Origin of the sequence: Nonomuraea sediminis (assembly GCF_018531495.1) — a bacterium.
Taxonomy (GTDB): domain Bacteria; phylum Actinomycetota; class Actinomycetes; order Streptosporangiales; family Streptosporangiaceae; genus Nonomuraea; species Nonomuraea sediminis.
Map to the genome: position 1 here is coordinate 394,260 of NZ_JAHDTI010000012.1, position 55,108 is coordinate 449,367.

Below are 55,108 nucleotides of genomic sequence, written 5' to 3' on the forward strand. Positions count from 1 at the left end.
GCCGTACGGCTCGTAGGAGCCGGTCCCGGCGCCCACGTTGACCACCGTGCGGGCCGATCCCAGAGCGTGGTCGATCAGGCCGGCGATCCGCGGATCGGGGCGGCGGTGGTCGGCGTAGCCGAGGCCGATCCTCTGGTACGGGTTGGCGTTCACGTCACAGATGCTTCCTGAGGTCGGCCACGTCCAGCAGGGGCAGCCCCCAGCGCAGGGCGGCGACCTCCAGGTCGGCGGCGCCCGCCATGGTGCCGTCGGCGTTCATGACCTCGCAGCACACCCCGACGGGCGGCAGCCCCGCCGCCACACACAAGGCGACGGTCGCCTCGGTGTGGCCGGCGCGCTCGGGCAGCCCTCCCGGGCGGGCGGCCAGCGGGAACACGTGCCCGGGCCGCAGGAAGTCCTGCGGCCGGGCCTCCGGGTGGGCCAGGCGGCGCACGGTCGCGGCGCGTTCAGCGGCCGACACCCCGGTGCCGGTCGCGGCGGCCAGATCCACCGGGACGTGCGGGCGGGTGCCGTGCCGGTCGCCCGGGCCGGGGACGGGGCCGATCTCCAGCCGGTCCAGGACCTCCGGAGCGCACGGCACCGTCGGATGCCCGCACACCTGGGTGAGCAGGAAGGTGAACGCCTCAGGCCGCAGCCGCGCCCCCGCGAACACCACGTCGCCCTCGCCTTCCCGGTCGGGGTCCCAGATCACCACCGCTCCCCCGGCGGCCAGCTGCGTCAGCGCCTGCTGCACACCCCGCCCGCCCGAGCGCCGCCCCGACCAGGCGAGCGCCGCGACCACGCCGGCCACCTCCCGCTCCAGGCCCGGCGAGCGGCGCCGCACCAGACGGACCACCAGGTCGGGTTCCAGGTTCACCCGATCGCCGGCCGACAGCCGCGACAGCGTGGTGGCCTGCAGCGTCAGCGGGATCAATGTCACCGCGAACCGGTCGCGCGCCACCTCGGCGACGGTCAGGCTGACGCCGTCGACCGCGATCTGCCCCTTCGCCACGATCAGCGAGAGGAACCGCTCGGGCGGTTTGATCCACACCCGCCGCGCGGCCCCCTCGTCGTCGATCCGCACGACCTTCCCGACGGCGTCGACGTTTCCCTGGACCAGGTGACCGGCCAGCGGGTCACCCAGCGCCAGCGGCGCCTCCACGTTGACCCGCGCGCCCGGCCTGATCTGGTCGAGCGTCGACCTGCGCCGGGTCTCGGCCGACAGCGAGGCCTCCAGCGCCCGCGTCTCGTCCGCGGTCCGCAGGACCGTCAGGCCCACGCCGTTCAGGCAGATCGAACCCGGCGCGCCGGCGGCCGCCTCGGGCGCGCTGACCGCGATGCGCGCCTCGTCGACGGCCACCACCGTGCCGATTTCCCCGATGTTGCCGGTGAACATGCCACACCACCTCTCCACAGCAGGAAGACCAGGGGCCAGGCAGGCCCGAGAGGTGGCGGGGTGTCACCGCATGGCCCGGAATCACACCGAGTCGTCCCGCCGCAACCGGCGGAACCGGCGGGCTGTCACCGCCGCACCTTGGAATCGCACCGAACAACCTTCTATCACCCGGCGGCCCGAGCGCTCAAGCGGCGGCTTGATGCAGGCCGAGAGCGGCCACGGTGACGGCCCGCGCCCGGTCGGGATGGGTGAGCAGATCCACCGAGTCCGACACCTGGTCCGCGCACCCCACCAGCGGCAATGCCAGCACCGCAGGATCGTTCACCTCCGCCAGCAGCGCCCGCACGAACCGTTCCCCGCCGATCACCCGGAACGGCCGCTCGAAGAAGGGCCGCACCCGCACGTCCTGTTCGGCCGCCAGACCCATCCGGTTCTGCACTCTGGCCAGCCGCATGTACGCCGCCGACAACCCCTCCTCCCGCTCCCGCCACGAACGGGCCGTCACCGCCTGCCGCAACGACTCCGCCAGCTCCGCCGACCCCGGCACCCGGGCCAGCGCACTGCCCAGCCACTTGCCGTACGGCGGATACCGGCGCCGCAGCAGCAGCGCCAGCCGCATCACCTCCCGCGCCAGCCGCGCCCCCTCCACCGCCGAGCCGATCTCGTCGCCCACCTCGGCACACCGTCCGGGGAACGGCTCCTCCTGCGAGATGCGCTGCCACTGACAGGCCAGCACATACCGCCACACGTCACGCGGATACCAGCGCAGCGCCTGCCGCACCTCCTCCAGCTCGCCCAGCCCGTCGTGGAACACCTCGCCGCACGTCACCTCGGCCAGGCTCTGCCACGGCGGCGCCAGCCAGTCGACCAGCCCCATCCCGTGGCGCGGGTCGAACCCGAGCCGCTCCTGCAGCCAGGACTCCAGATCCGTCACCACCACGCCGGGCCCGACCACGCCGTGGTAGTCGAACACCGTCGGATAACCGCCGAAACGCTCAGGCAACCCCGCCACCACCCGAGCCCGCACCTCGGCCACATCCTCCGGCGCGACGAACACCAGCACGCGCGGCCCCCAGTCATGATCGGCCGAACGCTGCGTGTCGAAGGCCAGCACCTCCGAGCCGGGCCCGATCAACGCGGCACTGTGCGGCACCCCGGCCAGCCGCGGCGCCACCACTTCTCCATAAAACGCCCGGGAAAGCTCAATCCCCGGCACAAAATCGGACATCACCCCGTCAACTCTGCCTGACCCAAGGTTCCGGCACACCCGAATTATGTCCGCCCAGCTCAGAGCCCCCTCCGTGCAGCTCTGTGCGTGCTTGCGGATACCGCTCCTGTACGGCGATCTCTTCTGTACGGCGATGGATGTCTCTTCTGTACGGCAGGCCGCCGCCACGCCATCCGGAACCCCGCTCCTCGGCCCCGCTTCCCGCCACACCCGGCGCCGGACCTCTTCTCGCCAACTCGGCGCCTGAGAACGCCAGAATGTGTCCGGCGGCGCGGGCCCCGGCGTACTCGCCCCCTTGCCGCACGCCTGGCCAACCCGGCCTGCCTTAACGGGTGGCCAACCCGGCGTGCCTTAGCTCTCCACCCGGCCAGCCCCGGCCTGGCGATGCTTCCCGCCCGATAGCCCGGTCTGGCGGTCAAGACGTCAAGCTGGGGCCGCCCGGCGTCCAGCGGTTCCCACGATCTGGCGTCTGTCGGGTTACCCAAACTGGCCGGGCTGGTAGTCGCCGGCGGGCTGCTGGACTATGACGTTCATCCGGTTCCAGGTGTTGATGAGGGCGATGCCGGACACCAGAGCCGCGAGCTGGTCCTCGTCGTAGTGCTTGGCGGCATTCGCCCAGGCCTCGTCGGTGACGCCACCGGCGGCGTCGGCGAGGCGGGTGCCCTGCTCGGTCAGTTCCAGGGCGGCCCGCTCGGCGTCGGTGAAGACCGTGGCCTCCCGCCAGGCCGCGATCAGGTTCAGGCGCACTGAGGTTTCCCCGGCGTGCGCGGCGTCCTTGGTGTGCATGTCGACGCAGACGGCGCAGCCATTGATCTGGCTGGCCCGGATCTCCACCAGATGCCGCGTCGCGGCCGGCAACGTCGAGTCCGCCAGGACCTTGCCCGCCGACTGGAGGTACTTCATGTACTTGGCCACGACGGGGTTGCCGTAGTAGTTGAAACGGGCGTCCATAAGGATCTCCTATCCGTGTTCGCTGTTACACCCCACTGACGGATGAACTCGGCAAAGTGTGACCGCCGGACGAATGAGACGCCCCTCGGGGCCATAGGCCACTCCGTCGCGATGACGTCGCTGACGGCGGAGCGAGTTCGGTGCGTTCGATGGTGCGTCGAGTCTTGGCAGCCCGGTCAAGCCTTGGCAGCACCGCGGGACGGGGGCGGTGGGGTGGCCTGCCATACAGGAGCAGGTGAACAGCGCGTAAGGCCGGGCCCCTGGGGGGACGGACGGGCGCTAAAGTGGCGGGGATGCCGACGAGCAAGGAACGCCCCCCGACGGTCACCGTGGTGATCCCGACCTACAACGAGGCCGACAACCTGCCGCTTATCGCCGAGCAGCTGTTGGCGTTGCCGGTCGACGGGCTGCGGCTGCTCGTGGTTGACGACAACTCCCCCGACGGCACTGGCAAGATCGCCGACGAGCTGGCGGAAACGCACCCGGGCCGGGTCGAGGTCGTGCACCGGCCGGGACGGCAAGGCATCGGCCGCGCCTACGTCGAAGGGCTCAACACCGCCCTGGCCCACGGCGCCGACTACGTGGTCCAGATGGACGCCGACCTGTCACACCCGGTCGACGCCGTACCCCGGCTGCTGGGCACGGCCGAGGCCACCGAAGCGGCGTGCGTCATCGGCAGCCGCTACGTGCCCGGCGGGACGCTCGCGGCCGAATGGAGCTGGCACCGGAGGGCACTGTCGGCGTGGGCGGGCTTCTACGTACGGGCGATCCTGCGGATGCGGCTGCGCGACGTCACGGCCGGCTTCAAGATCTGGCGCGCCACCAGCCTGGCCGAACTCGACCTTGCCGACATCTCCTCCGGCGGCTACAGCTTCCAGGTCGAAATGCACTACCGCGCCACCAAGGCCGGAATGACGATCGTGGAGATCCCCATCCACTTCTCCGACCGCCACGCCGGGGCATCCAAGATGAGCCTGCGCGTACAACTCGAATCCGCCCTGATGCCCTGGCGCCTCCTCTTCAAACGCTGACCCCTCCCGAAGCCGAAGAACCTGTTCGCCGACACCGCGCCCGCCGTCCTGCAGGCCTGGCGATCCCGGGTGGCCGCCGGGGCGCCCAGCCACCTGCGCGTGTGCCTGCCGTACCTGTGACCGGCCAACGCAACGACCAGGTACGGCAGGCACACGCGCCGCGTCGACCGCAGCACCGTCCGGGCGGGCCGACAGCCGCTGCTTCCGGCCAGGCGAACCACCCATCAGGCAGTACAACCGGGTGATCTGCTCGTCCCGCCGAATCAGACGGTCAGAACGATCTTGCCGAAGGTGGCGCGGGACTCCAGCAGAGTGTGCGCGGCCGCGGCTTCGTCCAGCGGGAAGGTGCCGTGCACCACCGGCTTCAGGCGGCCTTCCCGCAAGTCGGCGAAGACGAGTGCGAAGGTCTCGGCGGCGGTCTTCGACGGTGCGCTGCTGAGACTGAGGGTCGAGATGGTCCAGGACTGCTGGAAGTTCACGAACAGTGCCATGCCGAAGTCGGGGGTGGGGGCACCTGCGCCTCACACCGCAACGCTCTCCCGCGTAGGTGGAGTGGCACCGGCGACCGCCCAAGCCGCCTCGATCATGCGGAAGATCTCGTCCACCGCGGTTTGCGGGTCGTCCGTTTCGCGGGCGACCGAGAAGGCGTCGACCACGAAGCGTGCGATCGCGCTGCAGGTCGGCGTGGTCTGCGGCAAGTCCAGGTCGGCGGCGATGGCCGTTGCCAGCGACCGGGCGTGGCGCTGCCTCATCGACTCCTCGTACTGCCGCAGCGCCGGTGATTCCTCGATCATGCGCCACAGCGGGGCGGCGCCGTCCGCCGTGCAGTGCTGCACCATGGCGTGGATCTCGCGGCGCAGGGCGGGGATGAGCGCCTCGTACGGCCGGCGGTCGGTGACCGCCAGTACGAGGCGCTGCTCGAAGTCCTCGTCCTGCTCGAAGACCAGGGCTTCCTTCGAGCTGAAGTGGGAGAAGAGCGTGGTCACGGCCACGTCGGCCTCGGCGGCCACCTCGCGGATGCCCACCGCGTCGTAGCCGCGCTCGGCGAACAGGCGCAGGGCGGTGCCGGCGATCTTCTGGCGGGTTGCGGCCTTCTTGCGCTCGCGGCGTCCGGGCTGCTCGGTCATGAGCTCACACTACCAGGTGCGAAAACACAACCGTTTCAAAAAGCTAACCGTTAGTGTTATGGTCTGCCGCATGAAGAAAGTGAACTTCACCGAGTTCGGCGGTCCGGACGTCCTGCACATCATTGAGGCCGAGGAACCCCACGCGGGCCCCGGCCAGGTACGCATAGCGGTGCGGGCAGCAGGCGTGAACCCCGTCGACTGGAGAATCCGTGAAGGCCAGATCCTGAAGGCCCATCCGATCCAGCTGCCCGCCGGAGTCGGACTGGACGCCTCAGGAGTGGTCGACGAGATCGGGGACGGCGTCGAAGGGTTCGAAATCGGCGACCGCGTGTTCGGCGAAGGCGCTGACACCTACGCCGAGTTCGCCGTGCTCTCGGCCTGGGCTCGGATGCCCGACGGCCTGTCCTTCGAAGAGGCGGCCGGGTATCCCTCCGTGGTCGAGACCGCGCTGCGCATCATCGGCCAGGTCGGCGTCCAACCCGGGCAGACGCTCCTTGTCAGTGGCGCCTCCGGCGGAGTCGGGTCCGCGGTGCTGCAGATCGCCCGCGACCGTGGCATCACGGTGATCGGCACGGCCGGGGCGGCCAACCAGGACTATCTGCGCAGCCTCGGTGCCCTCGCCACGACATACGGCCCCGGCTGGGTCGACAGAGTGCGCCGGCTCGGTCCCATCGACGCAGCCCTCGATCTCGCCGGCTCCGGCGTGATTCCCGAACTCCTGGAGCTGACCCGGGACCCGCAGAAGGTCGTCTCCATCGCCGACCTCAGCGCGCCGCAGTTCGGCGTCCGATTCTCCGGCGAGGCCGGAAGCGTGCCGGAAGCACTCGCCGAGGCCGCCGCGCTCATCGCGCGGGGGAAGCTCCACATCCCGGTCGACAAGACCTACACGCTGGCCGAAGCCGCAAAGGCGCACATCGACAGCCGCGCCGGCCACACACGCGGCCGCCGCGTCATCCTCGTCTAGTGCCGCCTTAGACGACGTTCGCCCTGGTGACGATCTGACGGAGGCAGACGTTGTCTGCATGCAGGTTCCGCCAGGTGATGGAGCGGCGGATCATGCTGCCCTGCCCTTACGGCGGCGGGCACCTCCAGGCGCTCGGTGTCCACCGGCGAGCACAGTTCGACTGCGAATCCGCGCTCGGGAACTACATCCTCGGCGTCGCCGGACAGAACGCCGCCCGCGCCCGCCTCCACCCGCACGGCCGTACTCGAAGACATCGCCGCACGGTGGGCGCAACTCGACCCCGACGAGTACCCGATCATGCGTCAGCTGGCGACACAACTACCCGAGCACGACGACCGCACGCAGTTCCTAACAACCGTACCTACTCTGCCCCTCGCCGTAGCTATGGGAGTTCCGGGCTGACCCGGCGCCTGGGGGGTGGTGGTGTGCGTGGTGTCGCGTCAGCACTGCGCCGGCGCCACGAGCTCCTCGCGCATCAGCGAGGAGCTCACAGGACGTGGGCCTGCGGGGAGCCGTCTACGTGGGTGTCAGGTGAGGGCGGCGGCTGCTACGGGGCGAGGGTGGTAGCCGAGGCGTTCGTAGACCGTGATGGCGGCGAGGTTGTCGCCGTCGACCATGAGGGCCGCGCGGCCGTGGCGGGCCAGCAGGTGCTGGGTGACCCACCCGCACACCCTGGCCGCCAGCCCGCGCCCCCGGAAACGCGCGTCCGTGGCCACCCCGGCCAGCAACCCCACGCTCGGCGCGCTCCAGGCGTCGGCCGCCACCGCCGCCAGCACCCCGTCCAGCCGGATGCCCGCCCATCGCCGCACACCCGCGATCCCGGGCACCGCATACGACCCCGGAGCCTCCCTGGCCAGCATCTCGGCCACCTCAGGCTCCTCCTCGACCGCCAGCCACCCGACCTCCGAGCCACCGCCCCGCGACGCGGGCGCACCCCCGTGAGCCGCCACGCCCACTAACCCCGGCACGCCAGCAATCCCCGACACGCCTACAAACCCCGCTGCGTCAACGGGCCCCGGCGCGTCAACAGGCCCGGGCGCGCCGGGAAGCCCAGAAGAAGCCCCGCCGGCAGGAGCCAGGCTCATCCACAGAAACTCCCCGGCCACCCGCAGCCCAGGCACCCGGCGCGACACCGCACGCACCAACGCGGCGTCACCGAACGGCCGATACGACGGCCCCAGCTCCCCCAGCGCATGCCGCACCAAAGACGCGGCGGCAGCCGTACCACCCCAGACCGCCAGCCGGTCACGGCGCGACACCCCAGGCCCCGCCGCCACCACCGCGTCACCCGACGCCCACGCGCGAAAACCGCCCGAAAGCCCCTGAGCCACCCACACGACCAGATCGTCGTCCCCGCACGCCGAACGAAGCCGCCCGACCGTGTCGAGCTCGACGATCACAGGATGGCGCCGGGCCGATAAGCAGCCGCCTCCGGATATGCCGCCACGACCTGACCCACCTGCTGCGACACCGCCTCCACCTGATCGGCGGCAGCGCCCGTGAACGACACCCGATCGGCCAGCAGCTCATCCAGCCGCGCCCGGTCCAGCGGGAAACGCTCGTCGGCCGCCAGCAGATCAAGCAGCCGGTTACCCACCCCGCTGGCACGCATCGCCAGCGCCGCCGCGACCGCGTGCTCCTTGATCAGCTCATGCGCCTGCTCACGGCCCATACCCGCCCGCACCGCGGCCATCAGCATCTTCGTCGTCGCCAGGAACGGCAGATACCGATCCAGCTCCGCCGAGATCACCGCAGGGAACGCGCCGAACTCGTCCAGCACCGTCAGCATCGTCTCCACCAGCCCGTCGAAGGCGAAGAACGCATCCGGCAACGCCACCCGCCGCACCACCGAGCACGACACGTCGCCCTCGTTCCACTGATCGCCGGCCAGCTCCCCCACCATCGAGGCGTAACCCCGCAGCACCACCGTCAGGCCGTTGACCCGCTCACAGGAACGGGTGTTCATCTTGTGCGGCATCGCCGACGAACCGACCTGCCCCTCCTTGAACCCCTCGGTGACCAGCTCGTGCCCGGCCATCAACCGGATCGTCTTGGCCAGCGACGACGGCGCCGCCGCCAGCTGCACCAGCGCCGTCACCACCTCGAAATCCAGCGAACGCGGATACACCTGACCCACGCTGACGAACCGCTGGGAAAAGCCCAGATGCCCCGACACCCGCTCCTCCAGCGCCGCCAGCCTGGCCCGGTCGCCACCCAGCAGGTCCAGCATGTCCTGCGCCGTGCCCACCGGCCCCTTGATGCCGCGCAGCGGATAGCGCTCCACCAGCTCCTCCAGCCGCCGGAAGGCCACCAGCAGCTCATCGGCCGCCGTCGCGAACCGCTTGCCGAGCGTGGTCGCCTGCGCCGCCACATTGTGCGAACGGCCCGCCACCACGGTCGCCTCGTGCTGCTCGGCCAGGCTGGCCAGCCGCGCCAGCAACGCCACCACCCGGTCACGTACCAGCAGCAGACTGTCGCGGATCTGCAGCTGCTCCACGTTCTCGGTCAGGTCACGCGAGGTCATGCCCTTGTGCACCTGCTCGTGCCCGGCCAGCGCGTTGAACTCCTCGATGCGGGCCTTCACATCGTGCCGGGTCACCCGCTCCCGCTCGGCGATCGAGGCCAGATCGACCTGCTCGACCACCTTCTCGTAAGCGGCGACCGCCCCCTCAGGCACCGCCACCCCCAGCTCGGCCTGCGCCCGCAGCACCGCCAGCCACAGCCGGCGCTCGGCCACGACCTTGTACTCGGGAGACCACAGGCGAGCCAGCTCCGGCGAGGCGTACCGGGCGGCCAGGACATCAGGGATATGCGGCTTCAGCGTCACATCGCCCCAGTGTATTAGCGCCCACCACCCGGTACGGCGCGGCCACCCTCAACACGGACTCAACACAACATCAACACAGCCCGACCTACCGTCCTGCCCATCAGCACAACCCACACGGGGAGGACATCACATGCGAACCATCATCGGCACCGCCGCCGCGGCCGCCGCCATCTCACTCGGCGCCCTCGGCGCCACCCCCGCCCAGGCCACCACGGCCACCAGCGCCGCCGCGGCCAGCTGGTGCGTCAGCGTCCAGCACTGGACCGGCAAGGTCACCCAGACGGTCAAGGTCACCAACAACTGCAACTACGCCGTCTCCTACCAGGTCAAGCGCCGCGGCCCCGACCCCAGCTGCGTCGTCCTGCAGCCCGGCGGCAGCCACTGGAACCAGTGGACCCGCTACTTCGCCCAGTGGCAGGGCATCCGCTGGTGGTGCGCCTGACAACGCAAGCACGGGACCGCTTGGCCACGCCAAACCGGTCCCGTGCCCCGTTGCGGCGGGCCACCGTCGCCGACTCGCCGGCAGCGCCGGTCACAGGCCCGCAACCGAAGTACGGCCGGCGGCCGTAAGGGCGGCCCGCCGTACCAGAAACAAGCGGTGGCGGGCCGCAACGGCGGCCCGCCACCACCAGAGACGAACTCAGCCCGTCGGCGTCAGCTCGCGCGCCTCGTGCTTCGGCTCGGCAGGCTTGCGGCGCATCCGCTCCTTGGCCCGCTCCACCATCGTGTACAGCGTCGGCACCAGAACCAGCGTCAGCAGCGTCGAGGAGATCAACCCGCCGATCACCACGATCGCCAGCGGCTGCGAGATGAACCCGCCCTTGCCCGTGATCCCCAACGCCATCGGCGTCAGCGCGCAGATCGTGGCCACCGCCGTCATCAGGATCGGCCGCAACCTGCGCCGGCCACCCTCGATCACCGCCTCGACCACGCCCATGCCCTGCTCCCGATACTGGTTGATCAGGTCGATCAGCACGATCGCGTTCGTCACCACGATCCCGATCAGCATCAGCATGCCGATCAGCGCCGGCACACCCATCGCCGTGCCGGTCGCCACCAGCAACCCCACCGCGCCCGTCGCCGCGAACGGAATCGACACCAGCAGGATCAGCGGCTGCACGAACGACCGGAACGTCGCCACCATGATCATGAAGACGATCGCGATCGCCGCCAGCATCGCCAGCCCCAGATCCGAGAACGCCTTCTGCTGATCCGCCGACGCGCCGCCCATCTCATAGGCCACGCCCGTCGCGTCCAGCTTCTTCTTCAGCTCCTGCGTCACCGCACCCAGGTCACTACCGGTCGTCTTCGCCGACACCGTCGCAGAACGATCACCATCGATCCTGGTCACCTGCGTCGGCCCCGCCACCTGCTTGACCTCGGCCACCGACGACAGCTTCACCAGCCCGCCCGCGGTCGGCAGCTTCAACTTCTCCACCGCCGCGACATCAGCCGGCGCGTCACCGCCACGCAACACCAGGTCAGAAGAACGACCATCCATCGTGATCTGCCCCAGCGGCGCACCCCTGAACGCCTGCGCCACCGCCTGACCGACCTGAGCCTCCGACAACCCCTTGGCCGCGGCCTTCTCCCGATCGACCTGCACCTCGATCCGCGGCGCACTGGCCTCCAGATCCGAAGCCACATCCCGCAGCCCCGACACCTGCGTCATCGCCGTCTTCACCGTTTCGGCCGCCGTGTTCAGCGCCGTGGTGTCAGCGCCACTCACCACCACCTGAACCGAGTCGGAGGAGAAACCGCCGGACTCAGCACCGCCGACCTTCACCTCACCCACCCCCGACAAGCCCGCCAGCCGGTCACGCAGCGCCTGCTCCAGCTTCGGCGTGTCGAAACCGTCCTTCACCGTCACGTTGTAGGAGGCCCGGTCAGCGCCGCCACCCACACCGCCGCGCATCTGGTTACCGCCACCCACGTTGACCTGGTACGTCTCCACCCCGTCAACCTGCGACAGCACCGACTCCACCCGCTTGGCAGCCGCGTCCGTCGTCGCCAGATCCGTGCCCACCGGCATCTTCTGACTGATCGCGATCGTGTTCTGACCGGAAGAATCCAGGAAGTTGGTCTGCAACCTGCCCGCCAACCCCATCGTGCCGACGAACACCGCCAACCCGATCAGCACCGTCACCAGCTTGAACCGTGTCGCGAACCGCAACACCGGCAGATACGCGCGCTGCAACGGGCTGCGCAGCTCACGCGCCTCGGCCGCCTCACGCTGCACCCGCGCCTGCTCAGGAGTCAGCTTCGGCGCCTTCAGGAACCAGTACGCCAGCACCGGCACCACCGTCAGCGACACCAGCAACGACGCCAGCAACGCCACCGACACCGTGATCGCGAACGGGCCGAACAACTCGCCCACCATGCCGCCCACCACCGCGATCGGCGCGAACACCGCCACCGTCGTCAGCGTCGACGCCGTCACCGCGCCCGAAACCTCACGCACCGCCGCCAGGATCGCCGACAGCTTGGCCTCGCCGTACCCCAGATGTCGCTTGATGTTCTCCAACACCACGATCGAGTCGTCGACCACCCGGCCCACCGCGATCGTCAACGCGCCCAGCGTCAGCATGTTCAGCGAATAGTCGCCCGCCCACAGCGCGATCAACGCGATGACCACCGACAGCGGGATCGACACCGCCGTCACCAGCGTCGACCGCACCGACAGCAGGAACACCAGGATCACCAGCACCGCGAACGCCAGCCCCAGCAGACCCTCGGTCGTCAGCGACTCGATCGACTCCGTCACATACGGCGCCTGGTCGAACACCACCGCGACCGCCGTGTCCGACGAATCACCCAGCTGCTTGGTCAGCTCCGGCAGCTTGTCGCGCACCGCGTCCGAGATCGACACCGCGTTCCCGTCGGGCGTCATCGTGACCGACACACCCAGACTCGTCTTGCCGTCCGTCCGCGTGATCGTCGTCGCGTCGGCCAGACCCTGCTTGATCTCGGCGACATCACCCAGCTTGACTGGCTTGAGCGGCTTCGGCTGCTGCACCGGCACCTGCTGCTGTTGCTGCGCCGGGGGGCGGCCCGCCTGCGGCTGACCGGACTGCGGCCTGCCCTGAGCCTGCTGCGGGACCGCCTGCGGCTGCGCCGGCGTCAGATACAGATCCTTCAGCTTGGCGATCGAATCCACCCGCGAACCGACCTGCACCGACAGCGACTTGTTGTCCGCCGTCAACGTCCCCGCCGGAATCGGCGTGCCATTGGCCTTCAACACATCAGGAATCTGCGCCGCGGAAACCCCGTGCAGAGCCATCTTCTTGGCATCCGGCGTGATCGTCACGACCTCGTCACGAGTGCCGGTGACCTGCGCCTCCCGCACCCCCTCGATGCCCTGCAACTCCGGCACCATGATCTTGCGCAGCTTGTCGGCCATCGCCCGCTCGTCGCCGCCGTCACCCACCGCCAGCACCAGCACCGGGATGTCGTCGGTGTTACCGGCCACCACCTGCGGATCCACGCCATCGGGCAGCTGCGCCTGGATCCGGCTCACCGCCTGCTGCATCTTGCTGACCGACGACTCGATGTCGGTCCCGTACTCGAAGGCGACCTGGACCTGCGCCAAGCCCTCCTTCGACACCGAAGTGATCTTCTCAAGACCGGGGATGCCCTGGAAGGAATCCTCGATCGGCTTGGTCACCTGATCCTCGACGATCTCCGGCGACGCCCCCACGTACGGGGCGATCACGAACGCGCCAGGGAAAGAGAGCGAGGGCAGCAACTGCTGCTTGAGCTGCGGAATCGCGAAAACGCCGAACGCGCTGAGCACCAACGCCATCAAGATCACGAGCGTGCGGTTGGCAAGACTCAACCGGGCGAGAGCGGTCATGGGAGTCCCCTTCAAGAGTTCGCCCCACATTAACACTTCGCCCTAGACAAATATTTAGGGAGCTTTGACTTTCCTGATAACCTTCTCAGGAAGCGAGAGGTGAGTGTGGACGTCGACCGTGAAGATTTGATCCAAAGGATCACCCAAACCCAGCGCGACCTGGGGCGACTGTTCGCCCAGTACGAATCACCGCTGTTCTCCACCAACCTCACCATGCGCCAGCTCAAGGTCGTCATGCTTCTGTCGGTCAGCGGCTCGGCCTCCGGCCAGGACCTCGCCCACAGCCTCGGCGTCGGCCTGGCCACCGTCACCGGCATCGTCGACCGCCTCGTCGGCCACGGCCTGGTCACCCGCCGCGAGGACCCCCACGATCGCCGCGTGCGCCGCGTCGAACTCACCCCCGCGGGCCAGCGCCTCATGACCGACATCAGCGAAGCCGGCCTCGAGCACTACCGCCGCATCATGGAGCACCTCGACACCGCCACCCTGCGCGCCCTCGACCACGCCGTCACCGAGATCCAGCGCGTGGCCGCCAAACTCTTCGAATGCGAATGATGATCCTGTACGGCAGGCCACGGCCACCGGCCGCCCACCGCACTCCGGCTGAGGACCCGCGACCGGCGCTTGCGGCGAGTCGGTGACAGTAACTCGCCGCAACGCCATCCAGAACCGTGGCCGCGCCGGTCCCTCCACTGTTGATAGTGGGTTTTGGTGGGTGGATGCCGATTTTTCACTCACCCACCGCCTTTACAAAGTAGATTTCTAAGCCAGCCGACCCAGCACGTCAGGCAGCACGTCCTCGTACACCACCGTCAGGCGGCGCGTGGCCCTGGTGACCGCCACGTACAGGTCCCTGCCCCCCATCTCGGACTGCGCCAGGATGGAGCCGGGCTCCACCACCACGACCGCGTCGAACTCCAGGCCCTTGGCCTGCGTCACGGTCAGCGCCACCACCTGGGCGTCCAGATCCCCCGCCGGCAGCAGCGCGCAGACGGCCTCGTGCAGGGCATCGGGCACGATGACGCCGACCTGCCCCTCCTCTATCGCCTCCAGCTCCTCGGCCACCACCCGCAGCAGCCCGCCCAGCCCGGTCCGCACCGCCCGCGGCTCGGCTTCGCCCTCGCGGACCGAATCCGGCACCTCCTGGCCGGGATCGAAGGACCGCAGCACGTCGGCCGCCACCCGCATGATCTCCACCGGCGTGCGGTAGTTGACCATCAGCCGCTCCTCGCGCCAGCGCCCGGCCAGATGCGGATCCAGCACCTGGCCCCACGAGCTCGCCCCCGCCGCCGACCCCGTCTGGGCCAGGTCGCCCACCACGGTCAGCGACTTGGCCGGCACCCGGCGCATCACCATCCGCCAGGCCATCGCCGACAGCTCCTGCGCCTCGTCCACGATCACGTGTCCGTAGGCCCATGCCCGGTCGGCCGCCGCCCGGTCGGCGGTGGTCAGCTCCGCTCCCGCGTCGGCCTGCCGTTCGGCGAGCACGTCGGCCCGCACGAAGATGCCCTCCTCCATCAGGCCGGTGACGTCGAGCACCTCGCGCGCGTACAGCTCCTGCTCCTGCCAGTCGTCGCCGGCCTGCCTGTCGGCCAGGCGGCGGGCGGTGTCGTCCTCGCCGAGCAGCTCGGCCGCCTCGTCGAGCAGCGGCACGTCGCCCACCGTCCACGGCGCGTCCGCGGGGCGCACCAGCGCCTCCCAGTCCAGCCCCGACGGGCACACCGCCCACAGCGTGTCGGAGTCGGCGAGCAGCTCGCCGATCAGCCGCTGCGGGGTCAGCTCCGGCCACAGCTCCTCGGCCGCCCGCCGTACCGCGGGCTCGCCCCACAGCCGCTCGCCGGCCAGCTCCAGGTCAACCTCGTCGAGGTCCTTGTCCAGCTCGATCGGCTCGTTCAGCTCCGGCTCGCCGAAGTCGATCTCCTCCAGGCGCAGCGCGGCCTCCACCGCCCGCGCCTCGGCCAGGGCCAGCTGCCGCAGCAGCTCGGTCACGAACAGCTTGCGCGCCATGTTGTGCGGCAGCCGCACCGCCCTGGCCCGCTCGCGCAGCCGCACGCACTCCTCGTGCGGCACCACCATCCGCACCCCGTCCACCTCGACCTCGAGATCGCCCCGGGGGACGCGCTGGCGATCGCGTACGGCTCGCGCCACCAGCTCGGCCATGCGCACGTCGCCCTTGACGACGGCGGCGCCCGGCTCGTCGGGCAGGCCGGTGCGCACGCCGGGGAACAGCTCGCCCAGCATGGCCATGACCACCTGCGTCTCGCCCAGCGCGGGCAGGACCTGGCTGATGTAGCGCAGGAACATCGGGTTCGGCCCGACCACGAGCACGCCGCGCCGCTCCAGCGTGTCGCGGTGGGTGTAGAGCAGGAAGGCGGCGCGGTGCAGCGCCGCGACCGTCTTGCCGGTGCCGGGCCCGCCCTGCACGACCAGCGCCCCCTGCAGCGCGGAGCGGATGACGCGGTCCTGCTCGATCTGGATGGTGGCCACCACGTCGCCCATCCGGCCGGTCCGGCCCCTGCGCAGCGCCGCCAGCAGGGCCGCCTCGCCGACGAGCGTGTCGCGGTCGCCCTCGCTCATCCGCTCCAGGTCGAAGGCCTCGTCGTCGATGCCGACCACCGTCCGCTCGCGCAGGTGCAGGTGGCGGCGGCGCACCAGCTCGCCGGGATCGCTCGCGGTGGCCACGTAGAAGGGGCGGGCGGCCGGGGCGCGCCAGTCGATCAGGACCGACTCGTGTTCCTCGTCGCGCAGCCCGATCCTGCCGATGTAGGTGCTGGTGCCGGAGGTGTCGTCGACGCGGCCGAAGCACAGGCCCCGCTCGACCGCGTTCAGCTGCGCCAGCCGGCGCGCCTGCTCGGCCGCGGAGACCTCGCGCTCGACCATCGCCTGCCTGGTCCCGCCGGTGGTGCCCCTGGCGTAGACGTCGCCCAGGGCCGTGCGCGCCCGCTGCCTGGCCGCATCCAGCCTGCCGTACAGCATCGAGACTTTGACCTGCTCGGTGGCCATGGCCTCGCTGAGAGCATCTTGACGATTAGCCATTCCGTGCTATACTCCTAACCGGAGGTCTGTCAGGGCGTGTAGAAATTCCGTCCGACAGATCAGCATAGCACTCCGCCCCGAGCCACGGTCAGCCTCGCGTGGCCTCCGGTGTGGTCAGGGCGTCGAGCAGGCCAGGGAAGGCCTGGTCCATCTCCTCGCGGCGCAGCGCGTTCATCCGCGACGTCCCCACGTAGTACTGCCTGATCAGGCCCGCCTCGCGCAGCACCTTGAAGTGGTGGGTGGCGGTCGACTTGCTGACCGGGATGTCGAAACCGCCGCAGGCCACGTCCTGGCCGGCGGCCTCCAGCTGCACGACGATGCTGCGCCGTACCGGATCCACCACGGCCTCGAGCACCCGCTGCAGGTCGAAAACGGAAACCTCTGGATGCGCCGGTGTACGTCCCATGAGCCCCATAGTACGACAATCATCAAAGTTTGACAGCCGTCGTACTTGCGGCCAGAGTGGTCCGCATGACGACGACTGTGCGCTTTCATGAGACCGGCGGGCCCGAGGTGTTGCGGCTGGAAGAGGTCGACCCCGGCGAGCCCGGACCCGGCGAGGTACTGATCCGCGTGGACGCGATCGGGATCAACAGGGCCGAGGCGTTGTTCCGCAGCGATGTGTACATCGAACCGGTCAAACAGCTGCCCTCCCGGCTCGGCAGCGAGGCCGCCGGTGTGATCGAGGCCGTCGGCCCCCAGGTGACCGGTTTCGAGCCCAGGCAGGCGGTCAGTGTGGTGCCGAACTTCTCCCAGAACGACTACGGCGTGTACGCCAGGCGGGCGATCGTGCCCGCCTCCGCGCTGCTGCACCGCCCCGACGAGGTCGGCGCCGTCGCCGGCGCCGCCGTGTGGATGCCCTACGTGACCGCCTACGGCGGGCTGGTCGAGGTCGGCGGGATGCGGGCCGGTGACACGGTGGTGCTGACCGCGGCCTCCAGCGGCGTCGGCCTGGCCGCCATCCACACCGCCAACCGGGTCGGCGCCACCCCGATCGCCGTCACCCGCACCCGCGCCAAGGCGCGACGCCTGATCGAGGAGGGCGCGGCCGAGGTCATCGTCTCCGACGAGCAGGACGTGGCCGACCGGGTGCGCGCGCTGACCGGCGGCCGCGGCGCCGAGTACGTCTTCGACGCCGTCGCCGGCCCCGGCGTCACCCGGCTGGCCGGCGCGGTGGCACCCGGCGGGACGCTGACGCTGTACGGCGCGCTCAGCGGGCAGCCGACCCCGTACCCGGGCTTCGAGCTGGGCATGCCCGCGCTCAACATGCGCACCTACACCATGCTCGAGACCGCCAGGGACCCCGAGCGGCTGCGCCGCGCCGCCGCGTTCGTCACCTCAGGACTGCGCGAGGGCGCCTTCCGGCCCGTGGTCGACCGCCTGTTCCCGCTGGAGGACATCGTCCAGGCCCACCGGCACATGGAGTCCGGCACCCAGTTCGGCAAGATCGTCGTCACCGTCGACCACGAGTAGGGGTGGCCCGCCGTACCAGCACCAGGGGTGTGGCGGGATGGTCAGGCCTCGATGAGGCCCTGCGCCAGGTCGTCGGCGATGGCCGCCGGCGAGCGCAGCTCGGGCGGGCCGTAGCCGCCGCCACCGCCCGACTCGCAGCGCAGCACGTCACCCGCCTTCACCGGCAGCGCGTTGACCTTCAGCATCTCCCGCTCGCCGGCCGTGCCGGGGTTGAGCACCACCCGCGGCGGCGCACCGGCCTGGCCGCCGGCCAGGCCCCACGCGGGGGTGACCGAACGCTCGAACCACAGCGACAGCGAGGTGTCGCCGCAGAACTCGTACTCGCGCACCACGCCGTTGCCGCCGCGCCAGCGCCCCTCGCCGCCGGTGCCCGCGCGCATCTCGTAACGGGTCACCCGCACGGGGAACAGGGTCTCGAGCACCTCGATCGGCATGTCGCGCAGCGACCCGTTGACGTTGTTGATCAGGCAGTTCTCGCCGTCGCCGCCCTCCCAGGCGCCCCAGCCGCCGACGGTGGCCTCCTGCGAGACGTACAGCTTGCCGGTGCGCGGGTCGGTGCCGGTGAACTGCACGATCATCGAATCGCCGTAGGAGGCCGCGGCCGCCCGTTCCGGCAGCGCAGGCGCCAGCGCCTTGACCACCAGGTCGATCAGCAGCCCCAGGTGGGAGTAGTAGTACTGGCAGGCCGCCGGGGACCGCGCCGCCAGCATCGAGCCGGGCCGCGTCCGCACCGACAGCGGGCGGAACGAGCCGCCGTTCAGCGGCACCTCCCCCGACACCAGCAGCTTGTAGGCCACCCGCACGGCGGCGACCGCCTGGGCGGCGCCGCAGTTGACCGGCCCGGTGGCCTGGTCGGCGCAGTCGGTCAGGTCCACGTGGATCGACTCGCCCGACACCGCCACCGTCACGTTGACCGGCAGCGGCCGCGCCAGATCGATGCCGTCGTTGTCCAGGAACCCCGAAGCGTCGTAGACGCCGTCGGGGATGGCGGCGATCGCGGCCCGCTCCATCCGCTCGGTCTGGGCGAAGATCTCGTCGCTGGCGGCCATCACGGTGTCGATCCCCCACCGCGACACGATCTCCCGCAGCCGCCGCTGCCCGGTCATCGCACAGCTGACCTGCGCCCGCAGGTCGCCCAACGTCGCCTGGGGGAAGCGCACGTTGCGCGCTATCACCTCCTGCAGGTCCCGGCACGGCTCGCCGTTCTCGTAGACCTTGACGGGCCCCAGCCGCAGCCCTTCCTGGAAGATCGAGGTGGAGTCCATCGACCCGCCCGGGTCCTTCGACCCCACGTCCAGCCAGTGCGCCCGCGAGGCGGCGAACCCCGCCAGCTCACCCCCGGCGAAGATCGGGCCGTAGACGGTGACGTCGTTGAGGTGGGTGCCGCCGATGTAGGAGTCGTTGAGCACCCACACATCGCCCTCCTGCCACACCTCGCGACCGAAACGCTCCTCGGTCTCGCGGGTGACCACCTCCAGGTTGCCCAGGAAGATCGGCAGCCCCGACGACTGGCCCAGCACGTTGTGCTCGCGGTCGAGCAGCGCCACCGCGCAGTCCTTGGCCTCGTAGATGACCGGCGTGTAGGACGAGCGGATGAGGGTGGTGTTCATGTCCTCGGCGGCCTGCAGCAGCGCGCAGCGGATGATCTCGGTCGTCACGGGGTCGATCACTGCCTGCCATCCACCTTCACGATCAGGAATCCGTTGTCGTCCACCGAGGCCAGGCACCCGGGCGGGATCACCGTCGTCGCGGTCTCCTCCACCATGATCGCCGGCCCCGCCAGCTCACCCTCCAGCCCGTCACGGCGCAGCACCGGCGTCCGGTGCACCTCGCCGTCGAAGATCACATCCCGTACGGCCGGCGCCACCCCATCCGTCTCGGCCACCCGGGCGGCGGCCGTGCGCGGGAAGGAGCCGAACCCGGTGCTGCGCAGCATCACGAACTCCACCGGCGCCTCGGGCGTGGCGTGACCGTAACGGCCGGTGTGCGCCTCGGCGTAGCGGGCGGCGATCCCGGCCAGGAACTCCGGCTCGGCCGGCTCGCCGGCGTCGCGCAGCGGGATGGTCAGCGTGTAGTCCTGCCCCTCGTAGCGCATGTCGACCGCGTGCTCCACGCGCCGCCGGTCCTCCGGCACGCCCTGCCCTGCCAGCGCCTGCAGCGCCTGCTCCTGCAGCGTCTCCAGCCGCGCGGCCATGTCGTGACCCTGCAGCGCGTCCTGCGGCCGGAAGTAGGGGTGGCTCAGGTCGCGCCGCACGTCGGCCTCCAGCATCCCCCAGGCGGAGAACGCGCCGGGGAAGCGCGGGATGACCACCTCGGAGATGCCCAGCTCGCGGGCGATGAACACCGCGTGCATGGCGCCCGCGCCGCCGAAGGCGACCAGCGCGAACTCGCGCGGCTCGACCCCGTGCTCGACGGTCAGCGTGCGGATGGCCTGGGCCATCTTGGCGTTGGCCACGTCGCAGATGCCCTCGGCCAGCTGCAGCGGATCCAGCTCAAGCTCCTCGGCCAGCGTGGCGATCGCGGCGCCCGCGGCCTCGGTGTCCAGGCTCATCAGCCCGCCGGCGAACCAGGCGGGATCCACCCGGCCCAGCACCACGTTGGCGTCGGTCACCGTCGCCTGCTCGCCGCCCCTGCCGTAGCAGGCGGGGCCCGGCACGGCCCCGGCCGACTCTGGGCCGACCCGCAGCGCGCCGGCCTCTGAGTAGGCGATCGAGCCGCCGCCCGCGCCGATGGTGTGCAGGTTGACCACCGGCATCAGCACCGGGTAGCCCTCGATGCGGGCCTCGGCGCTGACGTCGGGACGGCCGTTGACCACCAGGGAGACGTCGAAGGAGGTGCCGCCCATGTCCACGCAGATCGCGTTGTCCCGCTGCAGGAGGCGGGCGGCGGCCACGCCGCCCATCGTGCCGCCCACCGGGCCCGACAGCAGCGTCTGCAGCGGGCGGCGCATCGCGTAGCCGGCGTTGACCAGCCCGCCGGAGGACTGCATGACGTGCACCGGCACGCCCAGGCCCCGCTCGGCGAAGCGCTGCTCGATCCTGGCCAGGTACCGGCGCACCACGGGGCCGGTGTAGGCCTCGAGCACGGCCGAGGAGGTGCGCTCGTACTCGCGCCACTCGCGGGCCACCTCGTGCGACAGCACCACCAGCACCTCTTCGCCGAGCTCCGCGCGCAGGATCCGGCCGGCCCTGATCTCGTGGTCGGGGTTGGCGTAGGCGAACAGCAGGCACACGGCCACCGCGTCGAAGCCCTCCTCGCGGGCTCTGCGGGCGGCCTGCCGTACCGCGTCCTCGTCCAGCGGCGTGAGCTCCTGGCCGCGCCAGTCGAGGCGGCCGCCGATCTCCATGACGTCCTGGCGGGGGACCAGCGGGGTGGGCTTGCGGTAGCGCAGGTCGAACATGCGGTCACGGTTGCCGCGGGCGATCTGGTAGACGTCGCGGCCGCCCTCGTTGGCCAGCAGCAGCACGCGGGCGCCCTTGCGTTCCAGCAGCGCGTTGAGTCCCTGCGTGGTGCCGTGGACGAAGAAGGAGATGTCCTCGGGCGAGTCGACCACGCGGGCCAGGGCGGCGAACACGCCCTCGGCCAGGTCTCCGGGGGTGGTGGGGGCCTTCGAGGCCACGACGGCCCCTGTCCGCTCGTCGTAGCACACGACGTCGGTGAAGGTGCCGCCGATGTCCATGGCGACGCGATAGCTCATGCGCTGAACGGTATGCCGTACGCGTCCGGTTTGTCTGTGCGGGGTGCACAGCCGGGCGTTCCCGGCTGTGCACGATGCTCACCTCACTTGCGCGCCATCAGGAAGGCCTGCGGGGTGTGCTCGTCCTCGGCCGGCTGGCACTCCATCCTGGCCTGTACGGTGAACCCCGCCTTGCCCAGCAAGGTGGCGATGTCGTCGGGCCGGCTGCGCCAGAAGGTCAGGTCCAGCGTGAGCCCGAACGCCTCGGCGTAGTGCTTCGGCTCGTCACCCACCTGGAAGGCCAGCAACACCACCCCGCCTGGCCGCAGCACCCGGTGGAACCCGGCGAACACCTCCGGCAGCCGCTCGTGCGGCGTGTGGATGATCGAGTACCAGGCCAGCACACCCCCGAGGCTCTCATCCGGCAGGTCGAGCTCCAGCATCGAACCCTCGTCGAAGCGCAGGTGCGGATGGTCGCGCCGGGCGTGGGCCAGCATCCCCGGCGACAGGTCGATCCCGAACACCTCCACGCCCAGCCCGTCCAGGTGCGCGGTGACGCGGCCCGTGCCGCAGCCGATGTCGGCCACAGGACCGTCCGCCAACTCGGCGAAGGCGGCCAGCATCGCCCGGCTCAGCGGCTTGCGGTCCAGCTCATCCCGGTAAAGTGCGGTGTATTGGTCGGCGAACGTGTCGTAGGAGGTGCGCGTGGAGTCCAGGAAATCCGTCATGGCGCAGCATCCTAGGGATGTCACACTCCCCGCCGCTCCACTCTCTCTATAGGCATGGCGGAATTCGACGACCACAGAGAACTGCTGTTCTCCATGGTCTACAACATGCTCGGCAGCGTGGCCGACACCGAGGACGTGCTGCAGGAGACGTGGCTGGCCTGGGACCGGCGCTCGCGCGGCACACCAGTCGAGCACCCGCGCGCCTACCTGGTGCGCATCGCGGTCAACCAGGCCCTGGCCCGCCAGAACGCCATCAGCCGCCGCCGAGAGACCTACGTCGGGCCCTGGCTGCCCGAGCCGCTCGTCTCCGACGCCTCCGAACAGGTGCTGCGCGGCGAGTCGGTGTCGATGGCCCTCATGGTCGTGCTGGAGACGCTCACGCCGCTCGAACGGGCCGTGTTCGTGCTGCACGAGGTGTTCGGCTACGCCCACACCGAGATCGGCCGGATCCTCGGCCGCACCCCCGCCTCGGTGCGGCAGGTCGCCCACCGGGCCCGCGAGCACGTCCAGGCCCGCCGTCCCCGCTACAGCGTCGACCCCGGCCTGCGGCGCGAGGTCACCGAACGCTTCGTCCGCACCGCCTTCGAAGGCGGCAGCCTGGCCTCCCTCATGGAACTGCTGGCCCCCGACGTCACCCTATGGGCCGACGGCGGCGGCAAGGCCCCCGCGGCGGGCCGCCACCCGGTCCACGGCCGCGAACGCGTCGCCAAGGTCCTCATCGCCCGCCGCCACCAGCCGCTGGAGGGGCTCGACATCCGCTGGCGCCAGGTCAACGGCGACCCCAGCGCCCTCATCTTCGCCGCCGGCGCCCCCTACGCCGTTCTGGTCCTCGAACTCACCCCCGACGGCACCCGGATCAGCGCCATCTACGCGGTCACCAACCCCGACAAACTCACCCACGCCACCTGAAGGGTCTTCAGGAGACCTCCACGCGCGTCAGCACGCTCCAGGCGGCCAGCGGCGCCAGCAGCAGAGTCAGGAGTCCGGACACCACCAGGCCGGCGTCGACGCCTGTCAGGACGATCAGCGGCCCTCCGGCGAGCAGACCGAGCGGGGCGGCCACCGTCGAGCCCGTCGTCCAGAGCGTGACCACCGGCTGCTGCTCCTCCGTCCGCAGGCCTGCCTGCAGGAAGCTGTACGCGACAGGCGTGAACGGAGCCCAGATCAGACCACCGAGACCGAACACGGCCATGGCCGCGGCCTGATTCCCGACGCCGGCCAGCGCGATCGGGCACAGCGCCCACAACGCGATGATCACGATGAGCAGCGGGCGCTGCGGGAGGCCGCGCAGCCGGTCGACCAGCCCGGCGCCCAGGAGCGCCCCGACGCCCAGCGCGGTCCACAGCAGCCCCAGGCCGGACGCACCCGTGTGCAGCGACTCCCGCACGTACAGCGGCAGAGCCACCTCGATCGGCATGTAGAGGAAGTTGAAGAAGAACACGACCACGAGCAGGCGCCTGGCCACCGGCCGCCGCCGCAGGATCCGCCACCCCGACTCGCGCCCACGCCCGGACTCCTTCTCCATGCGGACGGCCGTCGTCCGCGGTACGCACCGCAGCAGCGACACCAGCAGGATCAACGCCCCGCACGCATCGGCGAACAGCGCCCAGCCGGCGCCGGCCGACGCCACCAGGAGCCCACCGACCACCGGCCCGAAGACGAGCAGCGCGAAGTTGCTGCCCACCCCCAGCAGCCCGTTGACGGCGAACCGGTCTGCCTCACCCACCATCGAAGTCGCCAGGAGCCGGCGACTGCTCGAGCCCGCCATCCGGAAGATGCTGCCCAGCAGCAGCCCACCGACCAGCATGGGCAGCGTGAGCCGCCCTGCCACCGCCAGCACACCCAGGCCGGTGAGCACGACAGCGCGCAGGACACAGTCCGCGAGCAACAGCCGCCGAGGTGGCGCGGACAGCCGCCCCAGGCTGATGGCCAGAGCAAGCACCGTCGACAGCAGGAACGGCGCCGCCTCCACCACCGCGATCGCGACCGCCGCATCCACGCTCCGATGTACGGCCAGCGTCTGCACGGGCATCGCGACGATCAGCATGCCCGTGCCGGCATTCGCCACCAGATCCCCCACCAGCAGGCCGACCATCCGCCGGTTCCGCATCAGCACGTCGCGGTACGAGCTGTTCGCCGCGCCGGGCTTGCTGTTGCCCGCGGCCGACTCGCGGATGGGCTCGGTGTCGCCCGCGGCGGACCCGATGTCGGACCCGACGGACTTGACGGCGGTCCCGGCGGGCCCGATATCGGTCCCGGAAGGCGTGGCGTCGGGCCTGGCGGGGTTGGCGTCGGCTGTGGTGGACACGAGGCTCCTCTGGCGGCTATCGGATGTCTCGGTGGCTGTGGGTGGTTTCGGGGGTTGAGGCGGGACCTGGTCCTGGGGTGCGGGTTCGAGCCTGCGGCCCGGGACCGGTGCGGCTCAGCCCCAGGCGCCGGCGATCTGGCGGGTGGTGGCGTTGAGCCGGTTGAACAGGTTGGTGACGCCGATCATCAGCACGATCGCGGCCAGCTGCTTCTCGTCGAAGTAGGTGGCGGCGGTGTCCCACACCTGGTCGTTGACAGCGTCGGGACGGTCGGCCAGCCGCGTGGCAGCCTCGGCCAGCGCCAGCGCCGCCCGCTCCTCCTCGGTGAAGTACGGCGTCTCCCGCCAGGCCACGACCGTGGCCAGCTTCTCCTCGCTCACCCCGGCCTTGCGGCCGGTCTTGACGCCGCCGTCGACGCAGGCGCTGCAGCCGTTGATCTGGCTGACCCGCAGATGCACCAGCTCCAGGATCTCCCGGTCCACCCCACCGGAGTGCACGGCCTTGAAGATGTCCTGGATGGGCTGCATCGCACCGGACAGGATGACGGCGGGGTTCTGCATACGAGACTGCATCTCGGTGTTCTCCTCTTGCTCTTGGCGTGTGACTCCATCTCAGCCGGACGGGCTTGGCATGACGACTACGGTGGGACACCGTGGGACAGCCGAAACAGCCTTGAACAGCGGCGACTCAGCCCAGGAAGTTTCCTCCCGGGCGGGACAGGGAGAGGCGGGAACGATGGGCGCGCGGCAGCCGATGGCCAGGACCGCCCTGCCCCGCGGTGATCACGCTGTGCCGTCTGGTCAAGCGCTGGACCTGCACGGACTCATCGAGGGGCGGGAACCGCTCGGTCCCGGACTCCGTGCCGCGGTCATTACTCGCCGCGCTCGAGGTTCACTCGAAGCAGGTGTCGTACAAGGGGGTCAACGGCCTGCCCGGGGAGGCCCTGCACCGCGAGGCGCTGGAGCTGGCCCCAAGCTGGGCAGCTGGTACGCCGAAGCGCCGGCCCACGAGGGGATCGCGGCCGTACACGACGAGGTGGACCCGGCCGCCGAGAACCGCGCGGCCGGGCAGGCCATCCTGCAGGAACTCAAACCGGGGGCCTGACTGAGCATTCATGTCCGGTTCGAACGGCCACCTTGTCTGCGCGGGACAAGGTGGCCGCGACGGAGTTACAGCCCAGGCCGCGGCACGAACCGGTGTCGTTCCGTGTCCGTCAGGCCTCCTGCGGCCGGACGTTGTGGTTGCCGGCGAACAGGTTGCCGGGGTCGTACTGACGCTTGACCGCGGCGAGCCGCTCGTAGGTCTGCGCCGGATAGATCGCGGCGACGTCCGCCTCGGTGGCCGAAGCCTGGAAGTTGGCGTAGGCGCCGATGACGTGAGGTGCGAGCCTCCCCCAGATCGCTTCCAGGGCAGGGGCGGCGGCCTGGATGACCGGCTCGGGACCCGCGGTGGTGGTCACGAGCATCAACTCCGCCTGGCGGTAGGCGTAGGCGGTGGCGTCGTCGGGGACGCGGGAAACCGCGCCGCCGACGCTGCGAACGGAGATGAACGGCGACCGCTCCGACGCCCCGACCTCGGCAAGGATCCGCAGGACGTCCGACACCGACTCCTTGTCGGCGAATGCGCTCCGGGTCACCAGCCGGATGCCGGGCGGCGGGGTGGCGCCGTCCACGAGGACGTCCGCATACGGCTTCAGCGCCACATCGTCGCCGATCACCGTGCCGAGCCGGCGGATCGGGTCGATCGCCTGCGCCGCGAGCTCCGGGTCGTCGCCGTCGAAGGCGAGGTGGATCTCGACCGGCGCGTTGGGGCCGCCGGCGAACGGGTTGGCGAAGTAGACGATGGAGGTGAGCTCTACGGGGGCGGTGCGGACGTACTCCGCCCAGCCCTGGAGCACGCCGGCCGCCTCGGCTGCCGGGAAGGAGATCTTGCCGAAGAAGACGTCCGTCGTCGGGTGCGCCGCGAACTCGAAGGCGGTCACGATCCCGAAGTTGCCGCCGCCACCGCGAAGCGCCCAGAACAGCTCCGGGTTCTCCTCCCCGGCGGCCCGCACGACCTGCCCGTCGGCGGTCACCACTTCCACGGCGACCACGTTGTCCAGGGCCAGGCCGTACTTCCTGACCTTCCAGCCGATGCCACCGGTCAACGTCAGGCCGCCGACACCCACGCTCCTGGTGTCGCCCGAGGAGATCGCCAGGCCGTGCGGGGCCAGGGCGGCCGCGACCTGACCCCAGGTGGCGCCGCCGCCGATCCGCACGAGGTGACGATCCTTGTCGATGATCTCCACCTGCGCGAGCCTGCCCAGGTCGATCACGACGCCGTCGTCGTTGGTGCCGAAGCCCGCAAAGGCGTGGCCGCCGCCTCGCACGGACAGCGCAAGCCCTGAGCCGGCGGCGAATCTGACACCCGCTTGCACGTCACCGACGCTCTCGGGCCGCAGAACGAAGGCCGGGCTTCCCGAAGCCAACAGTGCGCGGCTGGCGGATTCGTACTCCGCCGCGCCCGGTTCGATGATGTCGCCGCCGAAGTCACGGCGAAGGGTTTCAAGCGCTGAACTCATGACATTCCTTCCAGAATGCTCGTTATCCGAACCGCCCAGGATGGTGGCGGCCGCCCCGTTATCGGGTGATGTCGTGTGCGGTGTTGACCACATGACGCCAACGGCTCGAACTGTGTGACGCCGAGGATCTGTGACGTGCGTCACATACAGGCCTCACGTAGGTTGGCAGCCGATCCGATGTCACAAAACAGCAGGGTCCGGCATCTGGTGGGAGTGACGCAGTCGAGAGTGAACAGGAGCCAGCCATGCCCCAGCCCATGCCCGGAGATCGCGGTGGGGACATGAGCAATGACTCCGCCACCGAGGCGTTCGTCGCCCACCGCAACCTGCTGTTCACCGTCGCCTACGAGATGCTCGGCTCGGCGGCCGACGCCGAGGACGTCCTGCAGGAGACCTGGCTGCGATGGGCGGGCGTCGACCTGGACACCGTGCGCGATCAGCGTGCCTACCTCGTCCGGATCACCACGCGCCAGGCACTCGGCCGGCTGCGGACGCTCGGCCGGCGCAAGGAGTCCTACATCGGCCCCTGGCTGCCCGAACCGCTGCTGACCACGCCCGACGTGGCCGAGAACATCGAGCTTGCCGACAGCGTCTCGATGGCGATGCTGCTGGTGCTGGAGACGCTTGGGCCGACCGAGCGGGCGGTGTTCGTGCTGCGCGAGGTGTTCGACCTGGACTACGACGAGATCGCGCAAGCCGTCGACAAGAGCCCGGCCGCCGTCCGTCAGATCGCGCATCGCGCGCGGGCGCACGTCGCCGCGCGCCGGCCACGCGAGGTCGTCTCCCCGGCCGAGACCCGCAGCGCGCTCGAGGCGTTCCAGCAGGCCATCGAAACGGGGAACCTGCAGAGCCTGCTCGACACCCTCGCCCCGGACGTCGTCCTCCTGACCGACGGCGGCGGCATCAAGCAGGCCGCACTGGCGCCCGTCGTGGGGGCCGACAGCGTGGCCTCGGTGATGGCCAGGATCGGCACCAAGGCCTCGCTGCAGCCGGCGCACGTCAACGGCTACCCTGCGCTGATCGTCCGGCTCAACGGCGAGATCGACACCGTCATGGCGGTACGCATCGACGACGGCCTCATCACCGGGCTCTACGCCGTGCGCAATCCCGAGAAGCTGTCGCACATGGAGCGGGAGGCCACCCTGCGCCGCTGAGCGACGGCACGGCGGATCTGGGACGATGAGGAGCTCACGACCACCCTTCCGGGAAATGACGTCAACAGAGCTTGTGCTGACGCCATGATGGCGTCATAGTGGTGTCATGGATCTGACGCCCTATGTCGACAGCCTCAGGCGCGAGCTCGCGGTCGCCGCCGCGGCCGGGGGCGAGGAGGCCCGCGCGCTGGCCGAGCGCCTGGTCTCGCCGCTGGAATCGGCCACCAGGCTGGCGCTGCTCGAGGCCCTGTCGGCCGCGGCCGAGGAGATCACCCGCGAGCTCGCCCCAGGCTCGGTCGACGTACGGCTGCGCGGCCGCGATCCCGATTTCGTGGTCACGCCCCCACCCTCCACGCCTTCCTACGACGAGGCGGCCACGACAGCACCTCCTCCGCCGCCCCCGCCGGCCGACGCCGACGAGGGCGGCACCTCGCGCATCACGCTGCGCGTACCCGACCATCTCAAGCCGCGCATCGAGGAGGCCGCCGCCCGCGAGGGCATCTCGGTCAACTCCTGGCTGGTGCGCGCCGTTTCCGCCGCCCTCGAACAGGGCGGCGGCTCCCGCCGGGCCGGCCGACGCGAGAGCTCCGACATCGGCCGCCGCTACACCGGCTGGGTGCGCTGACCGCCCGCCGTACCAGCAAGGGCCTCCGCGTACCAGGGCGGACGCCCGACACAAGCAGGACCGCCATGCACACGCCCGAGATCCTCACCAGAGCAGGACAGGACCCCGCGGCCACCTGCCGGAGCAGAGCAGGACCGCGGCCCGCATGCCCATACCCGCCAGAACCAGGCAGGACCCGGCGCATGTGCGCAGTACACACCGGAACGCGGCACACACGCCCGGCAGGACCTCGACGCACGTGCGCAGCACACCTGCCAGAACGAAGCAGGACCCGGCGCATCTGCTGGGGACGCCTGCGAAAGCAAGGCGGGATCGCGGCGCATGTGGCCGGAACAAGGCAGCACTGCGGCACAGCCGCCGGAACAAAGCAGGCCTGGGGTGACCGGGGCGCCTGCCGTATATCGAGAGCCTGATCGTGCGTCCCGGCGGGCCGGGATGCCTACCTAGTCATGACCAGGGGACAGCCATGCCAACCTTCGACACCCCAGAACCCATCACCGCCGTCATCGACTTCGCCACCGGCAGCGTTCGCGTCAGTGCGAGCGAGCGCACCGACACGGTCGTGACGGTGCACCCGAGCGACCCGACCGACGTGACCGACGTGGAAGCCGCCGAGAACACCAGGATCGACTTCGTTGCCGGACGGCTCGTGATCAAAGGGCCGAAACAGAAGACCTGGTCGTGGACGTCCTGGATGAGCTGGGGCGGCTCGATCGAGGTGCATGTGGAGCTGCCGGACGGCTCTCGCGTGGAGTCCACGGGCAACGGCGACTTCCGCGGCGACGGCAGGCTCGGCGAGGCCCGGCTGTCCTCCACCATGGGCGACATCTGGTTGGAGGAGACCGGCAGACTGCAGCTGAAGACCTCCCACGGCAACGTCAGCGTGACGCGCTGCGGCGGCCACACCGACGTCACCACCTCCAACGGCGAGATCGACATCCGCGAGATCGACGGCACCGCGGTCGTCAAGACCTCCAACGGCAACATCACGCTGGGCCGCGTCATCGGCGACGCCCGCCTCAACACCGCCTACGGCGAGATCACCGTCGGCAGCGCGCTGGCCGGCGTGGGCGCCAAGACCGCGGCAGGCGACGTCCGCATCGGCGAGGTCGTCCGCGGCGCGGTGCTCCTCGAGACCGGCTACGGCAACCTTGACCTGGGCATACGCCTGGGCACTGCCGCCTGGCTCGACGTCAGCTCCCAGTACGGCGACGTCCAGGTCGCACTCGACGAAGCCGAGGGCCCCGGCGACTTCACCGACACAGTCGAAGTCCGAGCCCGCACCGGCTACGGCGACATCGCAATCCACCGCGCCTGATCCACAGCCCTAACCACCCAAGCTCGTCCACTCGAAGGGAGCGCACCCGACCTCCAGCGACAACCTGCCAGCGCCCGACAGCCCCATCCCGGCCCCCCAACAGCACTGGTCACTGCCACGGCAGCACCGCTCATGGCGCCGACACCGGCGCTCTGACCGACGTCACCGCTCAGCGCCACACCGCGCGAGTCCACTGCTCCCCCGGCTGGCAGTGCGCGCAAGGGACTCCACAGGCGCGACACCACGCACCCCGAGCCGGTCCACCACGTCCGGTGCACCACGTCCGGTGCGCCCCGGGGAAGGTGATCCCGCCTTCCTCCACCCCGGACTCGGCGTTGCCTCAGCACCACATTGCGGCCCCTTCTCCCTGGGGGTCCCCGCGAACACCGTGACCTGGGCACACGCCGACGTCACACCACATGCACCACGGTCGACCCCTAGGGGAACGGCCGGTTCGACAGCGAGACCTGGACGCGCGCCGTACCTGACCTCGAGGTCGGGGTGGCCGCGCCGACACCGGGACCCACAGTCGCCCGCCACACCCGGAGCGACGCCGGGGCCCCGTGGACACATACCGTACCCGGCCCCGAGGGGGAGCGCCGGGCGGGCTGCGCTCTGATCCATCGCTCAAGGGCGTCCCGGCACAGACCGGGCGTCATCGGCGTCCGAACCTCACGACGCCCCCGTGCCACGCACATCCCCACAGGAAGGAGAACGATCATGCCTGACGCCATCGTGGCCGAAGGACTGGTCAAGAAATACGGGCAGGTGACCGCCCTCGACGGGCTGGACTTAGTAGTCCCGGAAGGCACCGTGTTCGGGCTGCTCGGCCCCAACGGCGCCGGCAAGACCACGACCGTGCGGATCCTGACCACGCTGATCAGGCCCGACGCAGGCCGCGCCACCGTCGCCGGCTTCGACGTCGTGGCCGAGGCGCCGCGGCTGCGGGCGCACATCGGCGCCTCGGGACAGTACGCGGCGGTCGAGGAGAGCCTCACCGGCGCCGAGAACCTCGAGATGGTCGGACGCCTCTACCACCTGGGCGCCAAGCGGTCCCGTGCCCGTGCCAGGGAACTGCTCGAGCGTTTCGACCTGGTCGAGGCCGGCGACCGGCCGGTGAAGGGGTACTCCGGCGGGATGCGCCGCCGTCTGGACCTGGCCGGCGCCCTGGTCGCCGCCCCGCCGGTGCTGTTCCTCGACGAGCCCACCACCGGGCTGGACCCGCGGGCCCGCATCGAGCTGTGGGACATCATCGCCGAGCTGGTCGCGGGCGGCAGCACGCTACTGCTGACCACCCAGTACATGGAGGAGGCCGACCGGCTGGCCCACAAGATCGCCGTCGTCGACCACGGCACGATCATCGCGCTCGGCACCGCCGACGAGCTCAAGAGCATGATCGGCGGCGACCGGGTGGAGGTGACGCTCGCCGTACCGTCCGAGGTGGAGATCGCGCGGCAGGTGCTGGCGCCCTTGGCGGCCGGCGAGATGCAGATCGACGCCGCGACCCACCGGCTGACGGTGCCCGTCTCTGCCGGAGCGGCCTCGCTCACCGACGCGCTGGGCAGGCTCGCCTACGAGCGCGTCGCCGTCGTCGACGCCGGGCTGCGCCGGCCCACGCTGGACGAGGTGTTCCTCGTCCTGACCGGGCACACCACCGAGGCCGAGAAGGAGCCAATCCGATGAACGCCCTGCAACTGGCCGTGGCCGACGGGCTGACGATCACCAGACGCAACGTGATCAAGATCCGGCGCACACCCGACATGCTGGGCGCGGTCGTGCTGCTGCCGATCGTGTTCGTGCTCATGTTCGCCTACGTGTTCGGCAGCGTGATCGACATTCCCGGCATGTCATACCGGGAGTTCATGATCCCTGGCGTGTTCGCGCAGACCGTCGTGCTGAGCGGCCAGCTCACCGGCTACACGCTCACGCTCGACCTGCAGAAGGGCATCATCGACCGCTTCCGCACCCTGCCCATGTCGTCCTCGGCGGTGCTGGTCGGGCAGACCACCGGCGACCTGCTCATGAACCTCAGCAGCGTCGTGGTGATGGCGCTGGTCGGACTGCTGGTCGGCTGGCGGGTGCACACCTCGCCGCTCGAGGTGGTCGGCGGCTTCCTGGTGCTGGTGCTGTTCGCCTACGCCTTCTCCTGGGTGACGGCCACGGTCGCGCTCGCACTGCGCACACCGGAGATCTTCAACAACATCGCGACGCTGGTGTCGTTCCCGCTGTCGTTCATCGCCAACACCTTCATCGACAGCACCCGCCTGCCCGGACCGCTCAAGGCCTTCGCCGACTGGAACCCGGTCTCGGCCGTCACCCTGGCGGCCCGGCAACTGTTCGGCAACACGAACCCGGCGATGCCCGTCTCAGGCGCCTGGCCGATGCAGCACCCCATCGCCACCTCCCTGCTGTGGTCGGTCCTCATCCTGATCATCTTCGTCCCCCTGGCCACCCGCCTCTTCCAGAAGGCCGTCAGCCGCTAAAAGACCCACCTGTACGGCCGGCCCAAGCACCACCGTGACCCCGCACCGCCCCGGCGGGCCCCGCCACCACCCGCCACGGGAGGCAGCATCACACGCTCGACGCGGGAGACCGCGCCACGCGCTCGGTGCGGGAGACCGCGCCACGCGCTCGGGACAGGAGACCAGCGCCAGGCACCCGCTGCCTGTGACCGACGCTACGCGATCAACGCGCCAGACCGCGTCCTGCGCTCGGTGCGGGAGACCAGTGCCAAGCGCCCGGCGCCGATGACCGGCGGCACTACGCGCTCGGTGCGGGAGACCGCGTCATGTGCTCAGTGCTGGAGATCAGCGCTCGGCGTCCGGTGCGGGGGACCTCGTTACCGGCTCGGCGTGGGGAGCCGAGCCAGTTGCTCGACACGGAGAAGCGACCCATTGCCGAGGGAGGTGGTGGGTGGCTGATGGGGCGGCGGCGGGGGCGCCCTTCTCCCTGCGCTGGAATCTCCGGCGTGGGGAGAAGTGTCTGCTCATGCCCCCACGGCAACGCGGTCGGCCGGGGCCAGAAATCAAGGGGCGACTCCAGACGACGATGGCGAAGGCGGTCGAGCGTCCTCCACGGACGCGGGGAGCCGAAGGTCAGCGGTGTCGGGGATTTGTGAGGAGGCGGGATTGGGTGGCTGTGATGGTGAGGGTGAGGGCGGCGGCAATGATCGACAGGGTGATGGGGCCGCCGAGGGCGAGGAGCGGGGTTGAGGCGAGGCTGGCCACGGCGGCCAGCATCCAGACGGCGCCGTCGACGGTGCCCTCCACCTGGGAGCGTTGGTGCTCGGGCAGGTCCTTGGCCAGGCGGGCGCTGCCGCCGACGAAACCCAGGTTCCAGCCGTACCCGAGGAGGAACAGCCCCGCCAGCCGGGCCACGGGAACCAGCGCCACGGCGACCACCAGCGTCACCAGCCCAGCGATCATCACGACCCCGGAACCGTACCGATCCACCAGCTTGCCCGTCAGCGGGGACAGCCCGAACATGCCCAGCGTGTGCGCCGCCAGCACCACCCCGACGGCTCCCATGCCCTGCCCGTGCAGGTGCATGTCCAGCGGCGCCGCCGTCATCACGGCCACCATCACGACCTGCGCCGTCACCATCACCACCAACGCCGACCGAGCCCCCGACGTCCCCACCAACCCCCGCACCGACATCCCTGCATCCGGCCGCACTTTCCTGGCGCTCTCCGTCGGGTCTCCCGGGTTCAACCTCCGCGCGAACCAGTGCCGCGCCGCCGGGAACCCCGCAACCGGGCTCGACGTCCGCGCAAGCCCGAGCCAAGCGCCGAGCAGCCTCGCAGCCCGCCCCGACAGCCGCGCGAAACCTCGCCACGCAGCGTGGAACCCCGCCGACCGACCCGATGGCCGTGCGAGCCTGGGCCACGTGACTGGGAGCTCCGTACGAGGACTCGATGACCGCGCAAGCCCCTGCCGCGCTGACGAAGACCTCGGGAACTCCGTGGCCGGGCTCGATGATTGCGCAAGGCTGTGCCGCGCTGACGAAGACCTCGGGAACTCCGTGGCCGGGCTCGATGAGCGCGCAAGGCCCTGCCGTGCCGGCGAAGTCGGGAGCTCCGTGGCCGGACGCGCAAGGCTGTGCCGCGCTGACGACGTCGCCGACGGGAGTGGTGCTCGGGAGGGGCGGTGTCGGGCGGTGGTCAGGCCTGCGATGAGGGCGAGGGTGCAGGTGATCGCGGCCAGTGCGAAGGGGCCCGTCAGCGGGGGTAGGCCGAGGGGGGTGACGGCGTGACCGGAAGGGGCCAGGAGGAGTGGACCGGCTACGGCGCCGAGGGCGGCTGACCAGACCACCGTGCCGATGGCGCGGCCCCTGCGTTCCGGGGGATGGAGGTCTGCCACCGCGTAGCGGGACAGGAGTGCTGCCGCGTTGCCGACTCCGAGCAGGGCCATCCCTGAGGTCAGCCCGATCCATGACGCCGCCGCGACGGAGCCGACGGTCACGCAGGAGCCCAGGACGGCTGTCGCGAAGGCGGCCACCAGGGCGTTGACCCGGCCCCAGTGGTGCGTCAGGCGAGACAGCGCCAGAGCACCCAGACCGCTGCCGACGATGCCCGCCGTGTTGGGTAAGGCGCCCCAGCCGGCGCCCAGCTGCTCGCCCGCCACGATCGTGCTGGTCGCGCTGGCCGCACTCATCGCCGCATTGATCATCGCGACGGCCGTGCACAGCGCCACGGTGGTTCGTCTTCGCATGGGTTCAACGCTAGAAAGCCAGCACACGCGAATGAAGGGGTATAGGAAGGGAGAAGAGGCCTGGAGCTTAGCGATTGGCAAGAGAAAATCGGCGGAAGGTTTGCAGATGGACCAGACGGACTGGCGGATCGTCGAGGAGCTGCAGCGCGACGGGCGGCTGTCGTTCAACAAGCTGGCCCAGCGGGTCAACCTCTCCTCCCCCGCCGTCGCCGAACGCGTGCGACGCCTGGAGGAGAGCGGCGTCATCACCGGCTACCGCGCCCAGGTCGACCCCGTGCGCGTCGGCCTGCCGCTGACCGCGTTCGTGCAGATGCGCTGCTCGATGGGCCGCTGCCTGCTCAAAACCACCACCGCCGAGGAACTGCCGGAGGTCGTCGAGATCCACAAACTCAGCGGCAACTGGTGCTCCATGCTCAAGATCCGCGCCGCCTCCATGGAACACCTGGAGGGCCTGTTCGAACGCATCGGCGCGCACGGCGAGATGAACACCCACATCGTGCTGTCCACCCCCTACCAGGACCGCGCCGTCCAGCCACCGGACCCGCAGGCCCGCACGGTCACCGCCTCCGAGGGCTGGACCCGCTAGCACGCAGCACCCGCCCCGCCAGGTGCAGGGCCAGCCGGGTGGCGGGATCGTCGAGGTCGTAGCCCACCGCCCTGATGCGCTCGAGCCGGGTCGCGACCGTGTTGCGATGCACCCCCAGCCGCTCGGCCGCCTTCAGCGCCCCACCCTCGTCGAAGTAGGCCACCAGGGTCTCCAGCAGCGTCCCGTCCTTGTCGACCGCCAGCAACGGCCGCAGCACGACCGTCGCCGGCGCCCGCAACACCCCCGCGGGCAACGCCGCGAGCAGCTCGGCAGGCCCCATCCGGTCCGCCCGCGCCACCGACCCCGACCCCGCCACCAGCGCGCCCGCCTCCGCCCCGAGCAACGACTCCCCCAGCCCCGCGAGCCCGCCCGCCGTCGTGCCCACCCCCGCCGACGCCGACCACGGCAGCGTCGCCACACACCGCTCCAGCCGTACGGCAAGCTCGTCGGCCCCCAGCGCCGACCACCCGGCCACCCCTTCGCGCCGCCGTACCACGGGAACCTCACCCACCGTGGCGGCAAGCACCGCCCGGGCCTGCACCACGTCCGAACCGTCCACCGGCCGCACCACGAACCCGGTCACCGGCCCCTCCACCGGCCACCCCAGCGCCACCGCCTCCACCACCACGTCCTCATCGACAACCGCCCGCACCGAGGCACCCGCCGATACCGGAGCACCCGTCCGGGAACCGGCCTCCCCCTCAACAGGCGAAAAGGAAGCGAGCAGCCGCTGCGCCACCGCCTCCTGCCTGGCGAAATCCCGCGAGGCGGAAAGCCGCTCCACCGCCGCCCACGCCGTCAACGGCGCCACCGCCAGCCCCAGCACCGCCGACACCACCGAAGGCCACCCGGACGACCGCGCCGCCCCGCTCGCCACCAGCCGCCCCAGCACCCCGCCGTCCAGATCGGGCACCTCCACCGACGCCAGCACCCGCCCCTCCCCCGCGGCCTGCCGCCCCGCGAGCAGCCTGCCGTACGGATCGAGAAAGGCCACCGACACCCCGGGCAGCTCCGCGTTGAGCACCCCCAGCACATGCCGGGCCGACGAACCCGCACCCGCCAGCCGCGTCGCGCACCGCGCCACCAGCTGCGTGCGCGCACCCTCAGGCCGCGAGGCCGCCGACGCCACCCGAACGGCGGTGATCAGCGGATCCTCCTCCACGAAGATCAACGTCACGCCGAGCCGCTCGGCCAGCACCTCCCCCGACCCCTCGCTCAACCCGCTGGCCGGAGCGATCACGCACGCCGCCGCCTGCTCCCAGGCCCGCCGCATCGCCATCTCCACCGCCCACCCGCCGCTGGCCGCCGCACCGATCAGCACCACCGCCGTGTGCGGCGCCACCGAGGCGAACACCGACAACTCGTCCACGATCCGCACCTGATGCACCGGGCCCTCGCCCGCCCCGTACATCCGGGCACCCGCCAGCGGCCCCGCGTTGACCAGTTCGGCCACCGTGACCGGCGCCTCCCACCCAGCCGCCCTCACAGCAGGATCCCGAATGCCCGCACCCCGCCCAGCGCCAGCCCCCGCGCGGTGTGCCACACCGGCGCCGCCCGTACCACCACGACCTCGACCTCCATGCCGGGCCCCGCCTTGTCCACGTCCACCACCACCCCGTCAGCGGCCGAGATCATGCAGATCTGGTCCGGCGCCATCGCCACCGGAGCCCCGTCGGCCAGCGCCAGCACGATCTCGTTGTGCGCCTCCAGCCGCACCAGCCGCCGCAGCCCCTCCGACTCGCGCACCACGATGCTCGACGGCAGCGACGGCAGCGCCACCTCCAGCCCGTGCCCGCTGCTGCCCTCCACCGCCGTGATCTCCCCCCGGCACAGCAGCCGCACGCCGTACGGCGCGGCCACCGACCGATCCGCGCCCGGCACACCCGCCTCGAGCAGCCGGCTCACCGTCCCCGGCACCTGCACCCGCGCCAGATCCCCAGCCGCCATCGGATAGCAGGCCGCCGCCGCCCACCCGCCCATCGACAGCACCAGCGGCCGCACCAGATCCTCCACCCGATCGGGCGCCGTCTCCAGCAACACCAGCTCACCCGAAGGCCCGGCCATCGCCAGCGGCGCCGCCGACACCCCGCCCAGCGTGTACGTCGTCTGCTCCACCAGCGGAAACACCCGCCCCGTCCCATCACCGTCCACCAGCGGCACCCCGGTCGTCGCCGCGGCCACCAGCGGCAGCAACGCGTTCTCCGCCGCCAGGTTCAGCGCCACGACCGCGCCCACCCGCTCCCCCAGCCACCGCTCCAGAGCCTGTACGGCTCGCGCCGGCTCGTCACCCGCCGGCAGCTGCTCCCCCAGCGCCGTGGTCGAGCCCACCAGCGAGATCGCCACGCACAGCGTGCCGGGCGGCAGGTCCTCGGCCCGCACCAGCTCGACCCCCTCGCCGATCACCCCGCCCGCCCAGTCCACCGCCAGCCGGAACGACCCCTCGGCCGCCCCCGTCGCGAACAACCGCGAACCGGCGGCCAGCGCCACCAGCGCCGAGGAGTCGATCACGGCGTCGCCCCGCCGGCCGTCACCCGCACCCGATACAACCCGTCCGGCAGGTACGACAGCGGATTGACCGTGGCGGACGAGATGTGCGCAGACCCCGGCACCGCCCCTGCGCTCACCACCCGCGTCAGCGCCTCGTCCCGCGCCTCCCGCAACGCCCTGTCCAGCTCGGCCCGCCCGCGCGCCTGCACGATCCGCTCCACGTCCGCCGCCGGACCGGCCAGCGCCGCACCGTGCGCCGCCGCCACCAGCGGCCCCTGCGCCGCATCGCCCCGCGCCGCGCTCGCGGCCAGCCCCCGGTAGCAGACCAGCGGGTAGCGCCGGAAATAGTGCGCCGACACCAGCCCGCCCGCCGACCGCGCGAAATACAGCGGCAGCCCCGGCAGCTCACGCTCGATCTCGTCTGCCAGCCGCCCCGCCTCCGGACCCAGCGCCGCGTTCAGCACCGCGTAGTCCTCCCGCTCCCGCAACCCCGCCCGCGAGAACTCATACGACAACGTGATCCGCGCACCGGGCACCGCCGCGGCGATCACCTCCGCCGCGGCCAGCTCGTGATCGGAGGTCACCGGCGAACCCACCGCCGTCACCGCGAACCGCGACAGACCACACCCGGCGGCGAAGCTCCGCACCGCCTCGGTGTCCAGCGGCGCCAGCTGGCGACCCGTCAGGCTGTGCCCGCCCCGCACGATCGTCGCCACCCCGAACCCGCCCGGCGGGCCCAACGCAGGCGGGCACGGCCCGCCGATCCTGATCACCGCCACCCGCGCCCGCGGCGCCTGCTCCAGGTCCACCGCCGCGCACGCCGCCCTGGCCGTACGCCATTCCCGCCCCGGCACGCCGAACGCGCCGCCCGCCGTACCGGCAGAACCTTGCCGGCTGCGCAGCAGGACTCCCGCGCGGACGGCCGCCACCACCGGCGACGGCCCACCGTAGGCCAGGCCCAGGATCACTCCAGCTCGCGCCCTTCCGTCTCCGGCAGCGGCATCGCCAGCAGCGCCGTGGCCACCATGAACGCGTTGATGACCAGCATCGTGGTGGTGAAGCCGGTGGCGTGCGCCAGCAGCGCCCCCACCGCCGACGGCGCGACCGTCGTGGCGACCAGCTGCGACGCCGTCGCCCACGAGTAGCCGGTGCCGCGCAGCGCGGTCGGGTAGAACTCGCCGTTCCAGGTGTTCCACACACCCCAGGCGCCCAGGCTGAAGAACGACAGCACGAAGTTGCCCGCGTACAGCTGCCAGGTCGAGCCCGCCGTGGCGAACCACAGCCCGCCGAGCACCGCCGCCACCACGAAGACCAGGAACACCTTCTTACGCCCGAACCGGGCAGTCAGCAGCGACGCCGACACGTAACCGGGGATCATCATCAGCGCGCTCAGCGCCGCGAAGCCCAGAGAGGCCGACAGCGAAAGCCCCTTCTGCTGCAGCAGCGTCGGCAGCCAGGTCTGCAGCCCCCAGTAACCCCAGTTGAAGACGAAGTTCAGCGCCAGCATCACAATCGTGATCTTGGCGAGCCTGCCGCGGAACAGGTCCAGCGGGTTACCCACCCGCTCGTGCGCGATCGTGAACCTCGCCTCGGCGTCCTGGCTGCCCAGCTCCCGCAGCACCGCCCTCGCCTCGTCCTGCCGGTCACGCGCCACCAGCCAGTACGGCGACTCAGGCACCCACGCCTTGATCGCGAACGCCCACAGCCCGGCGGCGGCGCTGGCCAGGACCACCACGTGCCAGCCGAGCCCGCCGAGCAGCACCGAGGCCGCGATGGCGGCCAGCATCCCGATCGGCCAGCCGATCGACAGGTAGACGGCGGCCTTGCCGCGCTGCCTGGTCGGCAGCAGCTCCAGGAAGTACGGGAAGGTGATCGTGTAGATCCCGGCCAGCGCCAGCCCCGACAGCACCCGCAACGTCACCAGCGTGGCCATGTTCGGCGAGAACGCCGAGGCGAACGCGATCACCCCGTAGGCCAGCAGCGACCAGAAGCTCGCGGGCTTGCGCCCGATGCGGTCGGCCACCGGGCCCCACACCAGCACGCCGGGGATCATGCCGAAGGCCACGGCCGACAGCACCACGCCGATCCCGGCCTCGTCGATGCCGAAGGCGCCGCCCAGGTCGCCGGAGACGTAGATGAGCGCGAGCTGCTCCCACGACTCGATGACGAACGCGATGAACAACGCCAGCGCGATGAGCACGTGCCGGCGGGTGAAGGGCATCCGGTCGAACGCCGCCCCGATGGGGAGCTTGCGGGCTTCGACGGCGGTCATGGGACCTCCTCGGAGGGGGGTGCGAGATATTGCCGCACCATAGGTCGCCCCCTCCCGGATCCCCTGTGCCCGGCGCCCTGCCCTCCTTGCCGAGTTTGTGCAGGTTGCCCTCATCGCTCAGGGTAAGCGAGGCTCACTGATAGTCAAAAGACCGAGCGCCTTTACAATGTAGATCAATTGATGCGCGGTGAGACCACATCTCTCACGCCCGAAGCCCCCTCACCATCGCCAGCTACCGGCGGGCGGGGGGCGGAGGGCGGCCCGGCTCAGCGCCGGTGACACGCCCGCTGCCTACGCCCTGCCTGACTACGTGGGACCGGCCTCCGCCCGGCCGGGCGGAGGCGCGGCTTTGGCCCGCGACTCAGCCCGCGCGGCCGGGCACCACGACGAACCCGCCTACCAGCTCCCCCGCCAGCCCGAGGCCGGCGGGGGTGTGCCGATGCCCGGCAGGCCGTACGTCTCGCTGGACCTGACGGGCCGGCAGAGGTGAGTCAGGCGCGCGCCTTGGTCCAGGTCGGCGAGTCGACGAAGTGGTTGTCGAAGCGCTCCTGCGACTCCAGCAGCTCCTCCAGGCTCGCCTCGCCCTTCTGCAGCCGGGCGAGCAGCCGGAAGTAGTCGAAGCGCTCGATGCCGGGCGTTACCACGATCAGCAGGTCGGCGGGGGCACCGGGCGCCGCGGCGAAGGCATGGTCCATGTTCGGCGGCACCACCGCCAGGTCACCCGCCTCCAGCGTGAGCACGTCCTCACCGGCCAGCACCTGCAGCGAGCCGTCGACCAGGAAGAACAGCTCACTGGCGGTGGTGTGGCGGTGGGGCACCGCGCCGTTGGCGCCCTCGGCCAGCGTCATCCGCACCGCGCTCAGCGCGCCGCCGGTCGAGCTGGAGTCGAGCAGCAGCCTGCCGGTGTTGGCCGGGCCCTGCAGCACTTCGGCATCGGGCAGGCGGATGACCGCCGCCTTGGGGTCCACGATCGACATGGAGTCGGCTCCTTAGATGATGTGCGCCAGCGCCGAGGCGACCAGCTTCTCGGCGTAGGACCTGTCCACGGGGTCTCCGGTGATCAGCACGCGGTAGTACAGCGCGCCGGCCAGCTGTTCGAGCAGGGTGTGCGCGTCGAGGCCGGCGGGCAGGTCGCCCCTGGCCACCGCGCGCTCGATCAGGCCCACGGCCAGCTCGTTGCGCCGGGCGTAGACCTGTCGGCGCAGCCGGGCGATGTCACGGTGCCTGCCCGACGCCCCGACCAGCTCGGCCGCCGCCCCCGGATACCAGGGGTCGTCGTCGGTACGGCCTGCCAGCCGCATCCGGTTCAGCCCGGCCGCGATCTGTTCCATGTAGTCGGTCAGGTCGCGCCGGATGTCGCCGGTCTCGCCGATCAGGTCGCCGTCCTGCAGGCGGGCCACCACGGCCACGGCCAGGTGGTCCTTGGTCGGCCAGCGCCGGTACAGCGTGGTCTTGGCCACGCCCGCGCGCTCGGCCACGGCCTCGCACGACAGCCCGCCGTACCCCTCGGCCAGCAGCATCAGGGCGGCCTCACGCAGCACGCGCTCGTCCACCCCGGCGTCGCGCGGCCTGCCTCGCACCGGAGCCTCCCAATTTCGAAACACGTGTTTCGAAATTAAGCTAGCACATACCTGGAGCCCGTTCCGATGGGGACCCGCCTCGACCTGACCGGTTCTCTTACGGGTGAAATCGATGCGCCGTCCGCGTGCCGGTGTGTCGGCGCGTCGGCCGCTTGGGCTACGCACCATGGCCGCGAGCTTCGCGTGGCCCGGTTCGTGTTCTTCCTGCGGCACGACCGCGAGCTCTGTGTGGCCCGGTTCGTGCTCTTGCTGATGCACGACCGCGAGGGGTCCACCTTCGAGGTGTACGGGTCCAAGGTGTTCGGCCCCGTCTACTGAGTCGGCTCGGCTTCCTCAGCGGCCCCGGCCTGCCCTCCGCAGAACACCTCTTTGACGAGCTTGTCCTGCAACTTCGGGAGCTCCTTTCCCAGGGACCTTGCGGCGTGGTCCACATAGTTCACCGAGGCGGTCAGGGTCTTGCTGCCGTCGGGTGAGCTGTACATCGCCGCCCCGAAGCCGTGCGGGGGGCTGCCGTTGTGGTTGAGGACGATGCCGCAGTCCGGGCCCAGGTCCTGCACGAACAGCCCGAGGCCGTAGCGACCGAAGATGCTGTCGCTCCTCGGGTCCGGCTTGCGCATCTCGGCCAGCAGCGGGGCAGGCAGGAGCTTGCCGCCCATCAGCGCGGAGATGAACGTCTGGAGATCCTCGGTGGTCGAGATCATGTCACCAACGCCGGCCAGCAGGGACAGGTTCTGGCGGGTGATGTCGACCACCTTCCATTGGCCGGCGTCCTGATAGCGGTAGTAGCCGTGGGCGTGCGGCCCGGGCAGCTGCGTCCGGTTGCCCGGCACCATGGTGCCCCGCATCCCGAGCGGCCGCAGGATCCGCCGCTGCATCTCCTCGGCGTACGAGCGGCCGGTGACCTTCTCGATCAGCAGCCTGGCCAGCGTGTAGTTGGTGTTGGCGTAGCTCCAGCCCGTGCCCGGCTCGAACTTCGCCGGTTTGGACAGCGCCAGCCGTACCAGCTCCTCGGGCTGGTAGGTGTGGAACCGGTTGTCCAGCCACTCGTTGCCTGTGGCGGGGATCCCCGGCACGTACGTCCCATCGGGGTTGTAATCGCCGGTGTAGTTGAACAACCCGCTGGTGTGCTGCAGCATCATCCGCACGGTGATCCGCCGGTCAAGCCCGAGCTCGGGCAGGTGGTCGGCCACGGGTTCGTCCAGCCCGATCCTGCCCTCGGCCACCAGCTGCAGCACCAGGGTCGCGGTGAAGGTCTTGGTGGTGCTGCCGATCCAGAACCGCCCGTTCGTCGGCGGCCTGGCGCTATGGCCCAGCTTGCGCACCCCGGCGCTGCCGACCCAGTCGCCCCGCTGATCGTGCACGCGCATCTGCATCCCGGCGAAGCCGGCATCGACGAACTCCTGCATGACCTTCTGCAGCTCCGGGCGATCCTGACCGACAGCGGCCTTCGGCACGACGCTGCTGGCCCGGGCGTGGCCGCCCCGGCCAGCAGCGCGGCCACCAGCGCCGTGACCGCCACCGGCCTGAAGGCCCGCGGCGTCCAGGCCCTGGTGTTCTTGGCGGCATGGAGGGATCCACTCATGGCCACTCCTCATCTCGCGATCAGTTGACGTCAGAATGACATCAAGATGGCGCCATCGCAAGGGTCATAGCGGCACCATGGCGCCAAAATGGCGTCATAGACATGGCATGCACCATCGCCAAGCGCTGCGATACCGGGCCGTTGCCCGTGCTGACTTATCACGTACATGAGCGATCACCGAGCAGGCGATCCGCCCACTGCGCGACTCCGGAACGTCATCCGGTACATCGCGCCGGACCCCGGTCTCGTCCGGCGGGCAGCGTGAGCGCGGCGCCGTTGCCCCCTGGCTGACCTGGTGCCGCACCAAGAAGCGCTGGCCCCCACGCCGGCGCTGGAAGAGGTCCGCGGGGCCGGACGCGTTCAGTCGCCCGTCCCCACCAGGCGCCTTTACATTGTAGATTTCATTCCCGGTTGAGCTCGTGCGACAGTTCCTCCAACTCGGCCCCGCCGGCCATGAGCGCGGTCAGCTCCTCGCGGGTGATGTCCGCCTTGCCGTACTCGCCGAGGCTGGTGCCCCTGTTGAGCAGCAGGAACCTGTCGCCCACCGGGTAGGCGTGGTGCGGGTTGTGGGTGATGAAGACCACTCCGAGGCCGCGGTCGCGGGCCCTGGCGATGTAGCGCAGCACCACCCCGGCCTGCTTGACGCCCAGCGCCGAGGTGGGCTCGTCCAGGATGAGCACCCGGGCGCCGAAGTGGACGGCGCGGGCGATGGCCACCGACTGGCGTTCACCGCCCGACAGCGTGCCGACGGGCTGGTCAACGTCGCGGATGTCGATGCCCATCGCGTGCAGCTCCTCGCGGGCCACCCTGCGCGCCTTCGCGACGTCGAAGGCCAGCCCTTTGCGCGGCTCCGAGCCGAGGAAGAAGTTCCGCCAGACCGACATCAGCGGGATCATGGCCAGGTCCTGGTAGACGGTGGCGATGCCGCGGTCGAGCGCCTCGCGCGGGCTGCCGAAGCGCACCTCGGCGCCGTCGACCAGGAAGGCGCCCGTGTCGTGCTGGTGCACCCCGGACAGGATCTTGATGAGCGTGGACTTGCCCGCGCCGTTGTCGCCCAGGACGCAGGTCACCTGGCCGGCCTCCACGCCCATCGACACCTCGCGCAGGGCCAGCACCGAACCGAAGGTCTTGCCGATCGACCGGGTCTCGATGATCAATGCTTCACCTCCTCGGCATACCGCCTGACCAGGCGGTTGGTCAGGGTCGCCAGCAGCAGCATGGCGCCAAGGAAGAACTTGAACCAGTCGGCGTCCCAGCCGAGGAACACGATGCCCTTGTCGGCCATCCCGAAGATCACCGCGCCGATGGCCGCCCCGATGGCCGAGCCGTACCCGCCGGTGAGCAGGCAGCCGCCGATCACGGCCGCGATGATGTAGATGAACTCCTGCCCGATGCCGATGTTGGCCTGGACCGAGGTGTAGCGCAGCGCCAGGATCGACCCGACCAGCCACGCCGCACCCGCCGTCGTCATGAACAGCGCGATCTTCGTACGGCCGGCAGGCACCCCCACCGCCCGCGCGGCCTGCTCGTTGCCGCCCACGGCGAAGATCCAGTTGCCGGCCCTGGAGCGCATCAGCACCCAGGTGGCCACCGCGGTGACCGCCAGCCACCACAGGATCGCCACCCGGTAGGAGGTGCCGCCGATCTCGATCGTGCCCGCGAGCAGCGCCCGCGCGCTGTCGAAGCCCGAGGCCCTGGCCAGGCCGCTGACCTGCACGGTGCCGGTCAGCGCCTTGGTCACGCCCAGGTTGATGCCCTGCAGCATCAGGAAGGTGCCCAGCGTGACGATGAAGCTGGGCAGCCTGGTCCTGGTCACCATCAGCCCGTTGGCGTAGCCGACGGCCAGCGCCACGGCCAGGCCGACCAGCATGGCCAGCCAGACGTTGAAGCCGTAGCGGGTGGCCAGCGTCACCAGGATCAGCCCGGTGGTGCCGGTCATCACGCCGGCCGACAGGTCGAACTCGCCGCCGATCATCAGCAGCGCGATGGCCACCGCCATGATGCCGAGCGTGGCCGCCGGGTCCAGCCAGTTGGCGATGCCGCTGGGCGAGCGGAACACCTCCGACTGACTGGCGAAGAAGCCGAACACCACGACCGCGCCGACGACCGCGCCCAGCTCGGGCCGGATCAGCAGCCGCCGCAGCAGCCCGACCCTCGCCAGACGCTCGTCGGCCGTCGCCGTGGTCATCTGGTGCCCGCTTCTGCCAGGCCCTGACGCAGCCGGCCTGCTCGAATGCCGGTCATCGGGTGCCCGCCTCTGCCAGCTTGGCGACCTGCTCGGCGTTGTCCTTGGTCACGAAGCCGGGGCCGGTGTTGACGGGCAGCCCGCCGCCGACGGTGTTGAGGTTGTTCTTGTACAGCAGCAGGAACGTGATCGGCAGATAGCCCTGCAGGTACTGCTGCTGGTCGACGGCGAACAGGATCTCGCCGGCCTTGATGGCCGTTACCACGTCGCCGGACAGGTCGAAGGTGGCGAGCTTGGCCTGCGAACCGGCGTCCTTGATGGCGTCGCGAGCGGCGATGGCCACCGCCGGGTTGAGCGCCAGCACGCCGTTGATGGACTTGTCGGACTGCAGCTTGGCCGTCACCTTGGAGCTGACGTCGGCCAGGTTGCTGACGTCGACCTGCAGGCGCTCGACCGTGCCGCCGAGCGTGTCCTGGGCGCCCTTGCAGCGCTGGTCGAGCCCGACGTTGCCGGCCTCGTGGATGACGCACAGCAGCTTGGTGACGCCGGCGGCCTTGAGCTGCTCGCCCGCGCCGCGCCCGGCCACGTCCTCGGACTGGCCGACGTGGGTGATGGCGCCGAACTCCTTGGACTTGTCGAGGCCGGAGTTGATGGTGATCACCGGGATCTTGGCGGCGACCGCCTTGCCGATGGCCTCCTTCAGCGCGTCGGGGTTGGCCATCGAGACCACGATGCCGTCGACCTTCTCCGACACGGCCTGGTCGATGAGCTGCGACTGCTTGCCGGGGTCGCCGTCGCCCTGGTAGGTGACCTTGACGCCGTACTGCTTGCCTGCCGCCTCGGCGCCGTTCTTGACCACGTCCCAGAACGAGTCGCCCGGTCCGCCGTGCGTGATGACGGCGAAGGTGGCACTCGAGCCGCCTGCCGCTGGTGCGGAGCCGGCCGAGGCCGGCTGGCTGGCGCTTGCGCCGCCGCCTCCCGAGGAGGAGCATCCGCCCAGGGCGAGCGCCCCGAGCAGGACCAGCGCAATCGAGGTTCGTTTCATCCAGCACCTCCGTGACCTACGAGCTTGTGCCTGGTTCTACATCAATGTCATCACTTTGTATAGACATGAGGACCAAGTCCCCACTAGAACGGAATTATTCGTTCCCTTATACTGGGATCATGACTACCGCACCCATGAGCGGCCGCAAGGCTCAGGCCGCCCGCAACGACGAACTGATCCTCGAGGCGGCCAGGGAGGTCTTCACCGCCGACCCCGGCGCACCCATCGCGGCCGTGGCCGAGCGGGCAGGCGTGGGCATCAGCGCCCTCTACCGACGCTACGCCAGCAAGGACGCGCTGTTGCAGAAGCTGTGCGGCGACGGGCTCAAGCGCTACATCGCCTGCGCGGAGAAGGCCCTGGCCGACCACGGCGACCCGTGGGAGTCGTTCGCCACGTTCATGCGCGACCTGGTCGACGCCGACACCAGCTCGCTGACGATCGCGCTGGCGGGCACGTTCACGCCGACCGCGGAGCTCTACACCGACGCCCGCAGGGCCGAGGAACTGGGCACGCGCGTGCACGAGCGCACGATCGAGGCGGGCGTGCTGCGCGCCGACGTCTCCGCCGCCGACATCTCGCTGATCTTCGAGGAACTGGCCTCGGTCAAGCTGGGCGACCACGACCGGACCATGCAGATCCGCCACCGGCACCTGGCGATGATCCTGGACGGGCTGCGGCTGCCGCCCAACACCCGCCCCCTGCCCGGCCCCGCGCCGGACGCGAGCGAACTGGCGGCGCGCTGGACACCCTGAGTTCACCCGCCCTGCCTAGCCTGGCGCGATGACTGTCTTCCAAGCGGGCACCGACGGCTACCACACCTTCCGCATCCCGGCGCTCGTGCTGACACGCGCGGGGACGCTGCTGGCCTTCGCCGAGGGCAGGCACGACTCGGCCGGCGACACCGGCCACATCGACCTGGTGCTCAAGCGCTCCACCGACCTGGGCGCCACGTGGGGGCCGCTGGAGGTGGCGGCCACCGAGCCCGCCGGCGGCACCGCGGGCAACCCGTCCCCCGTCGTCACCGCCGACGGCCGGATCGTGCTGGTGTTCTGCACCAACGCGGCCACCGCCACCGAGAAGCGCATCCGCGGCGGCCTGGACGTGCGGCGGGTGTTCGTCCAGGACAGCGCCGACGACGGCCTGACCTGGTCGGCGCCCAGGGAGATCACCGCGAGCGTGAAGAACCCGGCCTGGGGCTGGTACGCCACCACGCCGGGCCACGCCGTCCAGCTGACCGGGGGCAGGATCCTGGTGCCGGGCAACCACTCGGTGCCGCCCGACCACCACGACGGCGGCCACGCGCTGCTCAGCGACGACGGCGGCGCGACCTGGCGCCTGGGCTACGTCGACGACGGCCCGTCCAACGTCAACGAGTCCACCGCCGCCGAGCTGCCCGACGGCCGGGTCTACCTCAACGCCCGCTCCGACTCCCCGCTGCCGGGCACACGCGCCGACGCCTACTCCGCCGACGGCGGCCAGAGCCTGGAGCGGCCCTTCCTGCCCCAGCCCGACCTGGCCGGCCCGGTCGTCGAGGGCAGCGTCCTCGCCTGGGACAGCGACCTGCTGCTGTACTCGGGCCCTGCCGATCCGTCCGCGCGCAGGCAGCTGACGATCCGCGCGAGCAGGGACGCCGGCCAGAGCTGGAAGCCCGTCCACACCGTCTCGCAGCGGCCCGCCGCCTACTCCGACCTGGCCCGCCTGGACGGCTACACGCTCGGCCTGCTCTACGAGACCGGCGAGCGCGCCCCCTACGAGCAGATCGCCTTCGAACGCATCCCGCTAGCCGAGCTGCCGGTGTAGATCCACGGTACGACGGGCCCTGGCCAGCACCGGCGCGTCCACGAAACGGCCGTCCGCCAGCGCGAAGGCCGCCTGACCCGACTCCTCGGCGGCCTGGACGATCTCCAGCGCGCGGGCGGCCTCCTCGTCCGTGGGGCGAAAGGCCTGCCGGATGACCGGGACCTGGCGGGGATGGATGGCGGTCCTGCCGAACAGGCCCAGCGCGCGGCCCGCCGTACACGAGGCGAGCAGGCCCGCGTCGTCGCGGACGTTCGGATAGACCGACATCGCCACGGGCGGCAGGCCGGCCGCGGCGGCGGCCAGCACGACCTGCAGCCGCAGGTGGTCCACGGCCCGCCCGTCGGTGATCGACAGCTCGGCGGCCAGGTCCTGCTCGCCCAGCGCCAGGCCCGCCACAGCGGGGTGGGCGGCGATCTGGGCGGCGTTGACGATCCCGGCGGCCGACTCGAGCAACGCGTGCACCGGCATCGGCGCCGCGTCGAGCACGCGGACCGACTCGACCTTGGGCACCCTGATCCCGGCCAGGCCGGGCGCGCCTGCCAGCGCGGCCAGGTCGGCGCGGCCGCGGGCGGTGGCCAGGTCGTTGACGCGCACGTGGACGCGGGCGCCGGGTTCGCCGGCCAGGTAAGCCAGCGCGTTGGCCAGCGCCTCGTCCTTGCGCTCGGGGGCGACGGCGTCCTCCAGGTCGATGATGACCACGTCGGCGCCGGAGGCGGCCGCCTTGGCGAAGCGCTCGGGCCGGTCGCCCGGCACGTACAGCCAGGTCACGGGGATGGTCATGCGATCACCCCGGCCTCGCGCAGCTTGGCGATCTCCTCGGCCGTCAGGCCGAGCCCGTCGAGCACCTCGTCGGTGTCGTGGCCGAGGCTGCGCCCCGGCCAGCGGACCTCGCCCGGCGTGTCCGACATGCGGAACAGCACGTTCTGCATGGTGACCTGCCCGAGCTCTTCGTCGGGGAGTTCGACGAAGGTGTTCAGCGCCGTGTACTGCGGATCCGCGGCGATGTCCTTTACATTGTAGATCGGGGCGATGGCGGCCTGGGCCTCCTCGAAGGCGGCGATCACCTCCTCGGCGTCACGCTCGCCGATCCAGCTCGCCACCGCCTCGTCCAGCTCGTCGACGTGCTCGACCCGGCCCGCGCCGGTGGCGAACCACGGCTGCTCGACCAGGTCGGGACGGCCGACCAGGGTGACCACGCGCTCGGCGACGGGCTGGGCGCTGGTGGAGATCGCCAGCCAGCGGCCGTCGCGGGTGCGGTAGGTGTTGCGCGGGGCGTTGCTGCTTGAGCGGTTGCCCGTGCGCTGCGGGATCACGCCGAGCGCCTGGTAGGCGGTCATCTGGGGGCCGAGCAGGCCCAGGATGGGCTCGATGATGGCCATGTCGATCACCTGGCCGCGGCCGGTGCGCTCGCGGGCGTGCAGGGCGACCATGACGGCGTAGGCCATGGCCAGCCCGGCAATGCCGTCGGCCAGCGCCAGCGGCGGCAGCGTGGGCGGGCCGTCGGGCTGGCCGGTCATCGCGGCGAACCCGCTCATCGCCTCGGCCAGCGTGCCGAACCCCGGCTGCCTGGCCATCGGCCCGAACTGCCCGAACCCGGTCATCCGCGCCACGATCAGCCGCGGGTTCAGCTCCAGCAGGTCCCGCGGGTCCAGGCCCCAGCGTTCCAGCGTGCCGGGGCGGAAGTTCTCGATCAGCACGTCGGAGCGTGCGGCCAGCCGGCGCAGGATGTCCTGCCCCTGCTCCTGCGACAGGTCGAGCGCCACGGCCCGCTTGTTGCGCGACAGCGTCTTCCACCACAGGCCCACGCCGTCGACCGCGGCGCCGTGCCCGCGCGAGGGGTCGCCCCTGCGCGGGTGCTCGATCTTGATCACGTCGGCGCCGAAGTCGCCCAGCATCATCGCGGCAGATGGACCCGCGAACAGCGTCGCGGCGTCGATCACCGTCAGGCCCGCCAAACTCGTCATAGTGCTATAACTTATAAGATGTGGCTGAGTAAGGCGGACTACGTCTACAGCGTCCTGCTGGAGGAGATCCGCACCGCGCGCATCCCCGGCGGCACCGCCCTGCGCGCCTCCGCCGTGGCCTCCCGGCTCGGGGTCTCCATCACGCCCGTGCGGGAGGCGCTGCGGCGGCTGGAGAAGGACCGGCTGATCAGCTACGAGCCGCACCACGGCGCCACGGTCGTCGACCTCGGGCCCGAGGCCCTGGAGGAGTTCTACGGCGTGCGGGCGGTCGTCGAGGGCCTCGGCGCCAGGCTCGCCGCCTCCCGCATCACTCCCGCGCAGCTCGACTCGCTGCGCTCGCTACACGCGTCGATGGCCGCGGACCTGGCCGAGGGCGCCCTCGAGGGCCTGGGCGACAAGTCCCGCGACTTCCACCTGGCCATCGCCGACATCGGCGGGCCCGCCTTCCTCGGCCAGCACGCCCGCGCGGTGCGCAACAGCTTCCCCGTGCCGGCCTCGGCCTCGCTCTGGCTCGATCCCGAGCGGGCGCGCCGCCAGCTCGACGCGCACGAGCGCATCCTCGCCGCGCTGCAGGCAGGTGACGGCGCCGAGGCCGAGCAGATCATGATCTCCCACGTACGGCAGGCCGGCACCACCCGCCACACCGCCTAGCCGGTGGCGAGGCGGCCCACCCCGCACAGCCACGCGGAGCGTTCCGGGGCGATGGCCACCTCGGTGCCGTCCGGGCGCCACCGCGGCGCCCACACCAGCCCGGGCTCCAGCAGGTCCAGGCCGTCGAAGAGCGCCTCCACCTGGCCGGAGCCGCGGAAGTGGATCGTGAAGCCGAACGACTCGTGGCTGCGCAGCACCTCCTCGCGCACGGCGGGCCCGTACCCGTCCAGGCTGAGCGCGGTGATCCACAGGTGGCTGCCCGGCGCCATGGCGGCGCGCAGCCGCGCGAGCTGCCCCGCGTCGTCCGCCGGGATCTCGTGCACGGCCAGCAGGCCGACCACGACCGGCTCCCGCCAGTCCACGAACGTGCGCACCAGCGGGTCGTCGAGCAGGTCCGCAGGGGCGGCCAGGTCGCAGGAGACGATCCTGACCAGGTCGCTGGTACGGCCGGCGATCGCCTCGGCGTGGGCGAGCATGAACGTGTCCTGCTCGGCGTAGACCACGCGCGCCGTCGGGCAGGCCTTGTGGATGCTCTCGTGGGCCAGGCCCGTGCTGGGCAGGCCCGTGCCGTACAGGACGAACTGGTCGAGACCCGCCAGCGCCAGGTGGCGGACCACGCGGTGGACGTGCTGGTGGTGGGCGACGAGCGCGTTGCCTGCGTCGGTGCTGATCTCCTCGCTCAGCCGCAGCGCCTCGCGGTCTGCGCTGAAGTTCTGCTTGCCGCCCTGGGCGGCGTCGTAGATGCGCGCCTGGCTGACCCGGTCCAACTCCACATGCGGCATCCTGACGGATCCGGGAGCGTCATGTCTCGCGGATCGCGTTCACCACGTCGAAGGTCTCCTTGACGCGGAAGGCCGCCAGACTGAGCCGGGCGAACACCAGGTGGTGCGCCTCCACCTGGCCGGGATCCGCCACCAGGACGGGGCCGGTGGGCAGGTGCAGGACGAGCTCGTCGGGCCGGTCCCGCTCGGGGAAGCGCAGCAGCGTGAACGGCGGGCCGGCGTGCAGCAGGCCGGTCCGCGCGCTGGGGCGGGCGATCTGGATCGCGATGTGCGGCTGCTTGGCCGCGGCCTGGATTGCCTCGAGCAGCTCGCGGCGGTCGTCGGCGCCGGTCAGCGGCGGGTCGGCCAGGGCGGCGTGGTCGAGGACGGCCCACAGGTGCCTGCCGTCCAGCTCCTCCTGCCTGCGCTGGGTGAGGGCCTGCGCGCCGGGGTGCACGGCGGCGGTGTAGGCGGGGGTCTGCAGCCACGGGGGGACGTAGTGCGTGCCGTAGGTGTAGAGGACCTGGGCCTGCTGCTCCAGGGCGAGTTCCTCGACGAGGTGGAGCGGGACGTCGGGGGCGTCGTACCAGTCCGGGGCGCGCTCGCCGCGCAGGAGCCGCAGCAGCGGCGTCGCGTCCGGCACGCCGTACCTGGCCAGCAGGATGCGGACGGTGGCCTCGCGCGGCGCGACCAGGCCGTGCTCGATGCGATAGATCGTCGACAGGTTCACCTCCGCGGCGCTCGCGGCCGCCCTGACGGACAGGCCCGCCGTCCGGCGCAGTGCCGCCAGCCGCTCCCCCACAGCATGCATACAGCCATCCAGATGCGTAGTTTCCAGGAGGATGCCATCATTGCGGGGTTGCTGCGCTATTGCCACCTTGAGTGAATGCATACACCGGAAACCCGTGCCTCGCAGGGGCGGGCACTGGTCCCGGTGGAGCAGCCGCCAGACTGTTGGGGTGTACAAAGGCCTCCTTTTCGACCTCGACGGAACCCTGCTCGACCACCGCGCCGCCGCCAACGCGGCGATCACGGCCTGGCTGGAGGCGCGCGCGCCCGGCCATCCGCGGCTCGCCGAGGCCGCCGCCTCGTGGGAGGCGCTGGAGGAGCCGCATCTGGCGGCCTGGCACGCGGGCGAGTGCACGTGGCAGGAGCAGCGCCGGCGGCGGATCGTTGCGTTCTGCCGGGAGTTCGGGCTCGACGTGCCCGGCGACCTCGACACCGCCTTCGCCTCCTTCGCGGCGCACTATCGGCGGAACTGGGCGCCCTATCCCGACGCCGCGGCGGGCGTCGCCACGGTGCGGGGGCTGCGGCTCGGCGTGCTGACCAACGGCGGGCAGACGATGCAGGAGGCCAAGGTCCGGGCCATCGGGCTGGAAGGGCTGGTCGGGCCGGTGCTGACGGGTGAGGTGCTGGGCGGGCACTACAAGCCGTCGCCCGGTGCCTACACGGGGGCGGCCGAGGCGCTGGGGCTGGCGCCGGAGGAGGTCGTGCTGGTGGGCGACGACATCGCCAAGGACGTCCTCGGGCCTGCCGCGGTGGGGATGGGGGCGGTCTGGCTCGACCGGCACGCGGCCCAGCCGGGGCCGGACGGGTTTCCCAGGATCACCTCGCTCACGGAGCTGTCCTTGGTCATCCGCTTGTGAGATCACCGAACCCCGGCTCCCGCCTTGAGCCCGCTGTTGAGCGCGCTTTTGAGCGCGCTGACCTGGCTCAGAGCGGAGTCGTGGCGGCGGGGCACTGTCGCCGACTCGCCGGAAGCGCCGGGCTCGGGTCCTCAGCCGGAGTACGGCGGGCGGCCGGTGGGGCGGCCTGCCGTACGGTATGGTCCGACAATCAGGTCGTGCGAGATATTTGTCAGGACATTCTGACCTCGGTTAATCTGATCAGCATGACCGCGAACTTGGCGATCGAGCTGGACCGCTCCAGCCCCGTGCCGCTCTACTTCCAGGTGGCCGAGCAGATCGCCGAGGCGATCAGGCGAGGCGATCTGGCGCCGGGATCCCGGCTCGACAACGAGATCCTCCTCGCCGACAAGCTCGGCCTGTCGCGGCCGACGATCCGGCAGGCGATCCAGTATCTCGTGGACAAGGGACTGCTCGTGCGCAAGCGCGGCGTCGGCACCCAGGTCGTGCACGGGCAGGTCAAGCGTTCGGTCGAGCTGACCAGCCTCTACGACGACCTGCGCCGCACCGGGCAGGAGCCGGCCACCCAGGTGCTGACGCTGGAGCCGCGTCCCGCCGAGGAGGACATCGCCGCCATCCTGGGTGTCGAGACCGGCAGCCAGATCCTGCACCTGGAGCGGCTGCGCTTCGCCGCGGGGGAGCCGCTGGCGGTCATGCACAACTGGCTGCCCATCGGCCTGGCCACCTTCACCGCCGAGGACCTGGAGAGCCGCGGGCTGTACGACCTGCTGCGCGGGGCGGGCGTGCGCATGCGCGTGGCCAACCAGCGCATCGGCGCCCGCGCCGCCACCCCCGCCGAGGCCAAGCTGCTGGAGGAGCGGCGGGGCGCGCCGCTGCTGACGATGGTCCGCACCACCTACGACGACCAGGGCCGGGCCGTCGAGCACGGCTCACACGTCTACCGGGCCTCGCACTACTCCCTCGAGGTCACCCTCATCGAGCGCTGAGGCGGCGCGCCGCTTCAGGAACCAGGTGGTGCCGATGCCGAACAGCACCGCCACCGCCAGCCCCACCCACGAGAAGCCCTTCAGCCACCGATCGGCGGCCTGCCCCAGGTAGAACAGCGCCGCCGTGGTGCCGCACGCCCACACGATGCCGCCCAGGACGTTCGCGACCAGGAACTTCCAGTACGGCATGCGCAGCGCACCCGCCAGCGGGCCCGCCAGGATCCGGAGCAGCGCGATGAAGCGGCCCACGAACACCGCCCACACGCCGAACCGGTGGAAGTAGTGCTCGCCCTTGGCGATGTGCTTGGGCCCGAAGTGTTTCGGGAAGCGCCTGCCGAGCCGCTCGAACAGCGGTTTGCCCCCCTTGCGGCCGATCATGTAGCCGATCGAGTCGCCGATGATGGCTCCCGCGCTCGCGCACACGCCCACCCAGACGGGGCTCACCACGCCCTTGGCGGACAGCAGCGCGGCACTGACGAGCACGATCTCACCGGGCAGCGGAATGCCTAGGCTCTCGAGCCCGATCACCAACGCCACCAGAGCGCACAGCCACCCGGGCGGGATCGCCTGCAGCCACTCCTCGATATGCACCCTCGCAGCCTACCGACGCCCCCCCCCCCCC

The 55,108-nt window shown here is 71.0% G+C and carries 52 protein-coding genes and 1 pseudogene (1 of these 53 running past the window's edge); 19 read left to right on the plus strand and 34 right to left on the minus strand.

Annotation, left to right across the window (positions count from 1 at the left end):
• From KIK09_RS41775 to KIK09_RS41790, 4 genes are all read right to left on the minus strand, one after another.
• A protein-coding gene (locus KIK09_RS41775; RefSeq protein ID WP_214325034.1) for a class I SAM-dependent methyltransferase crosses the window boundary here: on the minus strand, window positions 1-153 show its 5' portion. It extends 597 nt beyond the left edge of the window; 153 of the gene's 750 nt are visible here — the first part of the coding sequence; it begins with the start codon at window positions 151-153; its stop codon lies beyond the left edge, outside the window.
• A gap of 1 nt (window position 154) precedes the next feature.
• Window positions 155-1,375 (minus strand): riboflavin synthase, encoded by a 1,221-nt coding sequence (locus KIK09_RS59635; protein ID WP_214325035.1) that lies wholly within the window; start codon window positions 1,373-1,375, stop codon window positions 155-157.
• A gap of 184 nt (window positions 1,376-1,559) precedes the next feature.
• A complete protein-coding gene (locus KIK09_RS41785; RefSeq protein ID WP_308164646.1) occupies window positions 1,560-2,549 on the minus strand; it encodes a DUF4037 domain-containing protein in 990 nt (329 codons plus the stop codon).
• Window positions 2,550-3,080: 531 nt separating this feature from the next.
• On the minus strand, window positions 3,081-3,554 hold the full coding sequence (locus KIK09_RS41790; RefSeq protein ID WP_214325037.1) for a carboxymuconolactone decarboxylase family protein: 474 nt from the start codon (window positions 3,552-3,554) through the stop codon (window positions 3,081-3,083).
• Between the two features lie 293 nt (window positions 3,555-3,847).
• Here KIK09_RS41790 and KIK09_RS41795 point away from each other — a divergent pair, with 293 nt between their 5' ends.
• The gene (locus KIK09_RS41795) at window positions 3,848-4,585 is read left to right on the plus strand and encodes a polyprenol monophosphomannose synthase (RefSeq protein ID WP_214325038.1); all 738 of its coding nucleotides are present in this window, start codon (window positions 3,848-3,850) and stop codon (window positions 4,583-4,585) included.
• Between the two features lie 263 nt (window positions 4,586-4,848).
• Here the strand turns inward: KIK09_RS41795 and KIK09_RS41800 are convergent, their stop codons facing one another.
• Together KIK09_RS41800 and KIK09_RS41805 are read right to left on the minus strand one after the other, a co-directional pair.
• Window positions 4,849-5,076, minus strand: coding sequence for a zinc-binding dehydrogenase (locus KIK09_RS41800; RefSeq protein WP_214325039.1), 228 nt, complete (start codon window positions 5,074-5,076; stop codon window positions 4,849-4,851).
• A gap of 30 nt (window positions 5,077-5,106) precedes the next feature.
• Window positions 5,107-5,712: a TetR/AcrR family transcriptional regulator gene (locus KIK09_RS41805; protein WP_214325040.1), complete on the minus strand. Its 606-nt coding sequence runs from the start codon at window positions 5,710-5,712 to the stop codon at window positions 5,107-5,109.
• Between the two features lie 70 nt (window positions 5,713-5,782).
• On the opposite strand from KIK09_RS41805, the gene KIK09_RS41810 reads away from it, so the two are divergent.
• Complete coding sequence (locus KIK09_RS41810) at window positions 5,783-6,676, plus strand: NADP-dependent oxidoreductase (RefSeq protein WP_250574601.1); 894 nt, start codon at window positions 5,783-5,785, stop codon at window positions 6,674-6,676.
• A 527-nt stretch (window positions 6,677-7,203) separates the two neighbouring features.
• Here the strand turns inward: KIK09_RS41810 and KIK09_RS41815 are convergent.
• Together KIK09_RS41815 and purB are read right to left on the minus strand one after the other, a co-directional pair.
• On the minus strand, window positions 7,204-7,644 hold the full coding sequence (locus tag KIK09_RS41815) for a GNAT family N-acetyltransferase (RefSeq protein ID WP_214325041.1): 441 nt from the start codon (window positions 7,642-7,644) through the stop codon (window positions 7,204-7,206).
• Between the two features lie 428 nt (window positions 7,645-8,072).
• Window positions 8,073-9,503 (minus strand): adenylosuccinate lyase, encoded by a 1,431-nt coding sequence (gene purB / locus KIK09_RS41820; RefSeq protein WP_214325042.1) that lies wholly within the window; start codon window positions 9,501-9,503, stop codon window positions 8,073-8,075.
• Window positions 9,504-9,633: 130 nt separating this feature from the next.
• Here purB and KIK09_RS41825 point away from each other — a divergent pair, with 130 nt between their 5' ends.
• A complete protein-coding gene (locus tag KIK09_RS41825; RefSeq protein WP_214325043.1) occupies window positions 9,634-9,945 on the plus strand; it encodes an alpha-amylase inhibitor in 312 nt (103 codons plus the stop codon).
• A 198-nt stretch (window positions 9,946-10,143) separates the two neighbouring features.
• Here KIK09_RS41825 and KIK09_RS41830 read toward each other — a convergent pair whose 3' ends face one another.
• The gene (locus KIK09_RS41830) at window positions 10,144-13,356 is read right to left on the minus strand and encodes an efflux RND transporter permease subunit (protein ID WP_214325044.1); all 3,213 of its coding nucleotides are present in this window, start codon (window positions 13,354-13,356) and stop codon (window positions 10,144-10,146) included.
• A 105-nt stretch (window positions 13,357-13,461) separates the two neighbouring features.
• Between KIK09_RS41830 and KIK09_RS41835 the strand changes: the two genes are divergently transcribed.
• The gene (locus tag KIK09_RS41835; protein ID WP_308164647.1) at window positions 13,462-13,911 is read left to right on the plus strand and encodes a MarR family winged helix-turn-helix transcriptional regulator; all 450 of its coding nucleotides are present in this window, start codon (window positions 13,462-13,464) and stop codon (window positions 13,909-13,911) included.
• A 207-nt stretch (window positions 13,912-14,118) separates the two neighbouring features.
• Here KIK09_RS41835 and KIK09_RS41840 read toward each other — a convergent pair whose 3' ends face one another.
• The gene (locus KIK09_RS41840; protein ID WP_214325046.1) at window positions 14,119-16,392 is read right to left on the minus strand and encodes a HelD family protein; all 2,274 of its coding nucleotides are present in this window, start codon (window positions 16,390-16,392) and stop codon (window positions 14,119-14,121) included.
• A gap of 88 nt (window positions 16,393-16,480) precedes the next feature.
• Window positions 16,481-16,798: an ArsR/SmtB family transcription factor gene (locus KIK09_RS41845; RefSeq protein WP_214325047.1), complete on the minus strand. Its 318-nt coding sequence runs from the start codon at window positions 16,796-16,798 to the stop codon at window positions 16,481-16,483.
• A 65-nt stretch (window positions 16,799-16,863) separates the two neighbouring features.
• On the opposite strand from KIK09_RS41845, the gene KIK09_RS41850 reads away from it, so the two are divergent.
• On the plus strand, window positions 16,864-17,865 hold the full coding sequence (locus tag KIK09_RS41850; RefSeq protein ID WP_214325048.1) for a zinc-dependent alcohol dehydrogenase family protein: 1,002 nt from the start codon (window positions 16,864-16,866) through the stop codon (window positions 17,863-17,865).
• Window positions 17,866-17,906: 41 nt separating this feature from the next.
• Here KIK09_RS41850 and KIK09_RS41855 read toward each other — a convergent pair whose 3' ends face one another.
• The 3 genes from KIK09_RS41855 to KIK09_RS41865 all read right to left on the minus strand — a co-directional run bounded on the left by KIK09_RS41855 (window position 17,907) and on the right by KIK09_RS41865 (window position 22,269).
• Window positions 17,907-19,535, minus strand: coding sequence for a hydantoinase B/oxoprolinase family protein (locus KIK09_RS41855; RefSeq protein ID WP_214325049.1), 1,629 nt, complete (start codon window positions 19,533-19,535; stop codon window positions 17,907-17,909).
• A complete protein-coding gene (locus KIK09_RS41860) occupies window positions 19,532-21,562 on the minus strand; it encodes a hydantoinase/oxoprolinase family protein (protein ID WP_214325050.1) in 2,031 nt (676 codons plus the stop codon). The genes KIK09_RS41855 and KIK09_RS41860 overlap by 4 nt, the downstream gene beginning before the upstream one ends.
• 83 nt (window positions 21,563-21,645) lie before the next feature.
• A complete protein-coding gene (locus KIK09_RS41865) occupies window positions 21,646-22,269 on the minus strand; it encodes a class I SAM-dependent DNA methyltransferase (protein ID WP_214325051.1) in 624 nt (207 codons plus the stop codon).
• A gap of 54 nt (window positions 22,270-22,323) precedes the next feature.
• Here KIK09_RS41865 and sigJ point away from each other — a divergent pair, with 54 nt between their 5' ends.
• A complete protein-coding gene (gene sigJ / locus KIK09_RS41870) occupies window positions 22,324-23,178 on the plus strand; it encodes an RNA polymerase sigma factor SigJ (RefSeq protein WP_214325052.1) in 855 nt (284 codons plus the stop codon).
• A gap of 7 nt (window positions 23,179-23,185) precedes the next feature.
• Here the strand turns inward: sigJ and KIK09_RS41875 are convergent, their stop codons facing one another.
• The 3 genes from KIK09_RS41875 to KIK09_RS41885 all read right to left on the minus strand — a co-directional run bounded on the left by KIK09_RS41875 (window position 23,186) and on the right by KIK09_RS41885 (window position 27,135).
• Window positions 23,186-24,577 carry an MFS transporter gene (locus tag KIK09_RS41875; RefSeq protein ID WP_214325053.1) on the minus strand — a complete coding sequence of 464 codons (1,392 nt, stop codon included), beginning with the start codon at window positions 24,575-24,577 and terminating at the stop codon, window positions 23,186-23,188.
• A 114-nt stretch (window positions 24,578-24,691) separates the two neighbouring features.
• Complete coding sequence (locus KIK09_RS41880) at window positions 24,692-25,147, minus strand: carboxymuconolactone decarboxylase family protein (RefSeq protein ID WP_214325054.1); 456 nt, start codon at window positions 25,145-25,147, stop codon at window positions 24,692-24,694.
• A 641-nt stretch (window positions 25,148-25,788) separates the two neighbouring features.
• Entirely contained in the window at window positions 25,789-27,135 is a 1,347-nt protein-coding gene (locus KIK09_RS41885; protein ID WP_214325055.1) for an FAD-binding oxidoreductase, read from the minus strand.
• A gap of 281 nt (window positions 27,136-27,416) precedes the next feature.
• Here KIK09_RS41885 and KIK09_RS41890 point away from each other — a divergent pair, with 281 nt between their 5' ends.
• The 5 genes from KIK09_RS41890 (at window position 27,417) to KIK09_RS41910 (ending at window position 32,715) form a co-directional block, all read left to right on the plus strand.
• Window positions 27,417-28,289, plus strand: a complete 873-nt coding sequence (locus tag KIK09_RS41890) for an RNA polymerase sigma-70 factor (RefSeq protein ID WP_250574602.1) — start codon at window positions 27,417-27,419, stop codon at window positions 28,287-28,289.
• A 106-nt stretch (window positions 28,290-28,395) separates the two neighbouring features.
• On the plus strand, window positions 28,396-28,914 hold the full coding sequence (locus KIK09_RS41895; RefSeq protein WP_214325057.1) for a toxin-antitoxin system HicB family antitoxin: 519 nt from the start codon (window positions 28,396-28,398) through the stop codon (window positions 28,912-28,914).
• Between the two features lie 466 nt (window positions 28,915-29,380).
• Entirely contained in the window at window positions 29,381-30,232 is an 852-nt protein-coding gene (locus KIK09_RS41900) for a DUF4097 family beta strand repeat-containing protein (RefSeq protein WP_214325058.1), read from the plus strand.
• Between the two features lie 720 nt (window positions 30,233-30,952).
• Window positions 30,953-31,915: an ATP-binding cassette domain-containing protein gene (locus tag KIK09_RS41905; RefSeq protein ID WP_214325059.1), complete on the plus strand. Its 963-nt coding sequence runs from the start codon at window positions 30,953-30,955 to the stop codon at window positions 31,913-31,915.
• Entirely contained in the window at window positions 31,912-32,715 is an 804-nt protein-coding gene (locus tag KIK09_RS41910) for an ABC transporter permease (RefSeq protein ID WP_214325060.1), read from the plus strand. The genes KIK09_RS41905 and KIK09_RS41910 overlap by 4 nt, the downstream gene beginning before the upstream one ends.
• A 612-nt stretch (window positions 32,716-33,327) precedes the next feature.
• Here KIK09_RS41910 and KIK09_RS58465 read toward each other — a convergent pair.
• Window positions 33,328-33,882 carry an MFS transporter gene (locus KIK09_RS58465; RefSeq protein WP_250574603.1) on the minus strand — a complete coding sequence of 185 codons (555 nt, stop codon included), beginning with the start codon at window positions 33,880-33,882 and terminating at the stop codon, window positions 33,328-33,330.
• A 459-nt stretch (window positions 33,883-34,341) separates the two neighbouring features.
• A pseudogene (locus KIK09_RS60780) lies at window positions 34,342-34,941 on the minus strand (MFS transporter); the annotation flags it as partial.
• Window positions 34,942-35,047: 106 nt separating this feature from the next.
• Here KIK09_RS60780 and KIK09_RS41920 point away from each other — a divergent pair.
• Window positions 35,048-35,527 carry an Lrp/AsnC family transcriptional regulator gene (locus KIK09_RS41920; RefSeq protein WP_214325062.1) on the plus strand — a complete coding sequence of 160 codons (480 nt, stop codon included), beginning with the start codon at window positions 35,048-35,050 and terminating at the stop codon, window positions 35,525-35,527.
• Here KIK09_RS41920 and KIK09_RS41925 read toward each other — a convergent pair.
• The 4 genes from KIK09_RS41925 to KIK09_RS41940 are packed head-to-tail and all read right to left on the minus strand — an operon-like array spanning window position 35,499 to window position 40,286.
• Window positions 35,499-37,013, minus strand: a complete 1,515-nt coding sequence (locus KIK09_RS41925) for a PucR family transcriptional regulator (protein ID WP_214325063.1) — start codon at window positions 37,011-37,013, stop codon at window positions 35,499-35,501. The genes KIK09_RS41920 and KIK09_RS41925 overlap by 29 nt on opposite strands.
• Complete coding sequence (locus KIK09_RS41930) at window positions 37,010-38,035, minus strand: DUF917 domain-containing protein (protein WP_214325064.1); 1,026 nt, start codon at window positions 38,033-38,035, stop codon at window positions 37,010-37,012. The genes KIK09_RS41925 and KIK09_RS41930 overlap by 4 nt, the downstream gene beginning before the upstream one ends.
• A complete protein-coding gene (locus tag KIK09_RS41935; protein WP_214325065.1) occupies window positions 38,032-38,982 on the minus strand; it encodes a hypothetical protein in 951 nt (316 codons plus the stop codon). Before KIK09_RS41935 ends, KIK09_RS41930 begins: the two co-directional genes overlap by 4 nt.
• On the minus strand, window positions 38,979-40,286 hold the full coding sequence (locus KIK09_RS41940) for an MFS transporter (protein ID WP_214325066.1): 1,308 nt from the start codon (window positions 40,284-40,286) through the stop codon (window positions 38,979-38,981). The genes KIK09_RS41935 and KIK09_RS41940 overlap by 4 nt, the downstream gene beginning before the upstream one ends.
• Window positions 40,287-40,635: 349 nt before the next feature.
• On the opposite strand from KIK09_RS41940, the gene KIK09_RS41945 reads away from it, so the two are divergent.
• Window positions 40,636-40,776: a hypothetical protein gene (locus KIK09_RS41945; protein WP_214325067.1), complete on the plus strand. Its 141-nt coding sequence runs from the start codon at window positions 40,636-40,638 to the stop codon at window positions 40,774-40,776.
• A gap of 1 nt (window position 40,777) precedes the next feature.
• Here the strand turns inward: KIK09_RS41945 and KIK09_RS41950 are convergent, their stop codons facing one another.
• A complete protein-coding gene (locus tag KIK09_RS41950) occupies window positions 40,778-41,263 on the minus strand; it encodes a cupin domain-containing protein (RefSeq protein WP_214325068.1) in 486 nt (161 codons plus the stop codon).
• 12 nt (window positions 41,264-41,275) lie between these two features.
• A complete protein-coding gene (locus KIK09_RS41955) occupies window positions 41,276-41,866 on the minus strand; it encodes a TetR/AcrR family transcriptional regulator (protein ID WP_214325069.1) in 591 nt (196 codons plus the stop codon).
• Window positions 41,867-42,049: 183 nt separating this feature from the next.
• Between KIK09_RS41955 and KIK09_RS59640 the strand changes: the two genes are divergently transcribed.
• A complete protein-coding gene (locus KIK09_RS59640; RefSeq protein WP_275956456.1) occupies window positions 42,050-42,184 on the plus strand; it encodes a hypothetical protein in 135 nt (44 codons plus the stop codon).
• On the opposite strand, the gene KIK09_RS41960 is transcribed toward KIK09_RS59640, so the two are convergent.
• The 4 genes from KIK09_RS41960 to KIK09_RS41975 all read right to left on the minus strand — a co-directional run bounded on the left by KIK09_RS41960 (window position 42,178) and on the right by KIK09_RS41975 (window position 46,678).
• The gene (locus tag KIK09_RS41960; RefSeq protein WP_308164650.1) at window positions 42,178-43,320 is read right to left on the minus strand and encodes a serine hydrolase domain-containing protein; all 1,143 of its coding nucleotides are present in this window, start codon (window positions 43,318-43,320) and stop codon (window positions 42,178-42,180) included. The genes KIK09_RS59640 and KIK09_RS41960 overlap by 7 nt on opposite strands.
• Before the next feature lie 529 nt (window positions 43,321-43,849).
• Complete coding sequence (locus KIK09_RS41965; protein WP_214325070.1) at window positions 43,850-44,605, minus strand: ATP-binding cassette domain-containing protein; 756 nt, start codon at window positions 44,603-44,605, stop codon at window positions 43,850-43,852.
• Window positions 44,602-45,636 (minus strand): ABC transporter permease, encoded by a 1,035-nt coding sequence (locus KIK09_RS41970; RefSeq protein WP_214325071.1) that lies wholly within the window; start codon window positions 45,634-45,636, stop codon window positions 44,602-44,604. Before KIK09_RS41970 ends, KIK09_RS41965 begins: the two co-directional genes overlap by 4 nt.
• A gap of 52 nt (window positions 45,637-45,688) precedes the next feature.
• Window positions 45,689-46,678 (minus strand): sugar ABC transporter substrate-binding protein, encoded by a 990-nt coding sequence (locus tag KIK09_RS41975; protein ID WP_214325072.1) that lies wholly within the window; start codon window positions 46,676-46,678, stop codon window positions 45,689-45,691.
• Window positions 46,679-46,797: 119 nt separating this feature from the next.
• Between KIK09_RS41975 and KIK09_RS41980 the strand changes: the two genes are divergently transcribed.
• On the plus strand, window positions 46,798-47,430 hold the full coding sequence (locus KIK09_RS41980; protein ID WP_250574604.1) for a TetR/AcrR family transcriptional regulator: 633 nt from the start codon (window positions 46,798-46,800) through the stop codon (window positions 47,428-47,430).
• A 28-nt stretch (window positions 47,431-47,458) separates the two neighbouring features.
• Window positions 47,459-48,478: a sialidase family protein gene (locus tag KIK09_RS41985; protein ID WP_214325073.1), complete on the plus strand. Its 1,020-nt coding sequence runs from the start codon at window positions 47,459-47,461 to the stop codon at window positions 48,476-48,478.
• Here KIK09_RS41985 and KIK09_RS41990 read toward each other — a convergent pair.
• Together KIK09_RS41990 and KIK09_RS41995 are read right to left on the minus strand one after the other, a co-directional pair.
• Window positions 48,458-49,258, minus strand: coding sequence for an HpcH/HpaI aldolase/citrate lyase family protein (locus KIK09_RS41990; protein WP_214325074.1), 801 nt, complete (start codon window positions 49,256-49,258; stop codon window positions 48,458-48,460). The two genes, KIK09_RS41985 and KIK09_RS41990, sit on opposite strands and share 21 nt — an antisense overlap.
• Complete coding sequence (locus KIK09_RS41995) at window positions 49,255-50,442, minus strand: CaiB/BaiF CoA transferase family protein (RefSeq protein WP_214325075.1); 1,188 nt, start codon at window positions 50,440-50,442, stop codon at window positions 49,255-49,257. The genes KIK09_RS41990 and KIK09_RS41995 overlap by 4 nt, the downstream gene beginning before the upstream one ends.
• Window positions 50,443-50,460: 18 nt before the next feature.
• Here KIK09_RS41995 and KIK09_RS42000 point away from each other — a divergent pair, with 18 nt between their 5' ends.
• The gene (locus KIK09_RS42000; protein WP_250574605.1) at window positions 50,461-51,093 is read left to right on the plus strand and encodes a GntR family transcriptional regulator; all 633 of its coding nucleotides are present in this window, start codon (window positions 50,461-50,463) and stop codon (window positions 51,091-51,093) included.
• On the opposite strand, the gene KIK09_RS42005 is transcribed toward KIK09_RS42000, so the two are convergent.
• Both KIK09_RS42005 and KIK09_RS42010 read right to left on the minus strand, forming a co-directional pair.
• On the minus strand, window positions 51,090-51,866 hold the full coding sequence (locus tag KIK09_RS42005; protein WP_214325076.1) for an SAM-dependent methyltransferase: 777 nt from the start codon (window positions 51,864-51,866) through the stop codon (window positions 51,090-51,092). The genes KIK09_RS42000 and KIK09_RS42005 overlap by 4 nt on opposite strands.
• Before the next feature lie 28 nt (window positions 51,867-51,894).
• Window positions 51,895-52,665, minus strand: a complete 771-nt coding sequence (locus tag KIK09_RS42010; protein ID WP_214325077.1) for a Scr1 family TA system antitoxin-like transcriptional regulator — start codon at window positions 52,663-52,665, stop codon at window positions 51,895-51,897.
• A 148-nt stretch (window positions 52,666-52,813) separates the two neighbouring features.
• Between KIK09_RS42010 and KIK09_RS42015 the strand changes: the two genes are divergently transcribed.
• Both KIK09_RS42015 and KIK09_RS42020 read left to right on the plus strand, forming a co-directional pair.
• Window positions 52,814-53,500, plus strand: coding sequence for an HAD family hydrolase (locus KIK09_RS42015; RefSeq protein ID WP_214325078.1), 687 nt, complete (start codon window positions 52,814-52,816; stop codon window positions 53,498-53,500).
• A gap of 245 nt (window positions 53,501-53,745) precedes the next feature.
• On the plus strand, window positions 53,746-54,486 hold the full coding sequence (locus KIK09_RS42020; RefSeq protein WP_214325079.1) for a GntR family transcriptional regulator: 741 nt from the start codon (window positions 53,746-53,748) through the stop codon (window positions 54,484-54,486).
• Here KIK09_RS42020 and KIK09_RS42025 read toward each other — a convergent pair.
• On the minus strand, window positions 54,430-55,077 hold the full coding sequence (locus tag KIK09_RS42025) for a DedA family protein (protein WP_214325080.1): 648 nt from the start codon (window positions 55,075-55,077) through the stop codon (window positions 54,430-54,432). The two genes, KIK09_RS42020 and KIK09_RS42025, sit on opposite strands and share 57 nt — an antisense overlap.
• Window positions 55,078-55,108: the final 31 nt, after the last annotated feature.

Bases quoted from the DNA above. Each gene is read 5' to 3' on its own strand.
- KIK09_RS59635 (WP_214325035.1), bottom strand. From the start codon at position 1,375: ATGTTCACCGGCAACATCGGGGAAATCGGCACGGTGGTGGCCGTCGAC.
- KIK09_RS41790 (WP_214325037.1), bottom strand. From the start codon at position 3,554: ATGGACGCCCGTTTCAACTACTACGGCAACCCCGTCGTGGCCAAGTAC.
- KIK09_RS41795 (WP_214325038.1), top strand. From the start codon at position 3,848: ATGCCGACGAGCAAGGAACGCCCCCCGACGGTCACCGTGGTGATCCCG.
- KIK09_RS41800 (WP_214325039.1), bottom strand. From the start codon at position 5,076: ATGGCACTGTTCGTGAACTTCCAGCAGTCCTGGACCATCTCGACCCTC.
- KIK09_RS41805 (WP_214325040.1), bottom strand. From the start codon at position 5,712: ATGACCGAGCAGCCCGGACGCCGCGAGCGCAAGAAGGCCGCAACCCGC.
- KIK09_RS41810 (WP_250574601.1), top strand. From the start codon at position 5,783: ATGAAGAAAGTGAACTTCACCGAGTTCGGCGGTCCGGACGTCCTGCAC.
- KIK09_RS41825 (WP_214325043.1), top strand. From the start codon at position 9,634: ATGCGAACCATCATCGGCACCGCCGCCGCGGCCGCCGCCATCTCACTC.
- KIK09_RS41830 (WP_214325044.1), bottom strand. From the start codon at position 13,356: ATGACCGCTCTCGCCCGGTTGAGTCTTGCCAACCGCACGCTCGTGATC.
- KIK09_RS41840 (WP_214325046.1), bottom strand. From the start codon at position 16,392: ATGGCTAATCGTCAAGATGCTCTCAGCGAGGCCATGGCCACCGAGCAG.
- KIK09_RS41845 (WP_214325047.1), bottom strand. From the start codon at position 16,798: ATGGGACGTACACCGGCGCATCCAGAGGTTTCCGTTTTCGACCTGCAG.
- KIK09_RS41850 (WP_214325048.1), top strand. From the start codon at position 16,864: ATGACGACGACTGTGCGCTTTCATGAGACCGGCGGGCCCGAGGTGTTG.
- KIK09_RS41860 (WP_214325050.1), bottom strand. From the start codon at position 21,562: ATGAGCTATCGCGTCGCCATGGACATCGGCGGCACCTTCACCGACGTC.
- KIK09_RS41865 (WP_214325051.1), bottom strand. From the start codon at position 22,269: ATGACGGATTTCCTGGACTCCACGCGCACCTCCTACGACACGTTCGCC.
- sigJ (WP_214325052.1), top strand. From the start codon at position 22,324: ATGGCGGAATTCGACGACCACAGAGAACTGCTGTTCTCCATGGTCTAC.
- KIK09_RS41880 (WP_214325054.1), bottom strand. From the start codon at position 25,147: ATGCAGTCTCGTATGCAGAACCCCGCCGTCATCCTGTCCGGTGCGATG.
- KIK09_RS41885 (WP_214325055.1), bottom strand. From the start codon at position 27,135: ATGAGTTCAGCGCTTGAAACCCTTCGCCGTGACTTCGGCGGCGACATC.
- KIK09_RS41890 (WP_250574602.1), top strand. From the start codon at position 27,417: ATGAGCAATGACTCCGCCACCGAGGCGTTCGTCGCCCACCGCAACCTG.
- KIK09_RS41895 (WP_214325057.1), top strand. From the start codon at position 28,396: ATGGATCTGACGCCCTATGTCGACAGCCTCAGGCGCGAGCTCGCGGTC.
- KIK09_RS41900 (WP_214325058.1), top strand. From the start codon at position 29,381: ATGCCAACCTTCGACACCCCAGAACCCATCACCGCCGTCATCGACTTC.
- KIK09_RS41905 (WP_214325059.1), top strand. From the start codon at position 30,953: ATGCCTGACGCCATCGTGGCCGAAGGACTGGTCAAGAAATACGGGCAG.
- KIK09_RS41910 (WP_214325060.1), top strand. From the start codon at position 31,912: ATGAACGCCCTGCAACTGGCCGTGGCCGACGGGCTGACGATCACCAGA.
- KIK09_RS41920 (WP_214325062.1), top strand. From the start codon at position 35,048: ATGGACCAGACGGACTGGCGGATCGTCGAGGAGCTGCAGCGCGACGGG.
- KIK09_RS41940 (WP_214325066.1), bottom strand. From the start codon at position 40,286: ATGACCGCCGTCGAAGCCCGCAAGCTCCCCATCGGGGCGGCGTTCGAC.
- KIK09_RS41950 (WP_214325068.1), bottom strand. From the start codon at position 41,263: ATGTCGATCGTGGACCCCAAGGCGGCGGTCATCCGCCTGCCCGATGCC.
- KIK09_RS41970 (WP_214325071.1), bottom strand. From the start codon at position 45,636: ATGACCACGGCGACGGCCGACGAGCGTCTGGCGAGGGTCGGGCTGCTG.
- KIK09_RS41975 (WP_214325072.1), bottom strand. From the start codon at position 46,678: ATGAAACGAACCTCGATTGCGCTGGTCCTGCTCGGGGCGCTCGCCCTG.
- KIK09_RS41980 (WP_250574604.1), top strand. From the start codon at position 46,798: ATGACTACCGCACCCATGAGCGGCCGCAAGGCTCAGGCCGCCCGCAAC.
- KIK09_RS41985 (WP_214325073.1), top strand. From the start codon at position 47,459: ATGACTGTCTTCCAAGCGGGCACCGACGGCTACCACACCTTCCGCATC.
- KIK09_RS41990 (WP_214325074.1), bottom strand. From the start codon at position 49,258: ATGACCATCCCCGTGACCTGGCTGTACGTGCCGGGCGACCGGCCCGAG.
- KIK09_RS41995 (WP_214325075.1), bottom strand. From the start codon at position 50,442: ATGACGAGTTTGGCGGGCCTGACGGTGATCGACGCCGCGACGCTGTTC.
- KIK09_RS42000 (WP_250574605.1), top strand. From the start codon at position 50,461: ATGTGGCTGAGTAAGGCGGACTACGTCTACAGCGTCCTGCTGGAGGAG.
- KIK09_RS42010 (WP_214325077.1), bottom strand. From the start codon at position 52,665: ATGCATGCTGTGGGGGAGCGGCTGGCGGCACTGCGCCGGACGGCGGGC.
- KIK09_RS42020 (WP_214325079.1), top strand. From the start codon at position 53,746: ATGACCGCGAACTTGGCGATCGAGCTGGACCGCTCCAGCCCCGTGCCG.